The 57,671-nt window shown below is 48.9% G+C and carries 63 protein-coding genes, 1 pseudogene and 1 other annotated feature (2 of these 65 running past the window's edge); of the genes and pseudogenes, 2 read left to right on the forward strand and 62 right to left on the reverse strand.

Annotated features, from left to right (window positions below):
* The 51 genes and pseudogenes from D328_RS0116940 to D328_RS0117195 form a co-directional block, all read right to left on the reverse strand.
* Positions 1 to 516: the 5' portion of a sporulation protein YpjB gene (locus D328_RS0116940; RefSeq protein ID WP_018886218.1), read on the reverse strand. Its footprint begins 324 nt before the window's first position; the window shows 516 of its 840 coding nt (coding positions 1–516); it begins with the start codon at positions 514 to 516; its stop codon lies beyond the left edge, outside the window.
* Positions 517 to 728: 212 nt separating this feature from the next.
* Positions 729 to 1,379 carry a DUF1405 domain-containing protein gene (locus tag D328_RS0116945; RefSeq protein ID WP_025677792.1) on the reverse strand — a complete coding sequence of 217 codons (651 nt, stop codon included), beginning with the start codon at positions 1,377 to 1,379 and terminating at the stop codon, positions 729 to 731.
* A gap of 279 nt (positions 1,380 to 1,658) precedes the next feature.
* Complete coding sequence (locus D328_RS0116950; protein ID WP_018886220.1) at positions 1,659 to 1,841, reverse strand: IDEAL domain-containing protein; 183 nt, start codon at positions 1,839 to 1,841, stop codon at positions 1,659 to 1,661.
* A 23-nt stretch (positions 1,842 to 1,864) separates the two neighbouring features.
* Positions 1,865 to 2,371, reverse strand: a complete 507-nt coding sequence (locus D328_RS0116955) for a gamma carbonic anhydrase family protein (RefSeq protein WP_018886221.1) — start codon at positions 2,369 to 2,371, stop codon at positions 1,865 to 1,867.
* Positions 2,372 to 2,425: 54 nt separating this feature from the next.
* Complete coding sequence (locus tag D328_RS0116960) at positions 2,426 to 3,514, reverse strand: hypothetical protein (protein WP_018886222.1); 1,089 nt, start codon at positions 3,512 to 3,514, stop codon at positions 2,426 to 2,428.
* A gap of 194 nt (positions 3,515 to 3,708) precedes the next feature.
* Positions 3,709 to 4,284, reverse strand: coding sequence for a histidine phosphatase family protein (locus tag D328_RS0116965; RefSeq protein WP_018886223.1), 576 nt, complete (start codon positions 4,282 to 4,284; stop codon positions 3,709 to 3,711).
* 87 nt (positions 4,285 to 4,371) lie between these two features.
* Complete coding sequence (locus tag D328_RS0116970; RefSeq protein ID WP_018886224.1) at positions 4,372 to 4,950, reverse strand: hypothetical protein; 579 nt, start codon at positions 4,948 to 4,950, stop codon at positions 4,372 to 4,374.
* A 20-nt stretch (positions 4,951 to 4,970) separates the two neighbouring features.
* On the reverse strand, positions 4,971 to 5,567 hold the full coding sequence (locus D328_RS0116975; RefSeq protein ID WP_018886225.1) for an RNA polymerase sigma factor: 597 nt from the start codon (positions 5,565 to 5,567) through the stop codon (positions 4,971 to 4,973).
* A 773-nt stretch (positions 5,568 to 6,340) separates the two neighbouring features.
* Entirely contained in the window at positions 6,341 to 7,429 is a 1,089-nt protein-coding gene (locus tag D328_RS0116980; protein ID WP_026281235.1) for a prephenate dehydrogenase, read from the reverse strand.
* A 22-nt stretch (positions 7,430 to 7,451) separates the two neighbouring features.
* Positions 7,452 to 8,543 carry a histidinol-phosphate transaminase gene (gene hisC / locus D328_RS0116985; protein ID WP_018886227.1) on the reverse strand — a complete coding sequence of 364 codons (1,092 nt, stop codon included), beginning with the start codon at positions 8,541 to 8,543 and terminating at the stop codon, positions 7,452 to 7,454.
* 64 nt (positions 8,544 to 8,607) lie between these two features.
* On the reverse strand, positions 8,608 to 9,414 hold the full coding sequence (trpA, locus tag D328_RS0116990) for a tryptophan synthase subunit alpha (RefSeq protein ID WP_018886228.1): 807 nt from the start codon (positions 9,412 to 9,414) through the stop codon (positions 8,608 to 8,610).
* Positions 9,411 to 10,607, reverse strand: coding sequence for a tryptophan synthase subunit beta (gene trpB, locus D328_RS0116995; RefSeq protein ID WP_018886229.1), 1,197 nt, complete (start codon positions 10,605 to 10,607; stop codon positions 9,411 to 9,413). Before trpB ends, trpA begins: the two co-directional genes overlap by 4 nt.
* Complete coding sequence (locus D328_RS0117000; protein ID WP_018886230.1) at positions 10,591 to 11,271, reverse strand: phosphoribosylanthranilate isomerase; 681 nt, start codon at positions 11,269 to 11,271, stop codon at positions 10,591 to 10,593. Before D328_RS0117000 ends, trpB begins: the two co-directional genes overlap by 17 nt.
* Positions 11,272 to 11,412: 141 nt before the next feature.
* The gene (gene trpC, locus D328_RS0117005) at positions 11,413 to 12,210 is read right to left on the reverse strand and encodes an indole-3-glycerol phosphate synthase TrpC (protein ID WP_018886231.1); all 798 of its coding nucleotides are present in this window, start codon (positions 12,208 to 12,210) and stop codon (positions 11,413 to 11,415) included.
* On the reverse strand, positions 12,200 to 13,240 hold the full coding sequence (trpD, locus tag D328_RS0117010) for an anthranilate phosphoribosyltransferase (RefSeq protein ID WP_018886232.1): 1,041 nt from the start codon (positions 13,238 to 13,240) through the stop codon (positions 12,200 to 12,202). The genes trpC and trpD overlap by 11 nt, the downstream gene beginning before the upstream one ends.
* A gap of 109 nt (positions 13,241 to 13,349) precedes the next feature.
* Entirely contained in the window at positions 13,350 to 14,897 is a 1,548-nt protein-coding gene (gene trpE / locus D328_RS0117015) for an anthranilate synthase component I (protein ID WP_018886233.1), read from the reverse strand.
* 712 nt (positions 14,898 to 15,609) lie between these two features.
* Positions 15,610 to 15,990: a chorismate mutase gene (gene aroH, locus D328_RS0117020; protein WP_018886234.1), complete on the reverse strand. Its 381-nt coding sequence runs from the start codon at positions 15,988 to 15,990 to the stop codon at positions 15,610 to 15,612.
* A gap of 2 nt (positions 15,991 to 15,992) precedes the next feature.
* Positions 15,993 to 17,090, reverse strand: a complete 1,098-nt coding sequence (gene aroB / locus D328_RS0117025; protein WP_018886235.1) for a 3-dehydroquinate synthase — start codon at positions 17,088 to 17,090, stop codon at positions 15,993 to 15,995.
* A 1-nt stretch (position 17,091) separates the two neighbouring features.
* Complete coding sequence (aroC, locus tag D328_RS0117030) at positions 17,092 to 18,261, reverse strand: chorismate synthase (RefSeq protein WP_018886236.1); 1,170 nt, start codon at positions 18,259 to 18,261, stop codon at positions 17,092 to 17,094.
* A gap of 160 nt (positions 18,262 to 18,421) precedes the next feature.
* Complete coding sequence (locus tag D328_RS0117040) at positions 18,422 to 19,222, reverse strand: CheR family methyltransferase (RefSeq protein ID WP_026281236.1); 801 nt, start codon at positions 19,220 to 19,222, stop codon at positions 18,422 to 18,424.
* 28 nt (positions 19,223 to 19,250) lie between these two features.
* Positions 19,251 to 19,694: a nucleoside-diphosphate kinase gene (ndk, locus tag D328_RS0117045; RefSeq protein WP_018886239.1), complete on the reverse strand. Its 444-nt coding sequence runs from the start codon at positions 19,692 to 19,694 to the stop codon at positions 19,251 to 19,253.
* A gap of 191 nt (positions 19,695 to 19,885) precedes the next feature.
* The gene (locus D328_RS0117050; RefSeq protein WP_018886240.1) at positions 19,886 to 20,860 is read right to left on the reverse strand and encodes a polyprenyl synthetase family protein; all 975 of its coding nucleotides are present in this window, start codon (positions 20,858 to 20,860) and stop codon (positions 19,886 to 19,888) included.
* Positions 20,857 to 21,723, reverse strand: a complete 867-nt coding sequence (locus D328_RS0117055) for a menaquinone biosynthesis protein (RefSeq protein WP_018886241.1) — start codon at positions 21,721 to 21,723, stop codon at positions 20,857 to 20,859. Before D328_RS0117055 ends, D328_RS0117050 begins: the two co-directional genes overlap by 4 nt.
* Positions 21,704 to 22,327 carry a UbiX family flavin prenyltransferase gene (locus D328_RS0117060; protein ID WP_025677769.1) on the reverse strand — a complete coding sequence of 208 codons (624 nt, stop codon included), beginning with the start codon at positions 22,325 to 22,327 and terminating at the stop codon, positions 21,704 to 21,706. The genes D328_RS0117055 and D328_RS0117060 overlap by 20 nt, the downstream gene beginning before the upstream one ends.
* Positions 22,327 to 23,199 (reverse strand): UbiA-like polyprenyltransferase, encoded by an 873-nt coding sequence (locus D328_RS0117065; protein WP_018886243.1) that lies wholly within the window; start codon positions 23,197 to 23,199, stop codon positions 22,327 to 22,329. Before D328_RS0117065 ends, D328_RS0117060 begins: the two co-directional genes overlap by 1 nt.
* On the reverse strand, positions 23,192 to 23,920 hold the full coding sequence (locus D328_RS0117070) for a demethylmenaquinone methyltransferase (RefSeq protein WP_025677766.1): 729 nt from the start codon (positions 23,918 to 23,920) through the stop codon (positions 23,192 to 23,194). Before D328_RS0117070 ends, D328_RS0117065 begins: the two co-directional genes overlap by 8 nt.
* A gap of 9 nt (positions 23,921 to 23,929) precedes the next feature.
* Positions 23,930 to 24,790 carry a heptaprenyl diphosphate synthase component 1 gene (locus D328_RS0117075; RefSeq protein ID WP_026281237.1) on the reverse strand — a complete coding sequence of 287 codons (861 nt, stop codon included), beginning with the start codon at positions 24,788 to 24,790 and terminating at the stop codon, positions 23,930 to 23,932.
* Positions 24,791 to 24,931: 141 nt separating this feature from the next.
* Positions 24,932 to 25,477: a hypothetical protein gene (locus tag D328_RS0117080; protein ID WP_018886246.1), complete on the reverse strand. Its 546-nt coding sequence runs from the start codon at positions 25,475 to 25,477 to the stop codon at positions 24,932 to 24,934.
* Between the two features lie 143 nt (positions 25,478 to 25,620).
* Positions 25,621 to 25,851, reverse strand: coding sequence for a trp RNA-binding attenuation protein MtrB (mtrB, locus tag D328_RS0117085; protein WP_018886247.1), 231 nt, complete (start codon positions 25,849 to 25,851; stop codon positions 25,621 to 25,623).
* A 452-nt stretch (positions 25,852 to 26,303) separates the two neighbouring features.
* Entirely contained in the window at positions 26,304 to 26,585 is a 282-nt protein-coding gene (locus tag D328_RS0117090; protein ID WP_407667801.1) for an HU family DNA-binding protein, read from the reverse strand.
* A 210-nt stretch (positions 26,586 to 26,795) separates the two neighbouring features.
* Positions 26,796 to 27,782 (reverse strand): ABC transporter permease, encoded by a 987-nt coding sequence (locus tag D328_RS0117095; RefSeq protein WP_018886249.1) that lies wholly within the window; start codon positions 27,780 to 27,782, stop codon positions 26,796 to 26,798.
* A gap of 3 nt (positions 27,783 to 27,785) precedes the next feature.
* Entirely contained in the window at positions 27,786 to 29,297 is a 1,512-nt protein-coding gene (locus D328_RS0117100; protein ID WP_018886250.1) for a sugar ABC transporter ATP-binding protein, read from the reverse strand.
* 155 nt (positions 29,298 to 29,452) lie between these two features.
* Positions 29,453 to 30,535: a sugar ABC transporter substrate-binding protein gene (locus tag D328_RS0117105; RefSeq protein WP_018886251.1), complete on the reverse strand. Its 1,083-nt coding sequence runs from the start codon at positions 30,533 to 30,535 to the stop codon at positions 29,453 to 29,455.
* 265 nt (positions 30,536 to 30,800) lie between these two features.
* Positions 30,801 to 32,279 (reverse strand): stage IV sporulation protein A, encoded by a 1,479-nt coding sequence (spoIVA, locus tag D328_RS0117110; RefSeq protein WP_018886252.1) that lies wholly within the window; start codon positions 32,277 to 32,279, stop codon positions 30,801 to 30,803.
* A gap of 436 nt (positions 32,280 to 32,715) precedes the next feature.
* A complete protein-coding gene (locus D328_RS0117115) occupies positions 32,716 to 33,069 on the reverse strand; it encodes a 2Fe-2S iron-sulfur cluster-binding protein (protein WP_018886253.1) in 354 nt (117 codons plus the stop codon).
* Between the two features lie 30 nt (positions 33,070 to 33,099).
* Positions 33,100 to 33,708: a hypothetical protein gene (locus D328_RS0117120; RefSeq protein WP_018886254.1), complete on the reverse strand. Its 609-nt coding sequence runs from the start codon at positions 33,706 to 33,708 to the stop codon at positions 33,100 to 33,102.
* Between the two features lie 113 nt (positions 33,709 to 33,821).
* Positions 33,822 to 34,097, reverse strand: coding sequence for a stage VI sporulation protein F (locus tag D328_RS0117125; protein ID WP_018886255.1), 276 nt, complete (start codon positions 34,095 to 34,097; stop codon positions 33,822 to 33,824).
* Positions 34,098 to 34,168: 71 nt separating this feature from the next.
* Positions 34,169 to 35,215: an NAD(P)H-dependent glycerol-3-phosphate dehydrogenase gene (locus D328_RS0117130; protein ID WP_018886256.1), complete on the reverse strand. Its 1,047-nt coding sequence runs from the start codon at positions 35,213 to 35,215 to the stop codon at positions 34,169 to 34,171.
* Entirely contained in the window at positions 35,208 to 35,819 is a 612-nt protein-coding gene (gene plsY, locus D328_RS0117135) for a glycerol-3-phosphate 1-O-acyltransferase PlsY (protein WP_018886257.1), read from the reverse strand. The genes D328_RS0117130 and plsY overlap by 8 nt, the downstream gene beginning before the upstream one ends.
* Positions 35,820 to 35,830: 11 nt before the next feature.
* The gene (gene der, locus D328_RS0117140) at positions 35,831 to 37,153 is read right to left on the reverse strand and encodes a ribosome biogenesis GTPase Der (protein WP_018886258.1); all 1,323 of its coding nucleotides are present in this window, start codon (positions 37,151 to 37,153) and stop codon (positions 35,831 to 35,833) included.
* 102 nt (positions 37,154 to 37,255) lie between these two features.
* A complete protein-coding gene (gene rpsA, locus D328_RS0117145; protein ID WP_018886259.1) occupies positions 37,256 to 38,452 on the reverse strand; it encodes a 30S ribosomal protein S1 in 1,197 nt (398 codons plus the stop codon).
* A gap of 111 nt (positions 38,453 to 38,563) precedes the next feature.
* The gene (locus D328_RS0117150) at positions 38,564 to 39,151 is read right to left on the reverse strand and encodes a lysophospholipid acyltransferase family protein (protein ID WP_018886260.1); all 588 of its coding nucleotides are present in this window, start codon (positions 39,149 to 39,151) and stop codon (positions 38,564 to 38,566) included.
* A gap of 3 nt (positions 39,152 to 39,154) precedes the next feature.
* A complete protein-coding gene (gene cmk / locus D328_RS0117155; RefSeq protein WP_081625301.1) occupies positions 39,155 to 39,841 on the reverse strand; it encodes a (d)CMP kinase in 687 nt (228 codons plus the stop codon).
* A gap of 123 nt (positions 39,842 to 39,964) precedes the next feature.
* The gene (locus D328_RS0117160; RefSeq protein ID WP_018886262.1) at positions 39,965 to 40,186 is read right to left on the reverse strand and encodes a hypothetical protein; all 222 of its coding nucleotides are present in this window, start codon (positions 40,184 to 40,186) and stop codon (positions 39,965 to 39,967) included.
* Positions 40,187 to 40,295: 109 nt separating this feature from the next.
* Positions 40,296 to 40,946: a flagellar brake protein gene (locus D328_RS0117165; protein ID WP_018886263.1), complete on the reverse strand. Its 651-nt coding sequence runs from the start codon at positions 40,944 to 40,946 to the stop codon at positions 40,296 to 40,298.
* A gap of 191 nt (positions 40,947 to 41,137) precedes the next feature.
* Positions 41,138 to 41,332: pseudogene (locus D328_RS30720) on the reverse strand (pentapeptide repeat-containing protein); the annotation flags it as partial.
* A gap of 195 nt (positions 41,333 to 41,527) precedes the next feature.
* Positions 41,528 to 42,892, reverse strand: coding sequence for a germination protein YpeB (ypeB, locus tag D328_RS0117175; protein WP_018886265.1), 1,365 nt, complete (start codon positions 42,890 to 42,892; stop codon positions 41,528 to 41,530).
* Between the two features lie 70 nt (positions 42,893 to 42,962).
* Positions 42,963 to 43,112, reverse strand: coding sequence for a hypothetical protein (locus D328_RS31270; protein ID WP_018886266.1), 150 nt, complete (start codon positions 43,110 to 43,112; stop codon positions 42,963 to 42,965).
* A 61-nt stretch (positions 43,113 to 43,173) separates the two neighbouring features.
* Positions 43,174 to 43,869 carry a glutamic-type intramembrane protease PrsW gene (prsW, locus tag D328_RS0117185; protein ID WP_018886267.1) on the reverse strand — a complete coding sequence of 232 codons (696 nt, stop codon included), beginning with the start codon at positions 43,867 to 43,869 and terminating at the stop codon, positions 43,174 to 43,176.
* A 155-nt stretch (positions 43,870 to 44,024) separates the two neighbouring features.
* Positions 44,025 to 44,639: a genetic competence negative regulator gene (locus tag D328_RS0117190; RefSeq protein ID WP_018886268.1), complete on the reverse strand. Its 615-nt coding sequence runs from the start codon at positions 44,637 to 44,639 to the stop codon at positions 44,025 to 44,027.
* Positions 44,640 to 44,829: 190 nt separating this feature from the next.
* Positions 44,830 to 45,219 (reverse strand): hypothetical protein, encoded by a 390-nt coding sequence (locus tag D328_RS0117195; protein WP_025681401.1) that lies wholly within the window; start codon positions 45,217 to 45,219, stop codon positions 44,830 to 44,832.
* Between the two features lie 105 nt (positions 45,220 to 45,324).
* On the opposite strand from D328_RS0117195, the gene D328_RS0117200 reads away from it, so the two are divergent.
* Complete coding sequence (locus tag D328_RS0117200) at positions 45,325 to 46,254, forward strand: polysaccharide deacetylase family protein (RefSeq protein ID WP_018886270.1); 930 nt, start codon at positions 45,325 to 45,327, stop codon at positions 46,252 to 46,254.
* A gap of 154 nt (positions 46,255 to 46,408) precedes the next feature.
* Here the strand turns inward: D328_RS0117200 and D328_RS0117205 are convergent, their stop codons facing one another.
* Both D328_RS0117205 and D328_RS0117210 read right to left on the reverse strand, forming a co-directional pair.
* Positions 46,409 to 46,876, reverse strand: a complete 468-nt coding sequence (locus tag D328_RS0117205; RefSeq protein WP_018886271.1) for a hypothetical protein — start codon at positions 46,874 to 46,876, stop codon at positions 46,409 to 46,411.
* Positions 46,873 to 47,460: a CPBP family intramembrane glutamic endopeptidase gene (locus tag D328_RS0117210; protein ID WP_018886272.1), complete on the reverse strand. Its 588-nt coding sequence runs from the start codon at positions 47,458 to 47,460 to the stop codon at positions 46,873 to 46,875. Before D328_RS0117210 ends, D328_RS0117205 begins: the two co-directional genes overlap by 4 nt.
* 189 nt (positions 47,461 to 47,649) lie before the next feature.
* Positions 47,650 to 47,892 (forward strand) — a binding site (T-box leader).
* A 176-nt stretch (positions 47,893 to 48,068) separates the two neighbouring features.
* Here D328_RS0117210 and serA point away from each other — a divergent pair.
* Positions 48,069 to 49,661 (forward strand): phosphoglycerate dehydrogenase, encoded by a 1,593-nt coding sequence (serA, locus tag D328_RS0117215; RefSeq protein WP_018886273.1) that lies wholly within the window; start codon positions 48,069 to 48,071, stop codon positions 49,659 to 49,661.
* Between the two features lie 234 nt (positions 49,662 to 49,895).
* On the opposite strand, the gene D328_RS0117220 is transcribed toward serA, so the two are convergent.
* From D328_RS0117220 to scpB, 9 genes are all read right to left on the reverse strand, one after another.
* Entirely contained in the window at positions 49,896 to 51,323 is a 1,428-nt protein-coding gene (locus tag D328_RS0117220; RefSeq protein ID WP_018886274.1) for a HAMP domain-containing sensor histidine kinase, read from the reverse strand.
* A 1-nt stretch (position 51,324) separates the two neighbouring features.
* Entirely contained in the window at positions 51,325 to 52,041 is a 717-nt protein-coding gene (locus D328_RS0117225) for a response regulator transcription factor (RefSeq protein WP_018886275.1), read from the reverse strand.
* A 268-nt stretch (positions 52,042 to 52,309) separates the two neighbouring features.
* Entirely contained in the window at positions 52,310 to 53,044 is a 735-nt protein-coding gene (locus tag D328_RS0117230) for a pseudouridine synthase (protein WP_018886276.1), read from the reverse strand.
* Between the two features lie 54 nt (positions 53,045 to 53,098).
* On the reverse strand, positions 53,099 to 53,629 hold the full coding sequence (locus D328_RS0117235; RefSeq protein WP_018886277.1) for a spore maturation protein: 531 nt from the start codon (positions 53,627 to 53,629) through the stop codon (positions 53,099 to 53,101).
* A gap of 7 nt (positions 53,630 to 53,636) precedes the next feature.
* Complete coding sequence (locus tag D328_RS0117240) at positions 53,637 to 54,263, reverse strand: nucleoside recognition domain-containing protein (protein WP_018886278.1); 627 nt, start codon at positions 54,261 to 54,263, stop codon at positions 53,637 to 53,639.
* A gap of 42 nt (positions 54,264 to 54,305) precedes the next feature.
* Entirely contained in the window at positions 54,306 to 55,499 is a 1,194-nt protein-coding gene (locus D328_RS0117245; protein WP_169445804.1) for a D-alanyl-D-alanine carboxypeptidase family protein, read from the reverse strand.
* Between the two features lie 202 nt (positions 55,500 to 55,701).
* Entirely contained in the window at positions 55,702 to 56,214 is a 513-nt protein-coding gene (ytfJ, locus tag D328_RS0117250) for a GerW family sporulation protein (protein WP_018886280.1), read from the reverse strand.
* Between the two features lie 206 nt (positions 56,215 to 56,420).
* Entirely contained in the window at positions 56,421 to 57,143 is a 723-nt protein-coding gene (locus D328_RS0117255) for a DUF2953 domain-containing protein (protein WP_018886281.1), read from the reverse strand.
* Positions 57,144 to 57,369: 226 nt separating this feature from the next.
* Positions 57,370 to 57,671, reverse strand: the end of a protein-coding gene (gene scpB / locus D328_RS0117260; RefSeq protein ID WP_018886282.1) for an SMC-Scp complex subunit ScpB. It continues 310 nt past the right edge of the window; 302 of the gene's 612 nt are visible here — the last part of the coding sequence; its start codon lies off the right edge, out of view; the stop codon is at positions 57,370 to 57,372.

The raw sequence follows: 57,671 nt of genomic DNA on the forward strand, positions 1-57,671 counted from the left end.
GGCATAATGCTCCTCCATAGATTGAAGCTCTGTTGATACTCCGTTTTTGCTGCCTTTGGAGAATTGAGTCTGCATGGCGTTCAGATCTTCCTTTAATATCTTGAAATACTGCTGCCAAAGTGGATTTTTCGGATGAACAAGCGTGTCCGTAGCCAATCTCAAGCTGGCGGCCACGCGAACGGTCTCCTCCTGGGAAGCCTGTACAGACCGTAAAGACTGCTCCAGATCAAGAATGCTACCTGACAGGGCGTGAACCCCTTCCATCGTAAGCTGTTGCTGAACATCTCCGCTGGCAAAGAGACTGCGAATACGTTCAAGCTCCTGCTGTACCGCGCTAATATCGCCATCAGATGCATATTTATAGAGCAGCTCTGCCCGCTGATTCAATTCTCTAATCGTAGCTTCTTTCGCACCTGCGATCTGAATGCCAGCGTCCGCTATACCTTCAGGAAGCAAAAGAATACTAGCAAGAAGTATGCTGACAGCAACAGCACATAACTGTTTGAATCGGTTCATCGGACCCCCCCTTATCCTTAGCTTATGGACAAGAGGAAGCGACTAGAACTACCCACGCAGGGAGACAATCAGAATATGCACCAGTGCACAGACGAGTGTGTGTTCACCTTTTTCCTAAACGTACGTATTCTGTTGAACGTGCTTGAAATGTGTTGTTGTGCTTGAGCTATGTTGAGCTGGACTGTCGCACCTACTCCAAAATATCAATGATATTAGCGCTGCAGTTCCTCTTGCCGAACACCGCGCACACCCAGATACCTGAACAAGCCCCCAAGCAGTACACTTCCAAGCGTCAGCAGGAATGTAAAATTGCGTACAGCCGGGACATGATCATGCAGCGTAGCAGGTAGCCAAGGAAAAATCCCATATGTATAATCCATCGTATCATTCAGGAAGGTCCACCCTGCTGCCAAGGCCAAAGCCACTGCTCCAAAGGTAAAAAAACGCACATAAAGCAATACCTCTACCGCCATAATCGTGTGTGAGGCAACGAGCATCCAGTCGGTAGGCTGAATCATTCCTCCCTGGGCTGCCCCAGCAAAGATAATCGCAGATGCCCATACACCGTATTTCACGCTGGTCACTACCGCAAGAGCTTCCAATACTGCACGCAGCGCCCTGCCAAGCAAACGTTGGGGAGGATAGAGTAAAAATAACAAGGCTGCACAAAAAAATAGACTTGCTGTCGGACTATCGGGTACAAAAACTAACAGCCAGCCGGGGTATTCCTCCCAAGTATAGCGAAGCTGCGCCCCGTACCATACATACCCATATACAGTGCCTACCAGATTACAAATGAACAGCAGCCACAAAAAATACCGATTCGTCAAAAAAGCCCGACTCCATAACAACGAAATTGACAACCCATGTTCCCCCTTTGGCATGGACGTGGACCTCATAAACAGATCCAGCCATGTACACACTTTAAAAAGCCAAGAACACGTCCTTCGACGCTCCTCCACAAAAAAACAGACCGCACTTGGCGGGAGGATGCTTGCAAGCAAGGTCCGATCTCTTCGGCTCACGCAAAACTTATGTACGATATCTAAAAGTGCCACCATCTTGAAGAAACCTGACCGCATATACGGTCAGGCTCTGTATTCTATTCTACTGTGGCTGCTACTTTTAAGCAAGCTTGCAGCTTATCGAATCATCGCTTTCAGTTCATCCGTAAGATTTCGAAAAGCTACCTCGTCTTTGGAAGCTAATGCCTCGTCAATGGCCAGGTACAGCTTCTCACTACGATACTTTTGCAAAGCATCATCAAGCACCATTTCAGCTGACAGTCCCAGCATGACTTCATAAGTAACTTTCATTTTATCCATAGGATGCACCTCCAAACTAGGGTTCAAGGAATTTGATATTGCTTGCCTTTCTCTACATAATTCTGTGCCGTAAGAGCCATTCGCTCCAGATCCGCCTCTGTCAGCTCGCGCACTACTCGTGCCGGAGAGCCTAGTGCCAGCGTATAGGGAGGAATCTTGCTACGCTCCGTTATGATGGAGCCTGCCCCTACTAAAGCATATTCACCAATCTCTGCGCCGTTAAGTACGATAGCCCCCATGCCAATTAATGTACCTTTGCCGATCGTGCAGCCATGGATAATAGCAGAATGGCCTACCGATACATCCTCTGCCAGCACCAGCGGCTGATTCGTGTTCACATGACCCACGACGTTATCCTGAATATTGGAACGCTCCCCAATGATTACTGGCGCCATATCTCCTCGAAGCACCGCGTTGAACCATACTGAGGATTGTGCAGCGATGGTGACATCCCCTACCAGCTTGGCCCCTTCGGCTACGTACACGGTAGGATGAACAGAAGGCAGATAGTCCTTGTAAGCAATCTTCATAGAACTCACCCTTTCTACATTTGGATGAGATTCTAGCAACCACCGTCAGGAATGTCAACACAGCTCGATACCATAGCTTCGAACGGCTTCCCTACCCCATGCTGTCATCTGGATCGCACCTTGCTCCTGATCCGTTGACCTGAGCATCCCCAGATGCATCATCATTCGGAGAAGACGTCTAGTGAAGATATCCTCTGCTGTGTCATAGTAGAAGGGCTTGATATATCCCTGTACCTGCTCGTACAGCTCTTGACTGGATATCCACTGCTCTGTGCATGTACAAATCCAGTAGACCAGTGAGAACAGATTCGGGATAGCGCCTTTATACAATCTTAACCAAAATCTGAACAACTGTATCATACTGTCCTCAAGCGGTATATCCAGCGTCTCCCGTCCTGCATCTGTCAGGATCAGCAGTCCGTTCCGTTCCTGAATCAATCTGCGGTGTAGTGCATAATCCAGCAGCAAAGCCAGACGATCAGGGTAATGCCTGAACGACCTCCCGTATCCAAACCGCCAGCCTCCCTTGACTGTAAGCTGCTCCGCAATATGCATATGCTCTATGAGCTGCTGTTGGCTTCTTCTGTACATGACACCTTCTGCATTCAATGTAATCTCATGACCATCTACAAATCGCAGCATGAGTCTCAGATCCTCAGCCAGCAGATGACCTTCATCCCGGTATGCCTGTGGGGGGGGCAGGCTTGTCACTGCCGCTCGCATGCTTTTGCTGATCGTATGGCGAAGTCGCTTCTTCAGATCCTCCGGCATCTGATACAGGTAACGCGTGTTGTGCGTCGAACCGTTGAATAGCCAGCCCGAGTTACGCAAACGGGACACGACCGCTCGGGGCGTCTGCTCAGCACTCTCTTCCGCGTCTCCAATAGCTTGACGGGCTGTAGCCAATAGCTCCTCCATGCTCAGGTAGGGTCTTTCGTCAAAAAGGAGACTGTTCAAAAATCTGCGGTCTGCTGCATGCAGTTCCTGCACCTGTTGCTCGAAGAAATCCCTTCCTCCCAGCTTGCTAAGAATTCCCTGAATCAATTCGTGCTTGGAGTTAGGCTTGCATTCACAAGCATAATGATCGGCAATTCTGTTCAATTGTCCAATGTCCGCAAAGGTGAGCATATCTGCAAGGTTCAAGGGTTCCACCGCCTTATCTTCGTCCTGTCGCTGGAGAATGGATTCTAGCCTTAGAAGCAATGCTGTCTATGCACATCTTTGACGAATTTATGCTCTCTTAAACGTAAAATAGAGTAAAAAGAAAAAAAGGCTTCCTTCAGCCGCAGGGCTGTAAGAAAACCTTTGAATATTTCTTCCTATAGCAGGTTCTATGCCTAAAGCAAATGATCCGTGCTGTTGAACAGCACCTTTACCCACTCCAGATCCTCTCTTTTGATAATCGTAAGAGATAGATTCCCAATTCGTTCACTCACATGCTCGGGGTACAGTCTGGAATACAGCTGGGCAAGCAAAGCACCATGCGATACTATAAGCAAATTTTTGTCCTGATGTTTATCCCATACATCCTGCAAAAACTGCATTCCACGCTCAATCAGAGCTGCCTCTGATTCCTGGCCAAGATTCAGCAAATGCCATTCCTTGCCCCAACGAGCTTCCCGCTCCTCCTGAGTCAAGCCTTCAACCTCGCCATAAGCCCGCTCTTGTAGTCGTTGGTCTGGCTCCAGAACCGGAATATTCAGTATTTCACCTAAAATTTCTCCAGTCTCTCTTGCTCTGGACAAGTGACTCGTAACAATAGCGTGCCATTCAAAAGGCTCCTCGCGTAGCCTTTCTCCTAGCAAACGTGCCTGTCTTCTGCCCTCGTCATTAAGTGCAATGTCACTTTGCCCTTGGATCTTACCCATCGCATTCCAGTCTGTAAGACCGTGTCTGATCAAACCTAGCAGCATTGTAGTTCCTCCGTAGTTCGATTAGTCCAGCTTCTGTATTCCGAGCTCACTGCATACTTGGCATTTGATCTCTTGTTCTTTGTACGGCTAGCGCCTCACTCGATGCACCCAACTGATGGACACCAGAGCCAGTGCCACCGCGAGTACAGACAGCACCATCCAATATTGCGGATACGTAGGAATCAGATTCCCTACGATCGGTTCCATAATCCCAATATGGCCTTCGGGAACATGCACAATAAAGCTTGATGAAGCCGAGTCTGATCCAGCCACACCGGTAGGCATCAGGCCTGATGGTTGCAGGGTTGTCTCTGTCGATCGGACGGTGCGTCCACTAAGGTTCAGCACCAAAAAACTGCATAAAAATAGGGCGAGAAATCCTGCAATCCAGAGCGACACATGCCTGCGAAGTGCAGGACTGATTCTGGAACGCCGATTTTCGCCAGGAACTAGCCATGGAGATTCTGCGTAGATCCGCTCCATGACTCTGCGATTTACTTGCTCTGCTTGCTCTTCAGTTACTTCATCTACGAACTCTTGAACAGCCAAGCTTTTCACTTGGTCCAAATCTTGATCTGCCGAACAGTGCTCACAATCCGCCTGATGGTCCTCAGCCATCTTGCGGCGCGGGTCTTGCTCGGACAAATGATCTAGCTTGCCGAACAATTCCTTAGCCTCCCTGCATTTCATCGGCTCTTCAGTCCTTCCCTTTCCTCAAATACGGGTTCAAACAAATAAGGCTCCAATTGGTTCTTAACACTTGAACGCGCCCTGAATAAAAGAGATTTTACAGCACTTACCGTCTGTCCGAGAATCTTTGCAATCTCCTGGTAGTCCAGTTGATCATATTCTCTGAGAATCAAAGCGGAGCGTTGCTTCTCAGGCAGATTCTTGATCGCTTCCCGTACCATCTCGACCTGCTCTGTACGCAAGATCGCCTGCTCTGGTATCAGATCCGTAGGTGCAACCGGCACATAACCACTTTCCTCTAACGGTACACTTCCGCTCCGCTGCTTACGCAGTTCGCTGAGCACCGTATTCCGTGCAATTGTGTATAGCCAAGTTGAGAACGATGCATCCACTTCACGGAAGGTCCCGAGGCTCTTATAGGCCTTGTAAAAGGTCTCTGAGCACAAGTCCTCTGCCATCATCTCCAGGTTGGAGCTTTTTAACATATGATATACAAAAGCCAGAATTTTACGCTGATACCTGCGCATGAGTTCTGAATACATTTCCACATTGCCTTGCTTAATTTCCTGAATCAACTGGGAATCTGTCATCATCCGAGTGAGAGCCTCCTCGCCCCTAACATGCCTGTTCCCCGTTCGACTCTATATATGTATTACCGAACAGGTTATTAAAAGTTGCGGTCAAGCCGCATATTTTTCTGAAAACAAACAAAACAACATCATCAACAAAAAAGAACATCCGTCCGTCCAATCACACTAGATAATAATAAAAAAACGACCAAGTTCCAAAAATGCCTAGTTCATTGTATCACAAAAAACCAGTGGTCAAAAGCTCCAAACAAGCCCGAAAATCATGAAAAAATAATGTGAACAATCAGAAACATTTTCAAACCCTTACTGTGCCTCATCCCAAAGGTCTTTTGCTTAAGACTTTTATCATGTGATTTAACCCAGACCTTTAATATAGATTTTGGTAATGACCTAAGCGTGACCTTAGAAGAATTCTTTAGCTTAGAATATAGTTCGAGCTTTACCTCGAACTATACCATATGCTTTCTCAAGCCTGTGAATTCCTTAGTATGATTATCGGATTTTTATAAATCTTTTTTAAGACTCCTTAGAACAAAAAAAAAAAGACCACCTAGGCCAAGGCCTAAGTGGTTACTACTATGTCTCAAGTAGTTTAGTTAAAGGATAGGAGTGGAGAGAAACCATACTGTACTTTTATTATATGTATCCGTTTTCATTTTGTCAACACTCTTTTTTAAGCGTTTTCTTTTTCCTTAATATTGAAAATCGGGTCCCATATAGGCAATGAATGGACAAGCCTCCTGCCCTCCACCCCCGCATGAACCCGAAATGTCTAGCTAAATAACAACATGATGGCCTTGGGACTGCAAGAGCTCCCTTGCCCGGTTCCACGCTTCTTCCTGTCGGAAGGACAGACGCAGGATGCCAGGCACATCCTCCCTGCTCTCAATAATCTGCATGTTGCTCAGATTGATACGATGGTCGCCCAGCAATGTCGCAATCTGACCGATGATACCAGGTGTATCCGGTACATCAATATACAGATCGAACGTTGACGTGATCATTCCCTTACGGCGCTCAGGCAATTCACTACGGAATGCTCCGGCTGTCGCAAATTCCTGCTCAACCCCAAAACCGTCCTGGCATTCCAGCAGCTCAGTAAAACGTTCGATCTGACTATTCCAATCTCGCAGTAACCGCAGTAGTACCTGCCTATTGCTGAGCAGGATGTCCCGCCAGACGATAGGATCACTGGAGGCAATTCGTGTAATATCCCTGAAGCCTCCAGCAGCCAGTGTACTGTAGAGTGGATTTTCCTCATCATAAGCCCGCACCTGATTCACGAGTGAAGCTGCGATAATATGCGGTAAATGACTTATTGCACCTACGATATCATCATGCATGACAGGCTCTACTGTTACAACCTGCGCTTTCGTGTGGCCCAGCAGCTCCTTCAAAGCGTTCACGGCTTGCTCAGGCACCTTTGCGTCAGGACACAACACATAATAAGCATTCTCGAACAGCACCGAAGAAGCTGCCGTTACCCCTGAGCGCTCCGAGCCTGCCATCGGATGCCCACCGATAAAATAAGCCCCTTGAAGATTCGTCTCAGACGCCAGACGGGTAATCGAGGATTTAGTACTACCGACATCCGTAATAATACAGCCCTGCTTGAGAGGAAGTTCTGCCAGCCTGAGCAAATAATGCTCCAGCAGACTTACTGGCACGCACAGAAAAATAAAATCGGCATCCTCGGTTGCTTCCTCCAACGACAGAGTAGCCGTATCCACGACGCCTCGTGTAATCATGGGGTCAATGAGTTCTGGCATATGAGCGTGGCCGACGACGTTGATTCCCGGCTTCCCCTTAAAGCAAAGACCAAGTGAACCGCCAATCAGCCCCACTCCAATTATAGCTATTTTCATCAGAATCTGTCCTATCAGTTATTTACGCTTTAACTGCTCCCAGTACCTCTTCAAGCGCATGAATAAAGGCTGCGTTCTGCTCTGGAGTCCCTACCGTTACGCGAATGAATGTTGGATGTTTCTTAAAGCCTGAACGGATAATAATTCCTTTACGCAGTAAAGCGTCAAAGACTTCGGATGAAGGGCGTCCTACATCCACCATGACAAAGTTCCCGTGCGCCGGGAAGGTCGCAAGACCAAGACGCGAGAATTGCTCCTGCAAATAAATAATTCCGTCAGCATTCTTCTGACGGCAGTGATCAACAAAGGCCTGATCCTGAAGCGCTGCTCGTGCTGCAGCTTGTCCCAGGCGAGACGTGTTGAACGGCTCCCGCACCTGATTGATCAGCTTGATCACGGCTGCACGTCCAATTCCATAACCTACACGCAGAGCAGCAAGTCCATAGATTTTGGAAAACGTACGAAGAATGACCAGATTATCGTATCGGGATAGCAATTGAATGCTATTGGGATATGAGGCATCGGTTACATACTCGAAGTAGGCTTCGTCCAGTACGACCATTACATGCTGTGGAACACGGTCCAGGAAAGCAGTGAGCTCATCCTCGGTAACAATAGTTCCTGTAGGATTATTCGGATTGCACACCCAAATGATTTTGGTCCGTTCGTTCACACGAGACAGCATCGCACTCAGATCATGAGTCCCATCCTCCAATGGAACCTCAATGGTAGTGGCTCCTTCGATATCAGCATTGCTCTTATAAACGGAGAATGTCGAATCTGCCATGATCGTCTCGTCGCCTGGCTGCAAGAAAGCACGCGCAATCAGAGCAATCACTTCATCCGAGCCGCACCCGAAGATAATCTGATCAGACTGAACACCAACATGCTGAGCCAGCTGTGCTGTCAGCTCAACAGCACTCCCGTCTGGATACAAGAACAGCTGTGATAGCTCATTTTGAATCGCTTGGGCTACTGCAGGGGAGCTTCCATAAGGATTCTCATTGGAGGCCAGCTTGATGACCTCACTCAGACCCAGCTCCTTCTTTACTTCTTCAATCGGTTTGCCCGGCTTATAGACCGGTAGACCGACAATACGCTGTTTTGGCTGCATGCCAGTTTCCCCCTTCTAGATGCATCATTGCGCGTACGTAAGCACGTACGCGCAATGCAAAAAATTATACTCTCAATTGTGCCACAAACTGACGAATTTGCAATAGTCCATCCTGTCTGCTACCAGACTCGCGAAGCAGAGGAATAGTCTCTTCAATCTGCCGCACGATGGCACTGCCCACCACGACGCCATCGCACATTTGCGAGAAGCGCTGCACTTGCTCCCGTGTAGAGATCCCGAAGCCGACAGCAACTGGAATATCTGTGAAGCTCTTGACCTTGGCGATGAAGCTATCCACTTCATTATGGAAGGAGGACCGCTCACCCGTTACGCCAAGCGAGGATACACAATAAATAAATCCACGTGCATTCTTCACGATCTTCTCAATTCGCTGATCGGATGTCGGGGCTACCAGCGGCACGAGATGGACATCGGCCTCTTCCGCCATCTTGCCAATGACTTCCGCCTCCTCGATGGGAAGGTCGGGAATGATCAGACCACTGATATCATGCGTCCGAATCGTTGCAAAAAAGGTCTCCAATCCCATCTGTAGAATAGGATTATAGTAGGTGAAGAGAATGAAAGGAAGCTGTGACCCGGCTTCTCTCGCTTGCTTGGCAACCTCCAGACACGAGTGAATCGTAATTTGGCTCTGCAAGGCCCGCTCGGAGGCACGCTGGATGACCGGACCGTCAGCAAGAGGGTCCGAATAGGGAACTCCCAGCTCCAGAATATCTGCCCCGGCCTCCTCCAGCTCGTGAATGATATCCAAGGTTGTATTCAGATCCGGGTCTCCCACCGTCAGGAAAGGAATTAGCGCTGTTCTCCCTTCACCGCGCAGACGCGTGAAGACTTCATCCATTCGATTCATGACGGCTCTCCCCCTGTATACTTAATGATCGATTCTACGTCTTTATCACCGCGTCCAGACAGGCAAATGACTACAACATCATCACTGCTCAGTTGAGGCGCCAGTTTGATGACCTGGGCAATTGCATGCGAGGATTCCAGCGCCGGCAGGATTCCCTCCAAGCGGCACATGAGCTGTAAGGCCTCGATAGCCTCATCATCGGTAATCGGTACGTATTCCGCTCGTTCAATATCCTTCAGATAAGAATGTTCTGGACCGACTCCCGGATAGTCCAGACCCGCCGAGATCGAATGCGCAGGCTGCACTTGCCCATATTTGTCTTGCAGCAAATAGCTCATGGAGCCCTGAAACACGCCGTGTGTCCCTTTTGTCATCGTAGCCGCATGATACTCTGTATCGACACCTTTACCTGCTGCCTCTACTCCGACCAGCTTCACAGCTTCATCCTCCAGGAAAGGATAGAACATGCCGATGGCATTGCTGCCACCTCCGACAGCAGCTACCACGACATTCGGCAGTCGTCCCTCTGCCTCCAGAATCTGACGGCGCGTCTCATCGCCGATGACTCGCTGGAAGTTACGAACCATCATCGGATACGGATGCGGTCCAACCGCAGAACCCAGAATGTAAAAGGTATCATGCACATGGCTAACCCAGTAACGGAGCGCTTCATTACCGGCATCCTTGAGAGTCCGTGTCCCTGAAGTGACAGTAACGACCTCTGCACCAAGTAGACGCATGCGAAATACGTTCAGCTGCTGGCGAACGGTATCCTCCTCGCCCATGAAGACTTTGCATTCCAGCCCAAGCAATGCAGCCACGGTCGCTGTAGCTACACCATGCTGTCCTGCACCAGTCTCAGCAATAACCTTGGTCTTGCCCATTCGCTGTGCCAGCAGTCCTTGTCCCAACGCGTTATTAATCTTATGCGCACCTGTATGGTTCAGGTCTTCACGCTTCAGGTAGATCTTGGCTTGTCCGAGATGCTCACTGAGACGCTTCGCGTAGTACAGTGGCGTCTCCCGCCCCGAATAATTCTGCAGCAGATCATTCAACTCCGCATTAAATGCTGGATCATCTGCATACTTCCGGTAAGACTCCTCTAGCTCAAGCAAAGCATTCATCAGGGTCTCAGGCACAAATCTGCCCCCAAACACCCCAAAGCGTCCGTTCATATCAGGATATTGTGTCAAGCCGCTTCACCCTCTCCACAAAACTTGTAATTTTCTGTATATCCTTCATCCCATCTGTCTCTACGCCACTGGATACGTCCAGTCCGTCAGGAGCATATAACGCTATGAGCTCTGTGACATTCTCTGAATGCAGGCCTCCGGCGACGAGCAGTGTAATTCCATGCTGCTGTGCCCAGTCCTGATAAGCAGGAATTCTGTCCCATGCAAAAGTTCGCCCCGACCCTCCCCCATATACGGGGTCATGTGTATCTAGCAGTAGAGCATCTATAGTCCCGATATAGTCATCCAATTGGTTATGTACAGATGCTTCTGTACCATCCGTAATAGGAAGTGCTTTGATCACCCTTAGACCCAATTGTTCCTTAACTGCACGGCAAAATTCAGGACTCTCCTGCCCATGTAGCTGAATAATATCCAGCGGGGCTGTGTGAAGCAGTTCCCTCAGCTCTTGCAGCTCGGGATTAACAAATACGCCGACACTTTGCGGCGCAGCTTCCGTCTGCCATTCCCTTAGAATAGGGATCAGTTCGGCCGCCTGCTGTGCTGTGACTCGACGCTTGCTTGGCGCAAATACGAATCCGATATAATCCACTGGTAAATGTACCATAGATTTTAGCACTTCAACGCTTTGAAGTCCACAAATTTTTACGGCCGTCCTCTCCATGCTATTGCTCCTTTCCCCAAGCTCATAAAGCATGATCCCCAATACTATTAGCGTTGCATTGCTGTTATCATTAGCATTACTGCGCTGCTTCTATGTTGCTTCTGTTCTGCTTTCATTCTGTAGCTGTTATCGCCACTTTTCCTACTGCTGTAGCTTACCTTCCATTAATTCGAGCACAGCACGTCCGATATCCTGCTGACGCATGAAATATTCCCCTACCAGTATCCCCTGTGCTCCTGTTCCTCTAAGAAACTCTACATCCTGCGGCCCAGCTATGCCACTTTCACTGATTAGTGTTACATCATCCGGTACCAAGGCAGCTAATTGCTCCGTCGTCTCCAGTCTGGTCTCGAATGTACGCAGATCCCGGTTGTTCACCCCGATGAGGGTAGCTCCATCCACCTCTAATACCGTCTCCAGTTCTTGACGATCATGAACCTCCACGAGTACATCCATACCTAGTTCACGGGCTGTGCGATGGTAGCTGGCGATCTGCTCTGGTTCCAAAATGGCCGCGATCAACAGAATTGCGTCTGCTCCCAGCACTCGTGCTTCATAGATTTGCAGCTCATCAATAATAAAATCCTTGCGAAGCAACGGGATGCTGACGGTATTTCGAATAGAGCGCAGTACCTCAGGTCCCCCCTGGAAATATTCCACGTCCGTAAGCACCGAGATGCAATCTGCACCAGCCTCTTCATAGGCACGGGCAATGTCCAACGGATGAAAATCAGGGCGAATCAAGCCCTTGGAGGGTGAGGCCTTCTTGACCTCTGCGATCAGGCCCATAGGCCGTGTGCGATTTTGTGAGAGAGCAGCCTCGAAGCCCTTGGTGGCAGGTAACTCGCTAATCACTCTTTCTGCCTCTGCGATAGAAAAGCTTTCCTTAAGTCTCGCAACTTCTTTGTGCTTGGTGACGACGATTTGATCAAGATACATGCTCATATCCTCCTGTTGCCATAATTAACTGCTGTAGTTTTTCCTTTGCTTTGCCTGTATCAATGACCTGCGCAGCGGTGGCTACACCTGCCTGCAAAGAATCGGCCAGACCTGCTACATAGATGCAGGCACCTGCATTGGCCAACACTACATCACGATACGGTCCCTGCTCTCCGTTCAGAACACGGTGGATGATAAGCGCATTAGTAGCTGCATCCCCACCCAATACCTGCTCCAGAGGATATGTGCTAAGCCCCAATTGCCCGGGATCTATATCGTATGTCAGTATATCTCCATTCCTGAGCTCCGACACCGTCGTCGGGGCTGAAATGCTAATCTCATCCAATCCTTCATGACTGCATACAACCAAAGCCCGTTTAGAACCTAGTCGCTGAAGCACGGCTGCCACAACATCCGTCTTGCTCCGATCATAGATACCAAGCAGCTGACGATCAGCCCCTGCCGGATTGGTAAGCGGACCAAGCATATTGAATACGGTTCTGACCCCAAGCTCACGTCTTGGAGCAGCTGCATACTTCATAGAAGGGTGATACAGCTGAGCGAACAGGAAGCATATACCGACATGCTCCAAGCACTCCTTCGCCTGCTCTCCGTTCAGATGAATATTCACACCTAGAGCTTCAAGTACATCTGCGCTGCCAGCTCTACCACTAGCCGAACGATTACCATGCTTGGCGACTCTCACAGAGGCTGCTGATGCGATAATAGCAGATACAGTAGAAATATTAAATTTATGAATACCAGATCCCCCAGTACCACAAGTGTCAAGGAGCTGACGCTGCTCTACCTGTACGCCTTGTGCATGCCCACGCATCGCTTCTGCGAAGCCCGTAATCTCCTCGACCGTCTCCCCCTTCATGCGCAGTGCTGTCAGCAAGCCGCCAATCTGAGCGGACGTGGCCTTTCCATTCATAATGTGCTCCATCATGCTCCGCGCTTCGAACTGGCTCAGGTCCTTGCCTTCCAGAATGTGGTTCAGTCCGTTCTGCATCAAGTGCTCCATGTTCATTGCCTGCTCCTCCTCTTCTCAATTTGTAATCCTTCTTATGAATAATGCAGTGTCTGCCAGCGACACCTTTGTCTTATATCCTTATTGCATGCATGTCATCTGAATCAAATCAAGGAGCGAACAAGTAATCCTGATTCAGCACATCTCCCAATTTAGCAGGCTGTGGGAACATTTCTTCAGCTGTTCGAATCGCCTTCAGCATCGCCTTGGCCTTATTGATGGTCTCCATGTATTCACTCTCTGCCACAGAGTCCCATACAATCCCCGCTCCAGCCTGTACGTAGGCTCTACCCTTGCGGAATACAATTGTCCGGATCGTAATACAAGTATCCATATTTCCCGTGAAGCCGAGATAGCCGATCGCTCCAGCATAGGCTCCTCTGGACTCACGCTCAAGCTCCCCGATAATCTCCATCGCTCTCAGCTTCGGAGCGCCCGAGACGGTTCCAGCTGGGAGGCAGGACAGGAAAGCATCAAAGAAATCCTTGTCCTTGGCAAGCTGTCCCGATACGTTGGAGACAATATGCATTACGTGTGAGTACCGCTCGATCTCCATGAATGTGTCACAGGTGACCGTGCCGAATTCAGACACTCTGCCCAGATCATTCCGCCCAAGGTCCACCAGCATCAGATGCTCTGCCCGTTCCTTCTCGTCCTTCAGCAGTTCCTCTGCCAAAGCCTGATCCTCTGCCTCTGTGCTGCCGCGTGGTCTCGTGCCTGCAATAGGTCTCGTTTCTACACGGCCATGATCGACCTTGACCAGCGCCTCTGGAGATGTACCGACGATGATTTCCTCGCCCATTTTCAAGTAGTACATATACGGAGAAGGATTCATCGTCCGCAGTACGCGGTAGACATGCAACGGCGATACCTCAGTATCGATATGGAAGCGTTGGGACAATACCACCTGGAAGATGTCCCCAGCACGAATGTATTCCTTAGCCCGCTCCACATTCCCTATAAATTGCTCCTTCGACATATTGGAGTGGATCGTTCCCAGCTCTACATCACCTGGTACTGTGGCTGCGCTGAACGGGTCCTCCTTCACAGGCTGTCGCAGCTGCGTGGCCGTTGCTTCCAGCTTCCGTTCTACAGCGGCATACGCCCGGCGAATCTCATCATCCGTTGCACCTTCTGGGACATGTACATTGCCTACCAGCAGCATCTGCTGCTTAACATGGTCAAATACAATGATTTGATCACAGAACATGAAGCGAATATCATCCATATTGAGATCATCCACCGCATGAGCGGGTAGCTTCTCATAATATTGCAGGAGATCATAACCGAAGAATCCGATGGCCCCTCCAGTGAACGGCGGCATCTCATCCAGCTTGGGGCTGCGGTATTTCCGCAGCAGCGTTTTGAGCGCCTCAATCGGCTTGCCGTGCACCTCTTGCTCCTTCCCGTTGCTGTTGATGACGAGCCGTCCTTTTTTGCCGGAGATCATCAGAAAAGGGTCTTTGCCAATGAAGGAATAGCGAGCCCATTGCGCCCCACCCTCCACACTTTCCAGCAGAAAAGCATGCTCCTGCTCCGCATAACGGCGGAAAATCCGAATGGGTGTCTCCATGTCAGCCAGCACCTTTTTATGTACCGGGATCAGATTGTATTGACCGGCCATCGAAATTACAAACTCTACATTAGGGGTCAGCATTTGATCGCTTCCTTCCTTCAATTCAAATATTTGCACTGCGACTTGCGATGGATAATATCTGGGCAAATAAAAAAGTCCCTACCGTAAGGTAGAGACTGTTGTCGTTAATGGATGTCGATTGCCGCCATATTTTGGGTAGTCCGATACTTGACATTAGAGTAACATCTATCGACGCCATTCTAATGAAGTAAGACTGCTCGAGGCTATATAGCTCCAGAGACTATAGAATGGCCCAGCTTCACTGAACACGTAGTACTCTATAATTCTCGGTGAACTCATGCCTTCAGAACCCTTCGCAAGTCTATTCGTCTTACACCGATCCCGTTCAAACACACAACAGGATACTGCTGTATTGATCTCATAGACAGACCTTTGCGAAAAAATATGGACTTAGCTTATCTCAACTCTTCTCATCTCGACTCAACTGACTCTACTTCACTCAACTTAGCTATCCACAGTATATGGAATTATTCTTAGCCAAATTAGACTGTCGTGATCTGACCAATAGTTCATCACATCACTATAACCAGCTTCACTTGGGCACTCTAACTTTCACTCATCTATACTAGGCGCTTCCGCGCTAGCACTCATCTGCTTATCTAATAACCTAACAATCCTGCCTAGCTTGCGTTACATACTCATCTCATGCTGAACTCATCTGAACTATAGGTACACTATAGCGTAAAATGACACTCCTTGGCAACTCCCAAATTCATGAGCTGCTCTTGGAGGACGACAAGTCTGGTCGCAGGACCTTCGCGCCGCGTAAATACACGTGGTTGATCTCACGCTGCGTCTTGTTCGTATTGATCTGAACCATAAAGCGGATACAACGCTCTAGACTTCCTTGCACTGGTATCTCAACAGCGCACATCAGCGGGACGAGCTCCCAGCCCTCCAACTCCCGAATGGCCTTGGCGGGGAAAGCGGCATCCAGATCCTGTGTCATAGTGATCCACACATGGCAGATCTGCTCCGGCTGAATCTGATTCCGGGATACAATATCATTCAATAGCTCTGCGGTCGCTTCGAGAATCTCGTCCGCATTGTTCGAGCTTACGGTCGTTGCTCCCCGAATTCCTCGATTATACACGCTTACTCCTCCTCTCTAAGCTGCTCGATGACCTCTCTGACTATCTCTATGGAAATATCCTTCACAATATCCACACGACCCATCGCCCGTGGCACTACGAAAGTGACTACTCCCTCTTTGAACTTCTTGTCATGCATCATGGCGGTCAGCAGCTGCTCTGTAGCCAGATGCTTGGGCAGTACAGTGGGCAGCTTCAGTGCCTTCAGCATGTTCCGTGTCTCCACAGCAAGAGACGGGTCGGCTCCCAGACGTACGCCGAGCAGAGCTGAACCTACCATCCCGATTGAAATGGCCTCTCCGTGCAAAAATTCTCCGTAGCCAGCAATTGCTTCAATGGCATGACCGATCGTATGTCCCAAATTCAGAATGGCACGCAGTCCCTCTTCTCGCTCATCCTGAGAGACAACAGCTGCCTTGACTGCACAGCCTTGGCCCAAGCCATATTCAAGCGCATCGGGCTGAAGCGCCAATAGCTCCTCGGTATGCTCAAGGCACCAGTATGCGAAGGCTTCATCCCAAATCAGACCATGCTTCAGCATCTCCGAGAGTCCTGCTGACACCTCACGAGGAGGTAGCGTCAGTAAGGTGTCCACGTCATACAATACAAGCTCGGGTTGGTGGAAGGCGCCAATCATATTTTTAGCCAAAGGATGGTTAATGCCTACCTTGCCCCCTACGCTGCTATCATGCGCAAGGATAGTCGTCGGCACCTGGATGAACTTGATGCCACGCATGAAGCTCGCAGCCACAAAGCCCGCGAGATCACCTACAACTCCGCCACCTAGTGCGATGACCGCTGAGCTCCGATTCAGTCCTGCCTCCAGTGCAGTAGTGATAACTTGCTCATATACCGTCAAGGACTTGGAGGTCTCTCCAGCCTTCACGATCGAAGCAACTGTCGTGTACCCCTGCTCCCGCAGGCTGTCCTCCAGAATCTTCAAATATCTCGGAGCTGTATTATCATCAGCTACAATGAGTAGCGGGCTCTTGCTCGATATACCATGTTGGCGGAAATAATTGCCGGCCTCTGGCAGTAGCCCTCTACCGATATAGATGGGATACGTGCGTTCTTGATCCAATTGAACTGTAATGGTCTGCATCTTAGTAGCTATCCAGCTGTGCCTGATATGCTTTCATATTGGCATGCATCTCTTCAATGGAATCTCCGCCGAATTTTTCGAGCAGGGCCTTCGCAATCTCCCAGGCAACCACATGCTCCATGACGACACTTGCAGCAGGTACAGCACAGGCATCGGATCGCTCTACCTGAGCGGTGAAGGCCTCTTTGGTATCAATATCCACGCTTTGCAGCGGCTTATACAGAGTAGGAATTGGCTTCATAACTCCGCGCACAACGACAGGCATTCCATTTGTCATACCGCCCTCGAATCCACCCAGACGGTTCGTTCTACGATGGTAGCCTTTGTCCTCCGTGTACAGAATCTCATCATGCACCTGGGACCCGCGGATAGTACCAGCTTCGAAGCCGATCCCGATCTCAACACCCTTGAAGGCGTTGATAGACATCACTGCCTGCGCAATACGAGCGTCCAGCTTGCGATCATATTGCACGTGGCTTCCGAGTCCAATCGGAACACCCTCTACGATGCATTCTACGATGCCACCGACTGTGTCGCCTTCCTGCTTGATCTGATCAATGTATGCTTCCATCTTTTTCTCAGTCTCAGGGTCCGTTACACGCACCGAGGAAGCTTCCGTCACCTCAATCAACTCATCAATTGGCATGTCACGGTATGGTGCTTCAATCTCACCAATTCGAATGACTTGACCAGCCACTTTGATGCCGAACTCAGCCAGTAGCTGCCGTGCCAATGAACCACACGCCACGCGAATGGCTGTCTCACGAGCACTGGAGCGCTCCAGTACATTTCGCAGGTCCTTCAGGTTGTATTTCATACCCCCATTCAGATCAGCGTGTCCAGGACGAGGACGATGCACGCGACGCTTCTCTTCGTCACTGCCCTCAATCGGCTCAATGTTCATGATTTTCTGCCAATGCTTCCAATCCTTATTCTCCACAATGATGGCTACTGGTGCACCTGTCGTATACCCGTGACGCACTCCGCCAGCAATGGTAGCCGTATCTGTCTCGATCTGCATGCGCCGACCACGTCCGTATCCCTTCTGTCTGCGCTGCAGTTGAAAATTAATTTCCTCAAAATTCAATTTCAAATTACTAGGCAATCCTTCTACAATCGCTGTCAGTTGGGGTCCGTGTGTTTCCCCTGCCGTTAAGTAGCGTAGACTCATATTGCGCGTTCCCCCTTTAAACTGTTAAACTGTGCATCGCTAAAATCCGTTAACTCATTATAGTACAGCCAATGTGCTTTGACAAGAAATGCCGTGCCTGTGAAAAAACACACGCCGGCTCTCCTAAAGAGTCATGCGTGTGTTTCCCCAAACCTTGATGCTAGGCCTTTTTCCGATAGAAGAATGTCTCGGTAGCCTCCAGGTTGTACTGTCCTGGCGAGAATATCTGCTCCGTGCTGCCTACGAACAATACGCCCCCTGGCCGAAGACTCTTAGCGAATTTCTGATACAGTAGATGCTTGGCCTCTTCTGTAAAATAAATCATGACATTGCGACAAATGATTAGATCATACCCATCCTCAAAGGTATCTAGCAACAAGTTCTGCTTCTTGAACTGCACAGCCTTCTTGAGCTTCTCATCAATTCGATACATCATGCCATCAGGCTTGAAGTATTTGCTAGCCACTTCCTTAGGTACATCCTTGAGTGACCTCTCCAAATACTTGCCTTCCTTCGCCTTCCCGAGCGCGCCGTCATCAATGTCTGTGGCATGAATCGTAGATTCCGCAAGCAGACCTTTTCCATCCAGAACCATTGCTAGGCTGTAAGGCTCTTCTCCTGTCGAGCAAGCTGCACTCCACAGCTTCAAGCGACGTTTCCCGGCAAGTAGCTCTGGCAATACAACATCCCGCAGCACTTCCCAGCGGTTCGGATTTCTCCAGAATTCAGACACGTTGATGGTCATCCGATCCAAAAACTCATAGAAAAGCGGCTTTTCCTTCATCATTGCCTCATAGAAGGAGACAAAGGTCGTGTAGCCGTTCTTATTGCGGAGTGTCGTTAGACGCCGCTTCATCTGGGCTTCCTTATACTGTGCAAGATCAATACCTGTGCTTGTCTTAACGTTGCGAATGAACGCTGCGTAGTCAGGATCAGGCTGACTTTGTTCTAGCTGACTCATGATACCCATCCCTTACATGTATATTCTCCTAGATCCAGGTCGCCACGCTTTTCTCATACTGTACCAATTCTGTTGGAGCAAAAAAATTCGCAATTTCGCGCTCGGCACTCTGCGGAGAATCCGAGCCATGAATCAGGTTGAAGGGCGTATGGGCGGCAAAATCTCCGCGAATCGTCCCTGGCAGTGCCTCAGTTACACTCGTCTTCCCGATTAGCATACGGGACAGCGTGACGATATCGTCTCCCTCCCACACCATCGCAAAGACAGGGCCGGAAGTGATAAAGCTAACGAGTTTCTCAAAAAAAGGCTTGCCGACATGCTCTGCATAATGCCGCTCCGCCTGTTCTCTAGTAACCTGAACAAACTTTCCAGCAACCAGCTTGAAGCCTTTGTCCTCCAGGCGGCTGATAATTCTGCCGATTAACCCCCGTTGAACTCCATCTGGCTTAACCATTAGAAACGTGCGATCCATAGGCTCACTCTCCATCCGAATACGATTTCAGTATGTTATCGACTGAATCAATTTCACAACTTATTCATAGCCATTATGAAATTGATTCAACTTCCATTGTATTCTAACAGAAACCATGTAAACGTTTAAAGTACTTTGTCATCTGTTTAATAAGTTACGATAAACATGAATTCATGCTTCCCATTCATCTGTCAATACGTACGTCTGGTCACGAAATGGGCAATGTCTCGCAGTGTCTTCTTGACCTTCTGATCTGGTAAAAGATCCAGGGAACTCAAGGCTTTCTCTATATATCGGTCAGCCAGCTGCTCCGCTTTAGCCAGTCCTCCGCTTGCTTTGATCAAATCAATCGCCTTCTGAGAGCTGTAACCGTCCTCATGAGCTCGAATCAATTCAATCTCATCTCTGAGCAGCCTACTAAGCTCCGGTTGCTGCAGCGCATAGATCACTGGCAGTGTAATATTGCCTTGTCTCATATCACTACCAGGCGGCTTACCAATCTGTTTTTCTGTTCCGCACAGATCGAGAATGTCATCCTGAATCTGGAATGCCATGCCCACATTGTACCCATAGCTATACAGCAATGAACCCACTGCCGGGGAGGCATCCGCAGCCATTGCACCAAGCTGACAGCTTACCGCGATTAGTAGCGCAGTTTTGCGGCGAATGCGCAGCAGATAGTTTCGCACGCTCTGTTCTGTATTGAAGAAATCTCGAATTTGTTCCATCTCGCCGATGGACATTTGCACCAAAGCCTTGGAGAGCACGCGGTGAATATCCGGGTTAGGTAGCTCCGCCACCATAGCCAGTGCCCGTGCATATATGTAGTCGCCAGTATACATCGCTATCCGATTGTCCCACTTGGCCTTCACCGTTAGCTGCCCCCGACGAGTCTCGGCATCATCAATGACATCATCATGAACGAGCGAGGCTGAATGAATCAGTTCCAGTGGCACAGCCACGCGCTTCAATCTTTCCAGATCGTACGCGCCAAATTTGCCCCCCAGCAGTACGAACACAGGACGAAGCCGCTTGCCGCCTGCCTTGAGCAGATGCATGGAAGTCGCCCCAATCAACGGCTCATGCGTATCAATGCTACGGTAGAGCTCATCCTCGATGTAGCCCATATCTTTTTTTAATAAACCGAACAATTCCAATCGTTTCATTCTTTCACCCGTATCAGCATATTGTCATTCCATAATTCCAGGTTAATCTCTTGCGGAAGCAGACCCATCTCATGTGCATAACGTAGATACAGCTCAAGTCCACTTTGTTCTCTCTTGCCAAAATCATAACATAGATTGGTGAAATATTGCTTCCAGTATGTTTCTGTTCCGCCAATGTCCTTCATGGCCTGCTCTATGACCGGAGTCAAATTCTCCAGACTTTGACGCTTGCTGGCATGAAAGGCCTCCACGATCTCCGCGACAGCCTCAGGTCTATGCTCGGCGACTTCCCGTCGGACAGCCCATACAGCAAAGGTCATGCTATGTCCCGTCCACTCCTTCCATAGAGCGCCAAGGTCAGTCACGACATAGTCCTCGTTGGCCCAGGAAGCACGGATCGCATGATCTCCGATTAACAATGCCGCATCAGCCTGTCTCATCATTGTATCCAAATCTGGCTCACAGTCAAAATATTCCGGCTCCCCCCCCAAATACCTGCTCATGAGGATCTTCAACAAATTAATCGAGGTTGCTGATGTATTTGTCAGTGCTATCCTTCCGTTACGGATATCCTTCAACGGCTTGCGTGAGAAGAGCAAAATGGATTTCACTGCTCCGTCCACGCTGACTGATAATTGTGGAAGAATCAACAGATGCTCCGCCGCAGATGCGTAAGCAAAAGAAGACATAGCGCTCATATCGAGTAAGCCCTCTGTAATTCTGCGGTTCAGCACTGCCGGAACCTTCGTTACTAGCTCAGCCGATGTTCGAAGTTGCTCTGTATGAAAATGATGGAACACTGGCCATGCATTCGTATATTGAATTTTACCGATGAACAGAGGTTCATGATTGTCCTTGGTCATCTGGCTCACCCCATCTCGTATACAGCTTATGCTCTATGCGAAGACTGTCCAGCACCTTTCCGACAAGGAAGTGGACAAGATCTTCTATGCTACGTGGTTGAAAATAAAAAGCCGGCATGGCCGGAATGATCTTGACGCCAAGCTGTGCCAGCTTCAGCATATTCTCCAGGTGAATCGCATGAAGCGGAGTTTCGCGCGGTACCAGTACAAGCGGTCTCCCCTCCTTGATCATAACGTCAGCCGCTCTGGCCATCAGGTTATCTGAGGTCCCGTGAGCAACGGCAGACAACGTGCCCATGGAGCAAGGCATGACAATCATTGCATCCACCAGAAAAGAGCCACTAGCTACCGAGGCACCAATATCCGTTACCGGATGATATATAAGAGAACCGGGACGGTCTCCGAACATGTCGTTCAGTGTTCCTTCCCGGTCAGTCACATTCCAGCCAAGTTCTTCCTTCAATACGCGCCAGCCGGCATTAGAGACCACCAGATGCACCTCGATGCCAGCATCAAGCAACGTCTCGATTAGTCTGACGCCGTAAATACTCCCGCTTGCACCTGTAATACCCACAACGATTCTCTTGTATGCTGCTGCAGCCATCATAATTGTCGCACCACTAAATCCAGGAAGGTAAAGACGAACACAACAATACTCAGCGCACCATTCATAGTGAAGAACGCCGTCTGCAGTCTGCTCAAGTCTTTAGGTGTCACAATGTAATGCTCGTAGAACAGGATAATGTAAGATAGAATCATGCCCGCCAGATACCACCAGCTCAGATTGGCTGCGAAGAACAGCACCACAAAGCCAATCGCCGTTACGATATGAAATGCCCGAGCAATATGAAGTGAACGAGCAACACCAAATCGTGCAGGTATCGAATACACACCTTCACGCTGATCGAACTCAATATCCTGACAAGCGTAAATGATATCAAAGCCTGCTGTCCAGCAAGCAATGGTCAGATAAAATACAAATGCAGCCCAATCAACCTGCCCGGTTACAGCAACCCAGCCGCCAAGCGGAGCCAGTCCAATGGTCAGACCCAGTACGACGTGACAGAGCCAGGTAAAGCGCTTCGTGTAGGAGTAGAATACCAGCATGAACAGCGCAACAGGGAACAGCTTGAAGGCCAGTGGGCTCAACTGGTACGATGCCCATAGCAACAAAGCAAGACAGATCAGTGTAAAGATCAGTACCTCGGAGGACTTCAAGAGTCCTGCCGGAATCGCCCTACCAGCCGTACGCGGATTCTTGGCATCAATAAAGCGATCAATCATCCGATTGAAGCCGAACGCTGCGCTTCGAGCGCCGAACATTGCGAGTAAGATCCAGCCGATCTGCGCCCAGGTAGGCAGTTGATTGCTTACTACGAAGGAGCCCAGAATCGCTCCCATAAATGCAAAAGGTAAAGCAAATACTGTATGCTCGATCTTGATCATTTCAGAGAAAATTTTGACTTTTTTAAACATGCTGACTCTCCTTAATTCCGATATGCAATGCCGCAATTCCTCCAGTTAACGGATAGGCTTTGACCTCTTTCAATCCGATCTCGCGGAAGATGCCGGCAAGCTCTTCCCTTCCGGGGAACAGTGCCAAAGAATCAGGAAGCCACTTGTACTGCTCGTATCTTTTCGCGAACCATTTGGCCAAACGAGGTAATACCTTCTGGAAATAAAAATAATACAGTCCCTTGAATGGCTGCCAAGTCGGCTTGGACAGCTCCAGGCATACCACTTGTCCACCAGGCTTGACTACCCGATGCATCTCACGAAGCACCTGATGAAGATCAGGTACATTGCGCAGCCCGAATCCAATCGTGATATGGTCAAAGGAATTATCTGCAAAAGGAAGCTCCATTGCGTTCCCCTGCACAAGCGTAATCTGCTGTTCACGCGATGCTTCCTTAATCTTTCGTCTGCCTACATCCAACATATTGTGGCTGAAGTCCAGTCCATGGATGTGCCCTGTTTCACTTGCATACGCCAGTGACAATGTCCAGTCACAGGTACCGCAGCACAGGTCTAGAGCCGTGTCCCCTGGCCTGACCTCCATTTTCTTCATCGTGAATTTGCGCCAAGCCTTGTGTCGGCGAAAACTCAGGACATCATTCATAATATCGTACTTACCCGCAATACTCTCGAAGACCTCATGAACAAATTGTTCTTTCGGCTTGGTCTGACTTGAACCCACTGTATTCACCTAACCTTCCCTTGCAACCTGGCGATGATAATGTATGAGAGACAAGAACGGATCGATCATCCGCACAATGTCGGAACGGATATCGGATTGTACCCCACTCCAGCGTTCGATCTGCTCCAAGGCTGTATCCAGCTTGCCGAGAAGACCTTCTCTCACTTTATACTTCACTACGAGCCTGTCCCAGGATGCCCCATCCAGCTGACCATCAGCCAGTAATCCCCTGTCCTCTGGTGCTCCGGAGTTCCAGATTAGCCAATAGGCATAGCTGCACTTCGTAAGCATCTGCTTCGAGAGTGTTGTCAGCTCCTGTCCAATTGTCTCACATACAGCAAAGGACTCAAGCAGCCCTGCCCACGACTCCTGGTCAGCGACTGCAACCCTGCTTCCGAATGACTCGAACAAGGTCTTCTTCAACTGGACGCTCGCACCCAGGTACTCTTGTGCTGTCAAGTTGTCTTGTCCCATCTTGGCATACAGCACCATCTTATCCTCATTCACCTGACAGACCGCACGGCTGAGGCTGGATATCGTCTCTACTTGTCCTGCATGAGACAACAGCTGATAGAAGCGGCTGCTGAAATAGTCCCCCGCAAGCACCTTCAGCTGCCTGGAGCGCATCTCACGCATCCCGAGTGTCCCTGAAGCATCTATCATGTCGTGGGTATCGAGACCCATTTGTACCAGCGAAGTGACGAGGGGATAGAGCTCCTCATATCCGTCATTCAGACCAGGATTCTTCTGTAAAAACAGAAACAACAGCCTGGCACGGCTGTCTGGAAAATCAGGCATATCCGTATGTTGCTGTATCATATCGTATTCCACGTATTTCGTAGCCATCTGGGGTATGCAGTACGGTTTCATCCTTAGCCTCCGAGCCTAAACTTTACTGTCAATTAAGATATCGCAATACTGTCTATTATATCACATCTACACTTTCAGTGCGACTTAAGAACCTTTATAACTCGCTCTTTTTTCGTTCAGTTCTGCTTGGAGTCACGCATCCTAGTCATACGATGAAAAGCTGCTACGCCAAAGTAAGGTATCTGTCACCCTGAAGGTCCGCTTGAGCTCCTCACTCAGTTCGGCTCTGTTCCAGCTACGGAGCTCGGTAAGAGACTGCTGCGGCCATTCATTTCGGCGTATGTCTGCCGCCAGCAGCAGATGGCGTCCTCCAGTCCAGGCATCCTCGGCCACAACGCGCAGCAGCAACTGCCTGACATTGGTCGTACCATAGAAGCAAAAGGCCGCTGCCTCAGCCATACTTCGATATACAGCCTCGGGTCCCATCTCCTGGGCTTCTAATTTGAGATCAAGCGTCAGCACCTCCTCGTCCCAAGACACTCGCATGATCGGCACATCCAGAGGGAGCACATTCATTTGGTCTACCAGGTTGTCTTCATTAAGTTCAACCCGCGGCTGGGGAAGTAATACCTCCTCTGCCGACTGGTTCAGGCTGCTACCGATCTCAAGCTGATAGAGGCTGGGGAGCAGCACCGCAGCTGCGGCAGTGATAAGCAGGGAGCCCGCAAGCGTGATCCAGGGTTTCATGGGACCTCTCTCCTGTCTGTACAATTGGCTATATGTTCTATTATCGAATGGATCTTGAATCTATAATCTTGGCTGCAGAGCTCCGCCCGATAATTCGTCCATACTTCATTGTACATAAGAAAAAAGCAGGCTATGCCTGCTTTTTAATCCTCAGTATCTACTTCACCGTGCTTAGTCAGCACGACAGCCTTGCCGCGAATCTTAATCGCCGAGGTATGCTCGGTGAACTGGACGATCAGAATTTCACCCTTATCCAGCTTCTCGGAATGATGTAGCCGTGTATCCTGACCCCGTGTCAAGCCGAAGACCTGACAGCCGTTGCTTTTCGCCTTGATGACGACATATTCATTGTTGTTGGGCGTAGTGTTCTCCATTGCCGATTCCTCCCGTTCTCAATATCTATATGATGGGATAGGCCCATAGGCTTTGTCAACTATCGGCAGCCCTTCTTCGCTGCTCATTCATCTCAAATGAAAAGGCTGTGAATAAAAATTCACAGCCTCTCTCTGCGTATCGGAAATATGTAAGAAAAACATCTATTGTCGTACTATCACAGCAGACAGACCACCTTTAAGCGGAAGTTTTTCTTGCGATAATCGAATTGTTCAGCTGCGCTGAAAACTTGTAAATTCTATTATCTAAAGAAAAACATCTATTGTCGTACTATCATAGTAGACAGACCACCTTAAGCGGAAGTTTTTCTTGCGATAATCGAACTGTTCAGCTGCGCTGAAAACTTATAAATTCTATTATCTAAAGAAAAACATCTATTGTCATACTATCACAGTAGACAGGCCACCATTAAGCGGAAGTTTTTCTTTCGATACTATTTAATTCCGTCTTTGAGTGCTTTACCCGGCTTGAATGCTGGGATTTTGCTAGCTGGAATTTCGATCTCTTCCCCTGTTTGCGGGTTACGACCTTTACGGGCGGAACGCTCACGAACCTCGAAGTTACCAAAACCCACCAATTGTACCTTGTCACCGGATTGCAGAGCCTCAGAAATCGTATCAAACAGTGCATCCACTGCTTTGGTTACATCCTTCTTGGACAGCTCAGTTTTCTCAGCAACTTGATTGATCAAGTCTGTCTTGTTCACGTTATTCACCTCCTGAATCCAATGTGTATTGCTGGAAATGACAATCTGCAGAACATCCGTCCTTCAGATCGCTGCTAACGAAGTAGTATCAACTCTTTCCGTTTTGCCGTCAAATATACGTATAACCGCTTATTTTTAGTTAGCAATGCCCAAAATCGCTGATAGAACAACATACTTAGGCCGGAACAAGGTTTATAGTAATACAGAAGATCAACAATTTCAAGTACGACGGCGATTCAAAACATAAAAAGTGACTGCAAGCGCCAGCACGAGCACCGTTCCTTTAATAATGTCATGCGCAAAATACTGTACATTCATCATGGTCAAGCCATTCACCAGCACGCCAATGAGCACAGAGCCAAAGAAGGTACCGATAACATTGGCCTTCCCCGCCCCCCATACAGAAAAGCCTACGAATACAGCCGCGACAGCCTCCATCAGCAGGGGAGCACCAGCATCAATCTGACCTGAGCCGACACGCGATGCATACAAAATCCCGCCGATCGCAGCAAATATACCTGAAGCCACGTAAGCCAGTGTACGCACACGGTTGACCTTGATCCCCGACAATCTTGCAGCTTCTCTGTTACCGCCAGTGACATACATCTGGCGTCCATACTTCGTATAGGTCAGGAAAATATGGACGAACAGTACAGCAATGATGAGTAACAGGACGGAGATCGGAATCCCCAGCAGCTTGCCCTGTCCCAGTAACAGAAACCCTGGAGACATGGAGCCTGGAGCCTTACTTCCATCTGGAAATTGCATGTTATTGTAGATGGTATAGCCCTGTGCGTACGTCTTGTGCAGACCACTGATAATATACATGACCGCAAGAGTCGCCAGCAGATCGGGAATGCGCAGCTTGACGATGAGTAGAGCGTTCATTAGCCCTACGATAGCACCAATCGCTAGGGAGACAATAATGACGATATATACGGGCTGCTCATACCAGATCATAAGTGTAGCAGCCGCTACCGTCGTTAGAGATACCGTCGAGCCCACAGACAGATCAAAGCCATCCACGATCTGGGAAAGGGTAACCCCAATGGCCACGAAGGTTACAATCGAAATGGAGCTTAGAATATCTGTCAAATTGTCATATGTGAAAAAGTACGGTAGTGTGATCGAAAAATAAATGAATACGGCAGCAATAACAATAACAGCCCCGTATCGAAAAGATGCGTTTAACCATGTGTCCTTCATGCCTTACTCCTCCCTACTGCCGCTTGCATACAGCAGCAGCCGTTCTTGATCCGTCTCACCTCTGGCAAATTCCTTCACAATGGCCCCATCGTACATCACGGCAATTCGATCCCCGATTCCTAGGCCTTCTGCAAATTCACAGGTTAGATAGATGACCGCCTTACCAGCAGCGGCCAGCTCACCGATCAGCTTGAAAATGTCGCTTTTTGCTCCAATATCGACGCCCTTGGTCGGCTCATCAAATACGAACACACTTGCTCCCGTATTAAGCCACTTGCCGATGGCTACCTTTTGCTGATTGCCACCACTCAAATATTTGACCTCCTGCTGTATAGATGAAATCTTGATTCCAAGGGAAGCGACCAGCTGCTGCCCATGAATACGCTCCATCGCGCGATTCACCCATCCGAACGAACTAAGCTGCTTCAGCATTGGTAGACTGAGATTCCGTTCAACAGATTCATCGATCAGAATTCCCTGCTTGCGCCGCTCCTCTGGAACAGATACAATCCCTTGCTCGATCGCATCAGCAGGCTGCTTCATCCGCACCCTCTGACCAGACAGCGTAATAACTCCTTCATCTGGTAGGTCCGCACCAGACAGCAGTCGGGACAGCTCGGTTTTCCCAGCTCCTACAAGACCGACTACCGCAAGCACCTCCCCCGTCCGCACCTTTAGATCGACTCCACGGACCTTGACCCCTTGCTTGAGCCCCTGCGTCTCAAGAACTACATTACCGATAGCCGTATCCGACTTTGGGAACTCCTCCTCAAAGGTTTTGCCAAGCATGTGCTGCACAATGCCCGCTGTATCTGTATCTTGGGTAAAGCCTGTCCATACCTGCTGCCCATCTCGCATGACCGTGATGCGGTCGCTGTGCTCCACAACCTCAGGAAGGCGGTGTGTAATGAGAATACAAGCTACCCCTTCCTGCTTGAGCTGATGCATAATCTGGAACAATCGTACAGTCTCGCTCTGACTTAATGGCGCCGTAGGCTCATCAAAAATAATAACCTTAGCGTCATGAGTTAGGATACGCGCGATCAGCACCATCTGTTTCTCTGCTAGCGCCAGATCCGCTGCCTTCTGCTGAAGGTCCAGCTGAATTCCAAGCCGCTGCAGTGCCTGCTCAGCATGCTGTCTCATACCCCTGCCACCGAACCACAGCCCGCTGCCACGCGCGGAAAGTTCATCGAGCATGATATTTTCAGCTACTGTGAGCTGAGGCACCAGGACCGAATCAACCTCCTGATACACACAATGAATACCCGCTTGTTTGGCCTCAAGTGGATCGCGAATGCTCAATATCTGTTCATTCGCAGCAATTGTCCCACTATCAGCGGTATATGCTCCTGATAATACCTTCATAAGCGTGCTTTTACCTGCACCATTGGCACCGAGCAGTGCATGTATCTCTCCACCACGTACGGAGAAATCCACTCCTTGCAGTGCCGGAACGCCCGAGAACTCTTTAGAAATTTCTTTCATCGTGAGCTCGTACATCGAATTACCCAAGGGGACCACCCTCCTGACTTTAGCCTTACATACAAGAACAGACGCGCCGTAGCGCGCCTGCCCGAACTTTCTGTACTATCTCATGCTTACGAAAGCCTTCTAACTAGCTATAAAATGCTCCCGTATGACGCCCCAATTCTGGTCACTAGTACGACTTATTGCGCAGACTCATATTCGCTCATCCAATCCTTCTTGCCCTGCTCACTTTGCCCCCATCCCTCTACATATTGAGAGAGTTCACTGGTGGAGATTTGCTGGTCAGGAAGGGCATCACGATGCACATACACGGGCTCCAGCACGACCTTCTCCTCCGGGTTGTCTCCATGGAGCTTTTGATATGCGTATCGTACCTGAACTCGGCCAATATCTGTAGGGTCTACTGCTGCAGAAGCTACCCAAGGATTGCTAGGATCCTGGATCATTTGCAGATCCTCGTCGCTCATATCAATGCCGTAGATCTTGATCTCATCGCGTCCAGCCTGTTGAATCGCACGTGCAGCCCCTTTAGCGAACTCATCCCAAGCAGCCCATACGGCTGTAATTTCGCCTTTCGGATATTGCTTCAGGACGGCTTCCATCTTGGCCTGTGTGTCCAATGCCGGGTTTTGGGCGGAACCAAAGGTCGCAATCTCTTTAATGTCTGGATTCTCCTCCAGGAACTTTGCATAGGACAGCTGTCGACGCTCCATTGGTGCAAAGCCTGCTACCCATACCTTGACAATGTTCCCTTTGCCGCCAATATCCTTCTTCATCTGTTCCAATGTCAGCTCGGCCATCTTCTGATCATCCTGTGACAAGACGACAGCTCCTGGCACGTTCACCGCTGCATCGAACACGATTACCGGAATTCCACGTTCTACCGCCTTCTTCAGACCTGGCTCCAGCAACGCATCACCATGATCTGTCAGAATGGCATCAAATTGCTGTGTAATAGCACTATCCAGCAGCGAAGCCATCTTCGCTTTATCATTATCTGCTACAAACTTGGTAAGCGTACCCCCGAATTTCTTGACCTCTTCTTCTACCCCCTGCACGTATTGCTGTGAGAAGGTGCCTGTATTGAATTCCATAATTAGCGCAATTCGCTTGCCTCTCAGATCTCCAGGTTCGGAGGAGCCTGCTGCATTAGAGCTATCCCCGCCCCCGGCAGTCTGTGCGCTTTGACCGCATGCACTCAGTATAACTACCAGCGCCAGAATCAAGGATAATCCCCATACTTTTCTCTTTGTCTTCAACATCCTTCTGTTCCCCCTCATCCTGCTTGCCCTACCCTGTAGGTGATTACATATTCATTCATGATTATGAATTATTAAATAATATATCGCTTTAATCCGACAATGTAAATAGGTTTTAAAAGTTTATTTTTAAAATTCTAACTATTCATAGTTTAGTTTAAAAAAAGTCTGACAAACACAAACAAGGCACCTCCGCCATTGGCTTGAAGGTACCTTATCGTTGCCTCTATTTTCTGTTGCAAATTAGGCGATCTTGCTCAGCATCTGCTTAAAGAATAATAGCAATCAGACCGCCAGAACCCTCATTAATAATGCGTCCCAGCGTCTCTTGCAATTTGTATCTGGCATTGTCCGGCATCATGGCAATCTTCCCCTGAATCCCTTCACGAACAATGGAATGGAGTGAACGACCGAAGATATCCGATTCCCAGATTTTGATCGGGTCATTCTCAAAGTCCTGCATCAGATAGCGCATCAGTTCCTCGCTCTGCTTCTCGGTACCGATAATCGGAGCGAATTCAGATTCAACATCCACCCGAATCATATGAATGGAAGGTGCTGTTGCCTTCAGCCTCACCCCAAAACGTGACCCTTGTCGGATCAACTGCGGATCATCCAGAGCCATCTCAGATAGTGAAGGTGCCGCTATACCATAGCCTGTAGTCTTCACCATCTCCAATGCTTCCGCAAATCGGTCATATTCGCGCTTGGCATGAGAGAAATCCTGCATCAGCTGCAGCAAGTGGTCTTTTCCACGAATCTCCACACCAACAACCTCGATGAGAATCTGGTCATACAGTTCGTCTGGAGCATACAGGTCAATCTCAGCGACGCCTTGCCCCATATTCATGCCGCTTAATCCGGCACGGTCAATGAAGTCATATTCCATGAAATGCCCTACGACTCGATCTACATCACGCAATCGCCGAATGTCCTTCACTGTGTCTCGCACAGAATTCTCATAGTTGTTGCGGAGCCAGTGATTCTCACTCAGGACCATCACCCAGCTTGGAAGATTGACATTCACCTCATGCACAGGAAATTCATATAATACCTCGCGAAGTACGCCTGTAACATCATCCTCAGTCATCGTAGCTGCACTGAGTGTCATGACAGGAATATCGTACTTGGCTGCCAGTTCACTCCGCAGCTGTAAGGTCTCCTCGCTATTAGGACGAGTGGAGTTAATAACAAGTACGAATGGCTTGCCAACTTCCTTTAGCTCCTCAATGACTCGCTCCTCTGATTCTACATAAGAGCTGCGAGGAATCTCGGCAATCGTACCGTCCGTCGTAACGACGACGCCAAGCGTCGAGTGCTCCTGAATGACCTTACGTGTTCCGATCTCCGCCGCTTCCTGGAATGGAATCGGCTCCTCGAACCATGGTGTAGAAATCATACGCGGGCCGTTCTCATCCTCATAGCCCTTCGCACCTTCCACAGCATAGCCTACACAGTCCACTAATCGCACGTTTACATCCAGGCCCTCTGCTACACGTATCTGTACAGCATTGTTGGGTACAAATTTAGGCTCTGTTGTCATGATTGTCTTGCCCGCGGCACTCTGCGGAAGTTCATCCACTGCGCGCACCCTGTCAGCTTCATTCGCAATATTCGGCAAGACTACCGTTTCCATAAAGCGTTTGATAAATGTTGATTTTCCTGTACGAACGGCGCCGACGACTCCCAGATAGATATCTCCCCCGGTGCGCTCGGCAATGTCTTTAAAAATGTCTACTTTCTCCAATGAAATCCCCTCCTCAAGATTCTCCGAAGGAAAAATGCTATAAGAGCATCCGCTTCGTGTTCGATCAGAAGACTTGGTACCCAGCTGCGGCAGAGCAAGCCTGGAAGTCGTCCGCCGCCGAGCGTCATGGCTGATAGAATCGGTCATAGCGGCCTACACTCGTACATGCAATTGGACTGGTATCATCATATGTATCAGGCGGTGAAGATATGACTGATAACTCTGGCACGAAATCATTCCTCCTCTTCACAAGCCTGTGCTGAACCGCCACAGTCATTATATGCACGTGCAGCGCCGAACAGACCTGCATCGGTATGAGTTTTAATATCCATGTCCAGTGAGGCAAACAATTAAGCAAAAAAAAAAAAAACGAATCCATAACGGATTCGTCTCCAGGTCCACCTTGGCCAAAAGCCAATTCTCTTAAATAATTATTTTACCACAGGCTGTCATCGTCTTCCTGCTGCTTCTCCAGTTGTCTACGTACTGCTGCCTTTAATGGGTCCTCTGGTACAGTGACTACCAGCGAGCCCCAGGCTCTAGCCTGGCAAGACAGACGTTGCCCCTCCTGAAGCAGTGAATCTAGTTTACGCCTCTCTGCTTCGGTCGGCACGCCTGCAGCCTCAGCCCACTCTGGGGCAATAGTCACCTTACACATCAAACAGGAAGCCTTGGCGTCACAGCGTGAGGAAATATGAACAGCAGCCTTGCGCGCGGCTTCCAGAATAGTTGTGCCTGAGCGAACTGCTATACGTTTGCCAGATGGCATAAAGCATACCTCATGACTCATCAGGATAAGCACCTCCCAGCAAAGCTTGTATTAGAGCCAGTTGAGCAACCGTCTGAGATGATCTACGTGTGCATCAGACCATACATTCCGTGCTAGCAAGAGCTCCAGCAGGTCTCTATGCTCGTCCGCTTCCGTATTCATGGTTTTGGCAATCGACTGATACCGATCCTCCCTGCCACGCAGGAGATTGAACAAGAGCTCGTGGGCCAAGGGCATCAGACGGACGGAGTAGTTACTGATCGTTATCCCGGGGGCAGCAGATTGAAGCACCTGTTCAATCTCCACCCGATACAGAGAATTTGTCGCGTACACCTCGAAACCTCCGACCAATTCCAAGGTCAAGCCTTCCAGCTCATAATGACTTAGCAGAGATAAATAAGCCTCGCTTCTGCTCAGCTGTTGCTCGTCCAGGGACCGACCAGGTGCGTGCCCGTGCAGTTGCTTGGCTGCGCGAAGATCAGCATATACATCAATATCATTCGGGGACTTGTCCAGCTCCACGCCTTGTAGAAGTAAAGAACAACTTCCTCCCAAGAGCCAGCAAGAGGACGAAGATGACCACGCGGCAGCCAGCTGCCGGATGGCTTCATGGAGCTGTGGCATCGTGGTCAGCCTCGCAGACAGATCAAGCCTTTTCATCTGCGCTCCACCTTTCTTAACCAATGTTCTATTGTTATCGCAGCCTGAACGCGGGTTTCACAAAAGCCCACGAACCTAAGAAGTTCGCGGGCCCCTTGCAGCCAGGCAGCACATTATTTTTTCATCATCATTTTCATCAAGGCTTCCATGTTGGAAGGATTCATACCGCTCTTCTTGACAGCCTTTACGATATCTTGAATGGTACCTTCCGATACTTGCAACTTAGCCATGGCCGCCACCTGCTTAATCAATTGGCGTAGCTGAGCTTCGCTCTGCATCGTCTCCGAATTCACCTTGCTAGCCAGCTTTTTGACGGCGTTCTCGGAAATGCTTTTTCCGCTCTTCTGATTGATAGCCTTCAGTGCATCCTTTGGAAAGTTCTTGCTCACAGTCTCCCCTCCTCCGACATTGCTCAGATTAGTGTATGAGCTTAGTCTGGAAAAGGTGAATGCCCCTGTGATCAGGAATTCCACTGTTCCCAAGTCTTCAAGGGCATAAGTTCCATCTCGGTCTTGGGATCTCGACCCATCAAGGCCTCTACAGCCTCACGGACATCCTGTCCTTCGAACAGTACTTTGTATAACTGATCCGTGATCGGCATCTGAACGCCAAGCGATACTGCAATGGCATGGGCAGCCTGAGTCGTACGAATTCCCTCAATGACCATGCCCATGGTGTGTTGTACTTCCTCTAACGGCATACCCTTACCCAGCATAGAGCCTGCTCTCCAATTACGGCTGTGCTGGCTGGTTGCTGTTACGACGAGATCACCGATTCCTGCGAGACCAGCAAAAGTGAGCGGATTGGCACCCATCTCCACGCCAGCACGGGTAATCTCTGCGAGTCCTCGTGTCAGCAGCGCAGCTTTGGCATTATCCCCGAAGCCAAGTCCGTCAGACATTCCTGCACCTAGCGCAATGATGTTCTTGAGTGCACCAGACAGCTCCACACCAATGAGATCACGATTGGTATAGACGCGGAAATACGAGTTCATGAACAAATCCTGAGCCCGTTGCGCAGCCTGATCCTCCAAGGAAGCAACGACAACCGTTGTTGGGCATTTACGAACAACCTCTTCAGCATGACTTGGACCAGACAGCACAACGACATGTCCTTCCTCGCAACCAAGCTCATCAGAGATGACCTGTGACATGCGCTTGAGTGTCTCCGTCTCAAAGCCCTTCGTCGCATGAACGATGAGTGTATCTTGCCCAACATGGCGAGCAAGCTCTCGTGACACCTGGCGCATGGCTGAGGAGGGAGCAACGATGAGGACAGCCTTTGCTCCACTGACCGCCTCCCCCATCTCAGTCGTCGCCCGAATGGCTGGGGACAGCTGTGCGGAAGGAAGATAGCGGCTATTCGTATGGAGCATGTTGATCTCCTCAGCCTGTTCCGCGTTTCGGGTCCAGATTACAACTTCAGATCCATTGTCGGCCAGAACCGCGGCCAAAGCAGTTCCCCAACTACCTGCTACCAATACCGCAACCTTTTCCGACTTAGACACGATGATTCCCTCCCTTGGAACCAAGCTTGTTCTCCTGACCCTTCATCAGCTTCACGATGTTGGTACGATGTCTCCAGACGGCGAACAAACAGATGATCACGCCAGACCAGAACAGGGGCCATGAGTAGCCAAGCACCAGCATCATCCAAGGAGTCAGAATAACAAAAATCAGAGAGCCTAGCGATACAAAACGGGTAATTACAATCGAGAGAATCGCAATGACACCAGCAAGCAGAGCAGGAATGAGCGCAATCGAAGCCAGCACCCCAATCGCAGTGGCAATTCCTTTGCCTCCCCGAAAGTTGAAGTAGATCGGCCAATTATGCCCAATAATCGCTGCTATTCCTGTGAGAGCAGGAAGCCATTCGGAGTCTCCACCCAGCCAATGACCAATCCAGACAGCAAGCACGCCTTTAAGTACGTCCAGCACCAATACCATGATGGCAGGTCCCTTACCCAACACTCTAAGTGTATTCGTCGCACCAGCATTACCGCTGCCATGCTGTCTGATATCGACTCCCTTCAGCAATCTGCCGAATAGAACACTAAAGCTGATGGAGCCGAGCAAATAACTGATTACTATTGCAACCGTCTGTAGTAGCAAGTTGTTCTCCCCTAACTTTCGTCAGACTTGCGCCGGGTAAAGATCCGTATTGGAGTCCCTTCAAAATTGAAGGCGGCGCGAATTTTATTTTCCAGGTAGCGTTCATACGAGAAATGCATCAGCTCTGGATCATTCACGAAGACAACCATCGTCGGCGGCTTCACAGCCACTTGCGTCACATAGTTCACGCGTAAGCGACGGCCCTTGTCCGTAGGTGGTGGTGTAATAGCAACCGCATCGGATACCACATCGTTCAGCAGATGCGTCTGTATACGCATTGCGTGCTGCTGAGCCACATTCTGCACTACAGGAAGCAGCTTGTGCAGACGTTGCTTGGTCTTCGCTGACAGGAACACCACTGGTGCATACGTCATGAACAGGAAGTGATCGCGGATTTTGGTCTCAAACTCCTTCATGGTTTTGTCATCCTTCTCCACGACATCCCACTTATTCACGACAAACAGTGAAGCCTTACCTGCTTCATAAGCGTAGCCGGCAATATGCTTGTCCTGTTCGATAATACCTTCTTCACCATTAATGACAACGAGTACGACATCTGCACGTTCAATAGCACGCATGGCACGCATAACGCTGTATTTCTCGGTTGTCTCATACACTTTACCACGCTTACGCATCCCTGCAGTATCAATAAGTACGTACCGCTGACCATCTTTCTCAAACGGAGTGTCAATAGCATCTCGAGTCGTACCAGCAACATCGCTGACGATGACTCGCTCTTCACCGAGAATGGCATTGACCAGAGATGATTTGCCGACATTCGGACGGCCAATCAAGGCCACACGTATAACATCATCATCGTACCCATCATCCTCCAGCTCAGGCAGCTTCTCTGTAATCGCATCCAGAAGATCACCGATTCCTGTACCGTGGCTACCGGATACGCCGATCGGATCACCGAAGCCGAAGCCATAGAATTCATAAATCAAATCACTTCGCCCAATGTTATCCACCTTGTTCACAGCGACGATTACTGGCTTGCCTGATTTGTACAGCATTTGAGCGACCTCTTCGTCAGACTGTGTAACACCGCTTTTGGCATCACACATGAACACAATGACATCCGCTTCCTCGATTGCGAGTTCAGCCTGCATCCGTATGGACTTCATGATCTCATCTGTACCATCAATTTCAATGCCGCCAGTGTCAATAATGCTGAACGGCTTGCCATTCCATTCCCCAATTCCATAGATCCGGTCACGGGTAATACCTGGCTTATCTTCTACAATAGCCAGACGATCTCCAATAACTCTGTTAAAAATAGTCGATTTCCCTACATTGGGTCGACCAACGATCGCCACAACGGGTCTTGCCATAATTCAACTCCTCCTGTCAGTATCGGAAGTAACAACAATCGGCGAACCCTCTGGGTCCGCCGATGGTGTACCTAATGCCTATTCTAACCTCATGGGTATTGCTTATTTGAATTTGCTGAGCTTGTCGCCAAAGCGCTCGCCAAGGGTCACGCTCATGCTTTCGTTATGGGAGACACCTGCACTGTTGTTTTCTCTTGGTGCACGAGTCTTCTCAGCCTTAGGTGCAGGAGCAGGAGCTTCTTCAGTCTCCTTGATGCTCAAGCTAACACGCTTCTCAGCCGTGTTCAGGTCAAGGACCTTCACTTGAACCTCTTGTCCTTCTTTCAGTACTTCATGAGGAGTACCAATGTGCTTGTGAGAGATCTGGGAGATATGCACCAGTCCTTCAACACCAGGAGCAATTTCAACGAAGGCACCGAAGTTCACCAGACGTTTTACAACGCCAGTCACTACATCACCAATGTTGAATTTCTCAGCAGCCGTTTCCCAAGGACCTGGTTGAACTGCTTTCATGCTCAGGCTGATTTTGCCCTTCTCAGGATCAACCTTCAGAACCTTAACCTTCACTTGGTCACCTTCGGACACTGCATCGGAAGGCTTGTCAACATGAGTCCAAGCGATCTCGGATACATGCACCAGACCATCAACTCCGCCTACATCAACGAAGGCACCGAATTGAGTCAGGCGTTGAACCGTACCCACGATTTCTTGACCTTCTTGCAGCTCGGACATGATTTTGTGCTTGTTAGCTTCGTACTCAGCTTCAAGTACATCTTTTTGGGACAGGATCACTTTGTTATTCTCACGATCCAGTTCCTTCACTTTAACACGCAGAGTGCGACCTTTGTAATCGCTGAAATCTTCTACGAAATGACGTTCTACCATAGAAGCAGGAATAAATCCACGTACACCTACGTCTGCTACTACGCCACCTTTAACAACGTCAGTAACAACGACTTCGAACACTTCATTGTTATCGGAATAGCTTTGCAGCTTTTCCCAAGCGTTCTCGCTATCGATCGCACGTTTGGACAATACAAGCTTTTCCTTGTTGTCGTCGATGCTTACGACCTTAGCTTCGATCTCTTGGCCTACTTGTGGAGCTTCCTCACCTGGCTGTGCGGAAGACAACTCGCGGAGCGCAATAACACCGTCGTATTTATATCCAATGCTTACTACCGCTTGGTTATCTTCTAATTTTACGATTGTTCCTGTTACCGTATCACCTTTTTTCAATGATACCATTTGGTCCAGTTCATCTTGATTTGACACTTCTTGATTTTTAGTTTCTTCCGACATGTCAATACCCTCCTCAATTCAAAAAAGCCATTTATTTAAACCTGCTCGTAGCAGAGTTCAAAACATTCATATATCAGTATTCTTCCAGCGAAAACAGAAAACATGCACCCGCTACTCGCGGGTTGGTTGTCCTGTCTCCTTCATAGTGCGAATGCGTGACATAATTGCTTCCGTAGCCAGCTCCAGTGGATCACCCTCTGTCGAGCTCTTAAAGCTCTCAAGGTCCACGGGCTGCCCATAAATGACTTTCAATTTACGGAACAATTTGTACTCACCTACTATGGCGACAGGTACAGCTGCGGCCCCACTACGAAGTGCGAAGCTTGCGGCTCCTTTTTTGACAATCCCAGAAGAGTTACGAGAACCCTCCGGAAAAATGCCCACCACATTGCCATCACGCAAAATCTGAATGGCCAGCTTAATGGATTCCTTACTGACGCCACCACGCTTCACCGGAAAAGCTCCCAGCTTATCAATCAGTGGGCCTAGTACTGGAACCTCGAAGAGCTCAGCCTTCGCCATAAAATGGACTTTGCGCTTCAATAGTATACCTACCGTCGGCGGGTCCAGATTACTGATGTGGTTGGAGCATAACAGTACGCCCCCCTGTGCAGGCACATTCTCGGCTCCTACAGCCTCAATTCTGAACAGTAAACGGTACAGCAGTCGTAAAATACCGCTGCATATGGTATAAATCATGAATTAATCTCCCCATCCTATCGCGGTTTTGCAGTAAGATACAATCGTATTGACTACCGTATCGAAGTCCATATCGGTCGTATCGAGTTCGATAGCATCCTCACTGCGACGCAGCGGCGAAACCTCGCGTTCCTCGTCGAGCTTGTCACGTGCAGCAATGTCACGTTCCAGCTGCTCCAGTGTGATGTCTGTCTCCCGCATTTCCTTGAATCGGCGGAGAGCTCGTTCCTTGACACTAGCTGTCATAAATACCTTCAGTTCGGCATCAGGTAGCACTGTTGTACCAATATCCCTGCCATCCATGACAACTCCCTTGCGCTCTGCCATCTTCCGCTGACTTGCTGTCAGCTGCTGGCGCAGACCAGCTATTCGGGCGTATTGGGATACGACACCAGTAACTTCTCTGGAGCGTATAGCCTCTGTAACGTCTGTTCCATTGCACAGCACCTTTTGACCGGAAGGATCAGGTATTAATTCAATAACCAATTGCTGTGCACGTTGAAGCACAGTGGATTCATCTTCAGCCGAAATATTCTGCTTCAGCATGTACCAGGTTGCAGCCCTGTACATCGCGCCGGTATCCACATATACATAGGAGAGAATTTCAGCCACTTTCTTGGCTACGGAACTCTTCCCAGCCCCTGCTGGTCCGTCTATTGCAATGTTTATTTTCCCGTTTAGTTCTGTCATTTGGCTTACCAACGGGGCACTCCTCCTCAAAGCTGATCCTCAAGAAAAAAGCAGGCATTGCCTGCGACGTGAAAATTATACCACAGATCGCTTGCGCATGCAAAAACACAAGTGTTATAAAATTCATAGATTTTCAGCATTCTCCATCATACGCTCCAGATATTGCTGATCTACAGGAATGCCTTCAAGCTCGCGCAGTGGGGCAAGAAGCCCGTAGGTAAAGGGAATATGCAGCAGCACCTGCCAGACCAGACCAACACTGAGCAGGCAGCAAATGACGAGGAAAATGAAGGGGATATTCGTGTGCTCCTTGGACGAGCCTCGCTTATGATCGTCTGATGTCATGTAGGTCCCTCCACATGGTCTTTTGATGTCTGCGAGTTAGTGTACCAGAGCTCTATGTATTTTATTCCCATTCATTTTCAAATATAGGCCATTTACGATTGAACATCGTCTATTTGTCTCGGAACACTAGCTGGTGCTCGAAGCAGTACTTGATTATCTTCTGCCTTTCCATATCTGTAATTGCTTTATAGGCAAGCATAATCTGCTGTCTACCATTCTCTAATGCGACCGTCCTGACAATCTCTGCCTTGAAGTCCGCGTGCTCACGTGTGCCATTCTGATAAGGAAGCAGCAACCAGCAGGTAAGCTGCTGTCCGGCGCCCAGATCCTTTCGTCCCGTATCGAACGATACGCCCCCGCCTCCAACATCCATCGTCTGAGCAACGAAGCGATCACCGAACTCATTCTGAACCGCCAGCTCAAGCTTGGACTGTACTCGCAAATAGCTGCGACGCTGTACTGAGGATATTTCATCAGGAAGAGGCTTGTGCAGTCTTACCAGCCGCAGATTATCCTGTTCGAATCCGAGCACATGGGTAATAAAATAGTGTGTTTTGCCATCCTCCTGAATGTATTTCACGGATAGCTCATCACCAAAATGAAGCTTGCGAAGTCTACCGTTGTGAACATTCATAGGTACATCGATGAGGATGCCTTGATCCGTAATGTCGTGAATTCTTGCTTTGTATTCCTCGTCGCGTTCACGCTCGTCAGCAGAGGCTATTTGAATGTATAATGTCTCGTTGTGTTTCGGATACACGATCTCACCGTCCTGAAAATGATGGCAGCATGTGCCGCTATACCCGATTATAGCACGCACGCCCCCGCTAGGAATTATAAAATAACTATAATTTTAAAGAAGCGTGACATAGCCATGAGCTATTAAATGAATATGATTAAGCCCCTTTTATCAATGGGACACAATCCATCGAAGTTATCGGAACAGTCTTCTCACAACTGGATGGCTCCTCTGGAACTCGGATCGAATCCGTCTGGCCATATTGAAGCAGCGTTGTACAGAGCACCTTCGAATTCAGCCTCTTCGAGTACTGCTTCGCTCAGGTTGACTCCTTGCAGGTTGGCATTCCTGAACACCGCCCTACTGACATCCATATGACCTAGATTCGCGTTGGAAAGATTGGCATTTTGAAAATTAGCGTACTTTCACAGAAGACAGACCGCGTTTAGTTGAAGTTTTCTTGCGATAATCCAATTGTTCAGTTCCGCTGAAATAATTCTATTATCAAAAAAAAGGGCTGAACAGAGTATTTCTCCGTTCAGTCCCTTAAGCACATTCAATATTACATACCTTCGCAATGGCATGTACATCCTTCACCAAGCCTAAATACCATCTGTACGCTGATTAGGCTCATCAGAATCTTTCACTACCTCAATACTTTCCTCAAGACCGGTATCTGCATTCAGGTAGATGCGATACACCGACCCATTAATTCGACCGCCAAATTCATGTGTCAGCACTTGCTTGGACATTTCATTTTTGATCAGAGACATCCGGTGGTAGGATTCCTTGAATTCCGGATTCAACTTTTTACGTGCTTGCTCTATCGTCAGCTTGGCCTTGGGAATGATACGCTTGTCGCTGTGCTCGTATACATAATCGGCAGCCTGGACGCCTATTACCTCTCCATTATCAAGCGCTGTGCGGACCGTTACCTTCTCCGGATAAAGGAATACATTATCCTTGACTGGAACGAAGGTGATATTAGCAAGATTATCGTACTCATCGTATGCGACAGGGCTCATCTCGCCATATTCCTTATTTCTCAGGAATTGCTTACCGGCTTCAATCGCCTCCTCACGCCCTGCCTTCTTCTGTCCCACTTCACGGGTGTACGTGTAAGAGATCAGCAGCCCGCCATTGCGAGTGAAATCCATCGACTTCGCATTCCCTTTACCCAGATCAATCTTGGCCGTATAGGACGGCCACTCCGTATTTTTTCCGTTCTCTGTCACCTTCACTGATTCAGGCTTGACATCCGCGAATCTGGCAGACTTCTCCTTGACCTGCTGCGCAGTGATCGGCAATGCATTTAGCTTCTTCACGGAACGCTTCTCATACATGCTGGAGATGGAAGGTCCCCAATCAAGCTCTGGGTACTCCTGCACCTTTTTGTCTACAGTCTTGAATCCATCAATAATCGTATTGTCGGCTGATTTGTTCTCTGTGGCCATGGCAGTTTCGACATCCATCCAGCGCAAGTGATTGGAGAGCACCTTCTCCCGTACCTGCTGCATATCCTTGGAGATTTCTTTCGAATTCTCATACAGTGACTTGAGATTCTTCATCTCTCGCTCATCCAATGGCTCCTTGCTCAGATCACGGATCGAGGTTTGATAGGCGAAATTGGACATCCGCGACAACAGCTCCTCTGCGTGATTGAAGGGCAACAGTGTGAGCGGAAGCTGATTGACCTCATTTTGCGCCTCACTGGTCAGACGCCATACATTGAGAAGACTCTTGCGGTGCATGCCATGTGAAGCCGAGTTGACAGCAAGCGTATTCCCGAGCTCCGTATGAAGCTGGTCCATATGGTAAGACAGATCATGAAAGGCTCGCTGGTACTGATTCTCTGCCTTCAGCAAGATAGAGTTCTTTTCCTTGTTCTCCTGATAACCCCACACGGCTGTACCAATCAGTAATACAGTCATGATGGGGAACATTACCGCACTCAGACGCTTATACATGATTCGCTCTCCTTTCATCAGGTACACTAACCATAGTGTGACAAGTTAAAAGGAAGGTTATGCATCTTGGTTATACAGATTCTTCTTCGATGATAAAATCATCCACGTTATCACACAGGCAACGCTTAAAGCCTGTCTCAATTCGGTCTGTCTCCTTGTGCCCTCTGAGCACGAATTTCTCGCCACAGCAGGGACAGTAGATTTTCACCTTTACACGCACAAAAAAAGACACCTCCATTAGCAGAATGATGACCCTCTTCTGCTAAGTGTGTCCATTTTTGTCACATATTAACCTCTTCATCCCGCTTCACAAAGCGGTGAGGTGATCTGCTGTTCGCTCGTTTGATTTTCCCCATGCCACGGTACCACAGGAAAGCCATCAATGGAATGATGAACCAGATCCAGTTGTTCACAACGGTATCCAAAATAATATCATAGACCCCATGCCAGAACCAAGGCAACAGCAGGGCGATCGTGAGATATGAACGAGTCCTCTTGGTCTCGCAAAATTTAGCCAAGCCCATATAATAACCCATCATGACTCCGAACATCGCATGACCAGATACAGGCAACAGCGATCGCAATAGCAGCGTTCCCACTGAAGGCTGCCCTGCCCATACATAGAGCAGATTCTCCGCTGTCGCGAACCCGAGTGAGATGGCCGCCGCATATACAATTCCATCATAGGGCTCATCGAATTCCGTATGATTGTAGATCAAGTGGACCAGTACGAACCATTTAACGACCTCCTCCACTCCAGCGGATACTGCAAAGGAATCCCAAAATGGATGAGTGCCGAGCCAAATAGAAAGCCCACGCTGAATAATCATAATTGGTAGCACGATCAGAAATCCCAGCAGAAAAACTTTAATCACCATATGAAGAGGCTCTGAGTCGTACTTGTCCTTTAAGTAAACATACGTAAGCAAGGCGATTCCTGGCGCTGTGGCTACGGCTAATAAAGAGAACACAAGCACCGAATCATCCCCCCGCAAATGAAATCTATATCTAATGTCATGTCGTAAAAATTGGCCGATTCTGAAATCAGAACCGGCCTACTCAGGTCTACGGTAAAGCAGATGTGCAAGGCTTCGTTTCACCACCAACTCGTGTGAACTCATTAGCCTGGCAATCAACTGCGACTATCAAAATGCTCACAGATCATGCTTACAGCATTCTCGGGCATTACAAGCTTGCCGTATTCCTCCAGTACTGCTGGTGTGAGGGATGATCCCTCACCGAATTCGGCCAACACAGCAATAAGCGCACCATGCTTGGCTTCCTCCACTTGCTCTGGTTCGAGATATAGAATCCATTTTCCTTTATAATGATACAGCTTGCCAGCTTCGGTAACATTGCCCGCCAGCATATGTGCCGCCTCAATTAAGACCTCGAAGTCATTAAATGCATAAATAATGGAATCGCTTTGCTCCAGCGTTACTTCCATTTCATAAATTTCTTCAGGCAGATCGTCATCCTGACCCGAGCCGTATTGAGAGTGATCATATTTCCCTCGGGTAACAATAACAACCATGCCCTGGGCCGGGAGCGCGAACACTTCAACCGCCAGAGGACCCGTAGCATCAAAGCCCAGTTCACTATAAGCCTGGTCCATCATTTCGGTGAACAGCTCATGAACTTTAGGCATTTCCTGCCACATATCCTCCTTCTGGATGCCTCGTTCGCTAAGGTCATCAAATGTAAGGAAAATCCGTATCTTGTCCTGACCTAATCTTTCTATTTTCATACTGGATCCTCCTCTGCAACCGAGTATTATAAACAGATTATGATGCAACAAAGATACCTGTGATAAAAATGGTTCTATGTAGCTATGTTATCATTTTATACCCTCAAATGCACGCAATAAAAACGACAAAAAAAGAATCATTTACCCGGCGAGAAAAGCCGCGAAATGATTCTATACAGCCTTCTTGATGTTAGATCCCCGGTATAGCGGTGTTCGTCTCTTTGAGAATCATCTCAACTTCCTTTTTGACATCGGGAGTGGAACGTATAAATTCTTTGATCAATCTCAGATTGGTCTCTTTGTCTAGGGGCTGGCTCGTTTTGCTATGGCTGGTATGTGTCTCATGTCTCTCATGCTCATGGGCGACAGTATGCTCATGCTGATTTTTGTCTCGTGTATGGCCCTTGTCCTTCCCCAGATTCAGATTATCCAGTCCTGCCATTCCTGGCAGAGCTGCATCCATCAGCTTCGTTCTGGCCTTATTCATCATGTGGTTCAAATTACGCATATTGCGACGCTGGACTACGGAGCTGGCCACAGCACCAAGAACCACGCCCATAAAAAATGACGATGTCTTCACAATTTGCTCCTCCTTTTTGTGATAAGATCGACGTTAGTGTTGACATTAGGGCATGAACTCATGCGGTACAGACACAGATAATTTCAGGAAAGCGAGAGTGACATCATGCGAATCAGACTGACGGTCCTGCTGCTGACTGCCGTGCTTCTGTTGAGCGCCTGCAGCCAGACAGAACCTACGAATTCGCCCGCAGGTACAGCCTCCGGGGATTCCACATCATCGCAAGAACAAAAGTCTCCACAGACCAAGGTGGACACAGAGGGTGATAAGTCACAGGGAACGGAACCTGCTGCGAATGCAGGTAATGACAACACTCCTGGAGCTTCCACGGATGCCACAAATCCGGAGATCAGTTCAGCTAATGATGGGACTGCAGAGGGTAACGCATCCATTCCAGTCACCTACCGGATGAACAACAATTATGACATTGTGCCAATCGATGAAGGGACCGAGCGCAAAGTAGTGCTGCTCACGTTCGATGATGGACCGAAGGATCGAGATATGATCACCAAGATGCTGGATACCTTAGACAAGCACGAGGCTAAAGCCATCTTCTTCGTAAACGGCTACCGCGTCAAGGAGAACCCCGATCTGCTGAAGCTGATTCATGAGCGCGGACAAATTATTGGTAACCACAGCTATGATCATATTGTGCTCAAAAATGAGTCCGAGACCAAAGTCAAACAACAGATTGAGGATGTACAGAAGTTGGTACAGGATACAACAGGTGTAACGCCTGTGTTCTTCCGTCCCCCGCATGGTGCAGGCGGGGATGTAGGTCGTAAAGTTGCCAAGGAGAACGGTCTACTCTATATGACCTGGTCTAACGGTTCACTGGACTGGACCATGAAAGCGAGCCACTCCAACAATCCTGAGACATTAATTAAAAATGTCATGGAGCAACTTCACGCAGGCAGCAACATCCTTATGCATGAGCTTCCATGGACAGCTGAAGCATTAGACACGCTGTTGACCCAGTTGGAGGAAAAGGGATATAGCTTCGTGGACCCTCGCAGCATTAAGCTGGAGAACTGATAGTGTTAAGTTCGTTTTATGAGCAATCAGCCTCTACGGGCGCGAACCAAACGCGCTAACAAACAAAACTAAACAAGCCCTGCCCTTGAAGGTGCTTTTGGCTCCTTACCCAAGGACAGGGCTTGTTTGATTAAAAAAAATTTATATACAGCGTCTATTCTCCAAACATCTCTGGCAACAAGGTTTTTACGGGAGGCGCTCCCTGGATTCCCCACCATACTAGCACTGCTGTGATTAGCATGAACAGTGTGCTCAGAAAATTAAGAAACCATTTGCTAACGCGAAGCCTTCTGGAGGGGAATAGCTCCGCACGCGAAGGGTAGGCATCCGGCAATTCCTCGCTTCCCTCCTGTTCAGCAGTCCGTGAACGCTCCATGCGAGTCATCGGTTGTTTATTATGTATATCTAGCACAGACGAGTCTTTGAGCGATACGCCTACAACAGGCGCTTCATGCAAGGTCAAAGGCTGCAATGCTGCTTCACCCGCAGCTTCTTGTAAAGGCAGTCTTTGCCGTGCTGCCAGATGTCGTGGACGCGGCTTGCCCCACAACTGCTTGAACCGATCGAAGCGCTGACTACGCTGTATTTTGTTCCGCTCTACTCTGCTCAACTCCTGATTCATGTCTCCCTCCGAAAACGCAGTACCAGCCCAGAGATCAGGTCAATCACAAAATGACACAAGATTGGGGCCCACAATGTATCTGCTTGAATGTATATGTACCCAAGACCGTAGCTGCTCAAGAATACCCAGCCAGTGGGGATCCAGTGCCGCAAATACCGAATGTGGATCAGCGCAAAAATAATACTCGTCCAATAAGGACCGAATGCATGTTGTATCGCTCCACGAAACAGAAGCTCTTCACAAATCGACACGATTGCAGCAATACAGACAATATGCCATACAGGACGATTTCGGAACAGCATCCGATTGATACCGCCATCATCCATAGCATCCTCTGGCACCACATTAGAGATTAGGAGATCCACTACCAACATGACTGCAGCAAAGCCTAGCCCCCACCAGAGAAACCGCAGATCGCCAGGCAGGTCAAAAAGAACGAGTAGATTACGTCCCTGCAATAGTACCCACACTGTTCCAATCAACAAGGTCAGGAACTGGGTCAAATACAGATTGATGAGCAGCATTCGCTCATTCAACTCATGAATTTCAGGCTGCCTGAAATTCAGCTTCCATTTCTTTTTCATAATTATACACGTAGTCCTCTGCTAAGTTATTCATTAAGCATCATAGCCAATTTTACCACTTGATTCAAGGCACCAGACTCCTTATATTAGCACATTTAGGCCCCTGTAGACTCACTAGATTTAAACTCCTCATGCCCTATTGACATCTCCATGTCAGGCATGATACATTATGAAAAAATTAAGAGTATATGACAGACATCGATGGAGAGAAGACACTGACATTGTCCCTCAGAGAGTCGGTATTTGGTGAAAGCCGACGGCAATCAGTATGGTCTTTAGCGCTCCTGAGTTATTGCCCCGAATGTGGATTTTGTATATCCAGTAGGCGCAATCGGTTGAAATCCGTTATCTTTCAGGTCATTTGACCGTTGAGGCAGTTATTGTGAAATAATTGCGAATTAGGGTGGTACCACGACAGCTCTCGTCCCTTACTATGGAGATAGTATGCGGATCGGGGGCTTTTTTTGTGCAAGCTCCGAACCAGCGTATCTCCTGGGAGCGCAGCGCGGCGTGCTTTACCATGTTCCTTTGGTACGGTAATGCGGTGCTACTGAAGTGTGGTTGACTGACATAGTTCACAAGTAGGATCAATTAAGAGGAGGATTCACATGTACAAAGTATTAGTTTCCGACCCCATCAGCGATCTAGGAATTCAACAGCTCATGGACGCAAGTGACGTCACCGTCGACAAAAACACAGGACTCAGCGAGGATGAGCTGGTTGCGATTATTGGCAACTACGATGCCCTGCTTGTGAGAAGCCAGACACGTGTAACGGAGCGCATCATGGCCGCAGGCACCAATCTAAAGGTCATTGGACGCGCTGGTGTGGGCGTAGACAACATTGATCTCGATGCCGCTACGCAGCGCGGGATTATCGTCATCAATGCACCGGATGGCAATACCATTACAACATGTGAGCATGCGTTCGCTATGATGATGGCTCTTGCCCGTCATATCCCACAAGCATACGCCAAGACAGTCAACGGAACTTGGGACCGCAAGAGCTTCCTCGGCGTTGAGCTCCGCAACAAAACGCTGGGTGTACTCGGCATGGGACGAATCGGAAGTGAAGTCGCCAAACGGGCCAAAGCCTTTGGCATGAACATTCTCGGCTATGATCCATTCTTGACAGAAGAGCGTGCCGAAAAACTTGGAGTGAAGCTCGCAAGTGTGGATGAAATCGTCAAGCATGCTGACTTCATGACAGTCCATACACCACTTACGCCAGAGACGCGCCACATGATCTCCCGTCCGCAATTTGAGGTTATGAAAAAAGGCATGCGCATTATCAACTGTGCTCGTGGTGGTGTAGTAGATGAAATGGCACTTGTAGAGGCTATTGACGAAGGCATTGTGGCTGGAGCTGCATTTGATGTCTTCGAATCTGAGCCACCGGCACCGGACCATCCTTTCCTGGGGCATCCAAACATTATCGTTACGCCTCACCTGGGAGCATCCACGGTGGAAGCTCAAGAAAATGTAGCCATTGACGTATCGGAGCAGGTGCTTCACATCCTGCGCGATGAGCCGTTCAAGAACGCCGTCAACATGCCGCCAGTTGCACCTAGTGTCATGAACAAGCTGCAGCCTTATTTCACGCTTGGAGAGAAGCTTGGTAGTATGGCAGCTCAAATTATCAATGGGCCCGTAAGCGAGATTCAAGTGGATTATGCCGGTGAGCTATCCGAGAGTGATACACAGCCACTGACGCGCTATATTATTAAGGGCGTACTTCGCCGCCACCTCGGCAATGATGTTAATATCGTGAATTCCATGCATCTGGCTAAATCCAGAGATGTGAATTATGTCGTATCGAAATCCACAACGACCAAAGGCTTCACAAACCTGATTACCGTAACGCTTAAGAGCCAGAACGGTGAAGAGCACAAGGTCGCAGGAACACGCTTGAACGGCTATGGAGAGCGAATCGTCCGTCTGGATCAGTTCCCGGTGGATGTATCACCAGAGAAGCACCAAATTCTGATCTCCCATAACGATAAACCAGGGATTATCGGACGTGTTGGTACCCTTCTGGGGCAAAATGAAGTAAACATCGCCGCCATGCAAGTAGGTCGTAAAGTAATCGGCGGAGAAGCTATCATGATTCTAACGGTTGACAAGGCTGTTCCGAAGGACGTACTGGTACAGCTGACCACACTCGAAGATCTGAACATGGCTCAGGAAATCGTGCTGGAATAGAAACATACCATTTCTGAAAAGACAGCAGTATATGGCATCATAAAGCTGTACAGAAAACCACGCAAAAGAAAAGCCTGCTAAACGAGGATAAATCCTTGCTCGGCAGGCTTTTTTCTGTGCATATCATTAGCGGCTCTTCTAAGAACTTGTTCATGCTTGTTTGCTTTTGTTCCACGATGAACAATATTATCTCTCAGCTTTCAACAAAAAACGTTCTGTTGCCTACACCATTCTTCAAGTAGGAAGGATCATTGTAAACACAGAGCCTTGACCAATACCACTCTCGGCTGTTATTTTACCATGATGGGCTTCAACGATGGTCCTGACAATCGCCAGGCCAAGGCCAGTGCCTCCATCCTCTCCTCTTACCCTTGCCTTGTCTGCCTTATAGAAGCGATCAAAAATATAAGGTAGATCCTCCGGTGGAATGCCAACTCCTTCGTCCTTCACTCGGATTCTTATAGCTGAGCGCCGATCTGTCTCGGTCTCATCCGCATGGATGACGATTCCCCTTCCAGCCGGTGTATGCCGGAAGGCGTTGTCCAGCAGATTCGTCAACACCTGCTCCAGGCGGTCCTCGTCAGCAGCAGAGAGCACTAATGGGCGATCTGCTGCTTCATAGACGAGTTCTACCTCCCTCTCCTTGGCTCGCACCAGAAACTTGCGCTGCACCCGCTGAATAAGCTCATGCACGTCCACTTGCTCCAGATGCAGGTCCATATGCCCAGCATCCATGCGAGTCAGGTCCAGCAAATCCTTTACCAATCTGCCCATTCGCAGCGATTCATCATGAATGACCTGTACAAGCTCCTCGCTCTCCTCCGGGGAGGAAGCCATGCCATCAAGCAAGGCCTCACTGTACCCCTGCATCATTGACAGCGGCGTTCGAATCTCATGTGATACATTCGCCACGAAATCCGCACGCATCTTCTCCAGTCTGGCCTCCTCGCTCACATCACGCAGTACAGCGACGACACCTCGGATGCTGTTATCTGTGTACAACGGCGCCATTTGCACAGACCATACATTTTGCTTCACGTGAACATTAGCAGACGCGTCCTCCCCATGCTTCAGCACACTATGGAATAATGGACGAAGCGGTTCAGGCAAGGCTGAGAAGCTCTCACTCTCCTCCTCCGTCTCCTGCTGCTCCCAATGCAGCTCACGCCAGCCATCTAGCAAATCCTGCCCTGGCGGGTTCGTCAGGACAATCTGTCCCTCACGATCAAAGGTTAGCACCGCATCCGTCATGCTGCGCAGAATGCTGGAGAGCTGATTCTTCTCTTGATTCAGGCTGCGAATCGTGGATTCCAGCTCCTCGGCCATATGATTGAACGTATGGGAGAGCACTCCGATCTCATCGCTATTCTCTAAAGAAAGTCTTGTCTCGTAATTGCCCTCTCGAATCGAATTCGTCGCCTGAATGAGCTGCTGCATCGGCTGCGTAATCTTCGTGAACAGGAACAGAGCAAAAAATGTCGTAAGCAAAAAGCCGACGATACAGGTGTAAGTGAACAGTCGCTTGATCTCGGCCGATTCATTCACAGCGAAGTTAGTATCAATATATGGCATTAAAAACAAACCAAGAAAGATGAGCACACACCCAACCAAGAAAATAATCGTCAGCCATAGTTTCCCTACGAGGGATCGCCAGAAATTCACGTTACTTGGGAACCTCCAATTTGTAACCGACTCCCCATACGGTTGTAATCATGCTAGCCGCTTCCGGTGATACCTTATTCAGCTTCTCCCGCAAACGCTTCACATGGGTATCTACTGTACGTAAGTCACCGAAGAATTCATAATTCCACACATCCTTTAACAGCTCCTCGCGCGAGAAGACCTTGTCCGGAGAGATCGCCAGGTAGTGCAGAAGTTCATACTCCTTCGGCGTCAAGCTAATCTCAATTCCTCCTGCCGTGACCCGATGGGCATCGTTCTCAATGACCAGGTTCGGGAATACGATGCTGTTGCTCGGGGTCGCTTCCTTGGTTAAGAATGCCGTCTCGGAGGAACGACGTAATATTGCCTTTACCCTGAATATAACTTCACGTGGACTGAACGGCTTCACGACATAATCGTCCGCTCCCACTTCAAAGCCCTGTACCCTGTTCATCTCCTCACCCTTGGCTGTAAGCATCAGCACAGGCGTAGCTTTGACCTGCCGCAGACGCGTACATACCTCAATGCCATCCATGCCAGGCAGCATAAGATCCAATAGAATAATGCTGTAATCATTCGAAGTGGCTTTGCGTAAAGCCGTCTCCCCATCCTCGGCTTCCTCAATGATGTATCCTTCCTTCTCCAAATACATCTTCAGCAGCCTTCTGATACGCTCCTCATCATCCACGATCAGGATGCGGTTACCTTGATCCGACATCTAGAAACAACCCCTTTATGCGCTTTGCAGCCCTTACGCGCTTGGCCCCCATTACCTTGTCCTGAAAGCAAAATCCGTAAGCGCCATCATGAATTTCACGAAATGTTTTATATTTTGGTAATCAAGCCACTTTCTCTATTTTACTATTTTCCCGGCTTTGGTCAAATCCCGACCCACAAAAAAAACAGAGGGGAAGCAACTCACCTCTGCTTGGAATGATCGCAAGCAACCGAAGCTGCCCGCATTTTGGCTTCCTTACTGCTTATTTCTATTTCACTTTTTTGGATTTGGCAAGCTGAATCAGACGGTTAATCTCATCCTTCGTGAGTGGCCGGGTCAGGCCACGCTTCAGGTTTTGCAATAGCAAATCTCCAAAAGCAATACGCTTGAGACGCAGCACCGGGTGACCGATCGCTTCGAACATACGGCGAACCTGACGGTTCCGTCCTTCGTAGATCGTAATCACGATGACTGCTTCTTTCCCGTCAGGGTCAACGTCTCGATATTCCACCTCAGCAGGAGCTGTGATACCGTCCTCCAGTACAATGCCTGCACGGAGCTTGTCCAGCTCGGTACCATGCGGTACCCCTTTAACGGTAGCCAGATAGGTCTTGGGTACGTGATGACGTGGGTGTGTCAGCAGATTGGCGAACTCGCCATCGTTAGTTAGCAGTAACAGCCCTTCGGTATCATAGTCCAGTCTCCCAACTGGATACACACGTTCCTTGACGCCCTTCAGATAATCAGAGACGATCTTGCGACCTTCAGGGTCCGAAGCACTTGTAATTACACCCTTAGGCTTATTCATCATTAAATAAATCTTCTTCTCTTGCTTAATTGGCTTGCCACTTACCGTAATCATATCCTGATCGGGATCAGCCTTGGTGCCCAGCTCCTGGACAACAACCCCGTTGACCTCAACTTGTCCGGCCAGAATCAGTTCCTCACATTTGCGTCTGGAGGCAACCCCTGCCTGTGCCAGAATTTTCTGTAAACGTTCCATTATCGTTATTTTCACCTCATGCTAATGATACCCAGCAAAGCGGGAAATCACAAGCTAAAAAACCAACAAACAAATAACTATAGCTGCGATGAAGCCAACCACGTCCGAGAAGAGGCCTACCTTCAGGGCATATCGCCCATTGCGGATGCCTACGGCTCCAAAATATACCGTTAGTACATACAGTGTCGTGTCCGTGCTTCCCTGAATTGTCGCAGCGATGCGACCAATCATGGAGTCAGGTCCATAGGTGCGTATCAGGTCTGTTGTAAAGGCAAGCGAGCCTGTTCCTGTCAATGGACGGAGCAAGCCCAGCGGTAGCACCTCCGGCGGGACGTCCCATAGTCGAAAAAGCGGAGCGAACCAGCTCAGCATATAATCAAGAGCACCCGATGCCCTGAAGATGCTGATCGCTACCATCATGCCTACAAGATGGGGGATAATGCCGATTGCCGTAGAAAAGCCATCCTTGGCGCCTTCAACAAAGGACTCGTATACCGGGACTTTTCTGACATAGGCATATAGAGGAATAAAGGCCAGAATACATGGGATGGCCCAGGTGGATATGAGGGTGATCACCTGCAGCATGACGGTATCATCCTTTCGTAGCTCTATGGGCAGCAGTGCGTCCTGGTGGCGGACGCCGGGTCATGCGCTTGCGGTACCAGCGGTCCGCCGCAATTGCAGCTACCGTAGCGACCGCCGTAGCAACGAGCGTCGTTCCGACGATCTCTGCAGGATTGGCAGATTGATAATTAAGACGTATAGCAATCATCGTGGTCGGGATAAGTGTAATGCTTGCTGTGTTCAAGGCCAATAACGTACACATGGCTGGAGAAGCCGTCTGCTTGTCTGGATTCAGTTCCTGCAGCTCTTGCATGGCCTTGATCCCCATGGGCGTGGCTGCATTTCCCAAGCCCAGGAGATTGGCACTCATATTCGATAGAATGTAGCCCATGGCTGGATGATTCTTGGGAACGTCAGGGAACAGAAAGCGAACGACAGGAGCCAACAGCCTGGACAGCTTGCTCATCAAACCCGCATCCTCTGCCATCCTCATCATTCCCAGCCAGAATACCATGACACTTATTAATCCAAAGCATACTGTAACCGCTGAAGCGGCACCGTCAAAAGCAGCCTTCGTTACGGCCTCTATGTTCCCCTGTACTGCTGCGAAGCCAATTCCAATCAGGATCAATGCCAGCCAGATCAGATTGATCATGTCTGCACCCCCCTTTTACTTAATGCCTCCCTTGGTAACAACTCAGTTTCTGAATATGTTTCTTATAACATCCCGCCATGTATCTAGCCAGGTCAGATTGCGAGTGTTTGATATGAAGGAATTAACCGTGGCATTGCTCTTCGTGTCCGGAATAAAGCTACCCTGCTCATATATAGGCACCTGCCCGATCACGTGACCATCCAGTACAAGCTCGACTCGACCACGCAGTCCAAAGTCAGCTGTTCTCTGCGAATCTGCGGCTGGCTTATTCAGCACTAGCTTGGTTACCAGCCTCTCTTCCTCGCCATCAGCTAGCGGATAAGTGAAGGATGCACCTGTCACGAAGGTATAGCCTTGAAGTGGTGTATTCTTGCGGGTAATCTCCTGTAGTGGATAATACTTGAAGCCGTAATCCAGCATGTTGGCGTGATCATTCCAATCGTCCCCATCGTTGAGGGTCACCGCTGCAAGCTGCCTGCCATCCCGCGTAGCTGAGCTAACCAGGCAACGAAATGCCTTTTTCGTATATCCCGTCTTCACCCCATCTGCACCCTCATACAATCGAAGCATTTTATTCTTGTTCAGCCAAGTATAATCCCAGGGATCATTGGGGTTAGGCGCTTTCTTGTCACGTGTGCCTACGATTTTACGGAAGGTAGGATTATGCAGTGCGTAGGCGGTCAGCTTGGCCAAATCATTGGCGGTAGAATAGTGTCCTTCTGCATCAAGACCATGTGGATTCTGGAATTGTGTGTGATGAAGTCCCAGCTCCGCAGCCTTTTCATTCATCATAAATACGAAGCCCTCTTCCGATCCACCCACATGCTCTGCAATCGCTGTCGCGGCATCATTTCCGGAGCGAAGCATTAGCCCATATAGCATATGCTCCAGTGTCATCTTCTCTCCCAGACGCAGGAATAGAGAGGAGCCTTCTTTGGCAAAAGCCCGGGAGCTGACCGTCACGTCATCCTGCAGATTCCCCTGCTCAATGGCTACGATCGCTGTCATAATCTTCGTAAGGCTGGCAATCCGTAGTTCCTTGTCGCCTTCTTTGGCATAAATGATCCGACCGGAGGTCACATCGATCAGAGCAGCAGCTTGAGCATGCGTTGACAACGCTGGCGGGTTATCATTTGCCGGGCGACCCTCTTCAGCCCATGCAGGCTGAACCGATGACATGACCAGCATCAGACTGCACAGCACTACAATGGTATGAATCCATTTCTTCTTTATCATCGGGGCACTCCTCATCTTTCCTGTCATTCGGGAACTCCTTCCCTCAAGCCATATCTTGTACCATCTTATGTACAAGTTGTATCGAGTATGTTATGAGTTTTGCAGCTGAAAACTTATAAATTCTTTATCTAAAAAAAATCCTCTCCGCTCACATCGGCCACAGGGCACATGTTATGAGCGAAAAGGATTGTATACGAATGCATTACAGATAGGTTGGTCCTTGATGATGGGTTGTAGTGTCCGTTACGGGAACCTGAGGAATCAACTCAGACTGATCGCCTGCGGCATATCCGTTATTTCGGAACATGGATTGAATTTTATCCACCAGGATAGGCGTTGCATCAATAATTTTTTCGAACAGATGCGTCTGGTTATCCAACGGCACAATCTGCGCACCATGGTGACCTACGACCAAAAAGGCGATCGGGTGGATCGAGACGCCACCGCCGCTACCTCCGCCGAACGGATGACCTTGTTTGAGCCCGCTTCCGGATTCATGATGTGAATGAGAATGCGAGCCATACTCCTCATCCTCGCCATTTACATTAAAATCACTACCACCCGCCGCAAAACCGAAGCCCACTTTACTAATCGGTAAAATGACGGTACCGTCTTTCGTCTCAACTGGCTCCCCGACGATCGTGTTAACATCAACCATACCCTTGATATTTTCCATTGCAGTCTGCATTAGACCTTGAATAGGATGCTCTGACATTCAATATTCCTCCTCAATATACAATCCTTAATACGATGTACTTGCTCGTATTATGCTTCAGAGGAACGCTGAATATCCATATAGGTAAGTTTCCACAAGAGAAATATATATCATTTCTTCGTATCAGCATGGGAATGATTGTTGGATGCTTACGTGCCATTGGCTACATAATCCTTGGACATGAAAACTTGGGTCTGATTCGACCTTCATATTGTCGGCTCAGGCCGCTTTCTTCTTTCTTTCCCCGCAGACATCACTTTTCTCCATATTCTGAGCCCTCCCGGTGTACGGGATATTCGCCACAGCAGCAGGAGCATCGCTTTCAGCAGAGAGCCACTAGACACATGCAATTGCATATGAAATCTCATACTCAGTCGATAGCCCCCCTTCCATAGAGGTACAACAAAGAGGGACGGAGCGTGGTGAAATTGCAATAACGTACTCAGCCAGCCGACCAACGCGGATTTGATCGCCCAGAGCACGCCTGTCGAGGTAGCTGTATGCGCGCAATCCGCCAGCCCGATATTAGTGGACCAGTCCAGCTTATTCACGTGAAAATGGGCTATCATGGACATGGCCCAGCGTCTCAGCGATTGTGTACCTATAAGCAATTTTTTATATTGGTCATACCATTGCTTAATCTCATCTTTATCGATGGATTTCTTGCTGATCGTAGATTCATGCATGTGTAGATTGCCGTTGCGGTCAACTCGGAACAGTAAACCCTTCTTGACGCCCAGCATTAGTACAGAAGGGACATCATAACGGAATCGGATTACACCATACAGTGCTCTAATTTTAATATGCAGCCGATCATCCTGATCATGCTTGACGAATTCTACATCAATATGTATGCGGGAACACAGCACTGCTATCAGCAAACCTAGCAACACTACCGCTGCACCGATGATCCACCACCAGAACCACACGAATGACTCCCTCCTATCCCGTCCAGTTCTTACCTCAGGCAAGGTTGTATAAGGGTAGTATGAACCCAATGAAAGGAAAAGATTCAGACGCAAAAACAGGGCATCCCAGCTTGTTCAGCTTGAGAGCCCTGATCTTAGCAGCATTATTCCTTTTTCTTATGCTAGCCCGATTTCAATCACACCTGACTTGTAAACCTAGTTGCGTTATTAACGCATATATTGATGGTTATACTTCTGTATCCGGCTCGACCTCTTCGAAGGTCAATTGATCTCCCAGCTTCTCGAATAGCAGCTGCGTCTCTTCCTCCAACTGATCTGTATCCTCGAACAACTCTGGCTGCGGAAGATCCGAGAGGCTTGCCAGTCCAAAGTATTCCATGAAGGCTTTGGTGGTTCCATAGAGAATAGGTCTTCCGATCGCATCAGCTCGTCCAGTCTCTTCTATAAGCTCTTTGTTCACCAACGTATGTATGGCTCGTTCTGACTTGACTCCACGAATTTCTTCAATTTCTACACGTGTAATCGGCT

The organism is Paenibacillus massiliensis 2301065 = DSM 16942 (assembly GCF_000377505.1).
Classification (GTDB): Bacteria; Bacillota; Bacilli; order Paenibacillales; family Paenibacillaceae; genus Paenibacillus; species Paenibacillus massiliensis.

Excerpts from the sequence above, each read along its gene's own strand:
- D328_RS0117115 (WP_018886253.1), bottom strand. The coding sequence starts at position 33,069 with ATGAGTCATGAGGTATGCTTTATGCCATCTGGCAAACGTATAGCAGTT.
- D328_RS0117075 (WP_026281237.1), bottom strand. The coding sequence starts at position 24,790 with ATGAAACCGTACTGCATACCCCAGATGGCTACGAAATACGTGGAATAC.
- aroC (WP_018886236.1), bottom strand. The coding sequence starts at position 18,261 with ATGAGTCTACGCTACTTAACGGCAGGGGAAACACACGGACCCCAACTG.
- D328_RS0117190 (WP_018886268.1), bottom strand. The coding sequence starts at position 44,639 with ATGAAAATAGAAAGATTAGGTCAGGACAAGATACGGATTTTCCTTACA.
- ytfJ (WP_018886280.1), bottom strand. The coding sequence starts at position 56,214 with ATGTCAGAGCATCCTATTCAAGGTCTAATGCAGACTGCAATGGAAAAT.
- aroB (WP_018886235.1), bottom strand. The coding sequence starts at position 17,090 with ATGCAGACCATTACAGTTCAATTGGATCAAGAACGCACGTATCCCATC.
- trpD (WP_018886232.1), bottom strand. The coding sequence starts at position 13,240 with ATGAACATGGAGCACTTGATGCAGAACGGACTGAACCACATTCTGGAA.
- D328_RS0117000 (WP_018886230.1), bottom strand. The coding sequence starts at position 11,271 with ATGGAGAGGACGGCCGTAAAAATTTGTGGACTTCAAAGCGTTGAAGTG.
- cmk (WP_081625301.1), bottom strand. The coding sequence starts at position 39,841 with ATGACAGAACTAAACGGGAAAATAAACATTGCAATAGACGGACCAGCA.
- trpC (WP_018886231.1), bottom strand. The coding sequence starts at position 12,210 with ATGTATCTTGATCAAATCGTCGTCACCAAGCACAAAGAAGTTGCGAGA.
- trpA (WP_018886228.1), bottom strand. The coding sequence starts at position 9,414 with ATGAATCGAATGGATGAAGTCTTCACGCGTCTGCGCGGTGAAGGGAGA.
- D328_RS0116975 (WP_018886225.1), bottom strand. The coding sequence starts at position 5,567 with ATGATGACAGATTCCCAGTTGATTCAGGAAATTAAGCAAGGCAATGTG.
- D328_RS0117060 (WP_025677769.1), bottom strand. The coding sequence starts at position 22,327 with ATGGCTGCAGCAGCATACAAGAGAATCGTTGTGGGTATTACAGGTGCA.
- D328_RS0117235 (WP_018886277.1), bottom strand. The coding sequence starts at position 53,629 with ATGCTGCAGGTGATCACCCTCATATCCACCTGGGCCATCCCATGTATT.
- D328_RS0116965 (WP_018886223.1), bottom strand. The coding sequence starts at position 4,284 with ATGCTGCTAGGTTTGATCAGACACGGTCTTACAGACTGGAATGCGATG.
- D328_RS0117150 (WP_018886260.1), bottom strand. The coding sequence starts at position 39,151 with ATGATTTATACCATATGCAGCGGTATTTTACGACTGCTGTACCGTTTA.
- D328_RS0117240 (WP_018886278.1), bottom strand. The coding sequence starts at position 54,263 with ATGATCAATCTGATCTGGCTGGCATTGATCCTGATTGGAATTGGCTTC.
- D328_RS0116950 (WP_018886220.1), bottom strand. The coding sequence starts at position 1,841 with ATGGATAAAATGAAAGTTACTTATGAAGTCATGCTGGGACTGTCAGCT.
- der (WP_018886258.1), bottom strand. The coding sequence starts at position 37,153 with ATGGCAAGACCCGTTGTGGCGATCGTTGGTCGACCCAATGTAGGGAAA.
- D328_RS0117245 (WP_169445804.1), bottom strand. The coding sequence starts at position 55,499 with ATGATAAAGAAGAAATGGATTCATACCATTGTAGTGCTGTGCAGTCTG.
- D328_RS0117200 (WP_018886270.1), top strand. The coding sequence starts at position 45,325 with ATGCGAATCAGACTGACGGTCCTGCTGCTGACTGCCGTGCTTCTGTTG.
- D328_RS0117065 (WP_018886243.1), bottom strand. The coding sequence starts at position 23,199 with ATGTTTAAAAAAGTCAAAATTTTCTCTGAAATGATCAAGATCGAGCAT.
- D328_RS0117205 (WP_018886271.1), bottom strand. The coding sequence starts at position 46,876 with ATGAATCAGGAGTTGAGCAGAGTAGAGCGGAACAAAATACAGCGTAGT.
- D328_RS0117230 (WP_018886276.1), bottom strand. The coding sequence starts at position 53,044 with ATGGAACGTTTACAGAAAATTCTGGCACAGGCAGGGGTTGCCTCCAGA.
- D328_RS0117210 (WP_018886272.1), bottom strand. The coding sequence starts at position 47,460 with ATGAAAAAGAAATGGAAGCTGAATTTCAGGCAGCCTGAAATTCATGAG.
- trpE (WP_018886233.1), bottom strand. The coding sequence starts at position 14,897 with ATGCTGACCCCTAATGTAGAGTTTGTAATTTCGATGGCCGGTCAATAC.
- D328_RS0117160 (WP_018886262.1), bottom strand. The coding sequence starts at position 40,186 with ATGACATCAGACGATCATAAGCGAGGCTCGTCCAAGGAGCACACGAAT.
- D328_RS0117225 (WP_018886275.1), bottom strand. The coding sequence starts at position 52,041 with ATGTCGGATCAAGGTAACCGCATCCTGATCGTGGATGATGAGGAGCGT.
- ndk (WP_018886239.1), bottom strand. The coding sequence starts at position 19,694 with ATGGATCGCACGTTTCTAATGGTTAAGCCAGATGGAGTTCAACGGGGG.
- D328_RS0117055 (WP_018886241.1), bottom strand. The coding sequence starts at position 21,723 with ATGACCAAGGACAATCATGAACCTCTGTTCATCGGTAAAATTCAATAT.
- serA (WP_018886273.1), top strand. The coding sequence starts at position 48,069 with ATGTACAAAGTATTAGTTTCCGACCCCATCAGCGATCTAGGAATTCAA.
- D328_RS0117040 (WP_026281236.1), bottom strand. The coding sequence starts at position 19,222 with ATGAGTCAGCTAGAACAAAGTCAGCCTGATCCTGACTACGCAGCGTTC.
- ypeB (WP_018886265.1), bottom strand. The coding sequence starts at position 42,892 with ATGTATAAGCGTCTGAGTGCGGTAATGTTCCCCATCATGACTGTATTA.
- D328_RS0117120 (WP_018886254.1), bottom strand. The coding sequence starts at position 33,708 with ATGAAAAGGCTTGATCTGTCTGCGAGGCTGACCACGATGCCACAGCTC.
- D328_RS0116980 (WP_026281235.1), bottom strand. The coding sequence starts at position 7,429 with ATGAAAATAGCTATAATTGGAGTGGGGCTGATTGGCGGTTCACTTGGT.
- D328_RS0117050 (WP_018886240.1), bottom strand. The coding sequence starts at position 20,860 with ATGAAACGATTGGAATTGTTCGGTTTATTAAAAAAAGATATGGGCTAC.
- D328_RS0117080 (WP_018886246.1), bottom strand. The coding sequence starts at position 25,477 with ATGAAACCCTGGATCACGCTTGCGGGCTCCCTGCTTATCACTGCCGCA.
- D328_RS0117095 (WP_018886249.1), bottom strand. The coding sequence starts at position 27,782 with ATGAAGGACACATGGTTAAACGCATCTTTTCGATACGGGGCTGTTATT.
- mtrB (WP_018886247.1), bottom strand. The coding sequence starts at position 25,851 with ATGGAGAACACTACGCCCAACAACAATGAATATGTCGTCATCAAGGCG.
- D328_RS0116955 (WP_018886221.1), bottom strand. The coding sequence starts at position 2,371 with ATGAAGATTGCTTACAAGGACTATCTGCCTTCTGTTCATCCTACCGTG.
- hisC (WP_018886227.1), bottom strand. The coding sequence starts at position 8,543 with ATGCAGCCAAAACAGCGTATTGTCGGTCTACCGGTCTATAAGCCGGGC.
- D328_RS0117105 (WP_018886251.1), bottom strand. The coding sequence starts at position 30,535 with ATGTTGAAGACAAAGAGAAAAGTATGGGGATTATCCTTGATTCTGGCG.
- rpsA (WP_018886259.1), bottom strand. The coding sequence starts at position 38,452 with ATGTCGGAAGAAACTAAAAATCAAGAAGTGTCAAATCAAGATGAACTG.